Below are 57,671 nucleotides of genomic sequence, written 5' to 3'. Positions count from 1 at the left end.
TGCTGCATACCTGTGATCAAAACTGGCTGTAGATTCGCGCGAGCAGCGTAAACCGCCGCGGTATAGCCCGCTGGACCAGAACCAAGAATTAATAATTTACAATGCCTTACGTTACTCATTAATGCTCCACCAAGCGCTGATATAATCTTTTTGATTCTATGGAAAAACGGCGATCATTAAAAGCGCCTTTTTGTCACAGACAATGTCGACGATGGCGCGCCGTCGTCGCTGAAATTGCAAATGAGGCGTTAATGAATAACACTGTAATTGAGCAATAAGTCATCACATATACCGATGAAAACTCAATATTGGAGGTGATTATGCTTCATTGTCATGAAAATACCCTGCATATAACTAATCTTAGTCTTGAGGGGCGCACCACGTTGGCGCCTTCGTTTTTTACCCTACCTCATACAGAGCACGCCGATGGTCAATATCGGCTGCGTCGTTACTCTGTCGTTACCATGCGCCATGGCAAGTTGTGCCCAACTGCCCGACATGAGTTTCAGCAAAGCGCTCGCATTAATGCCTTTCAAGGGGATGTGTTACGACATTTTGAGCCTTTAGAGATAAGCACGTTGCAAAGTGACGGTTTTGTAGAGCTCATCACCTTATTTACTCAGGCGCATCATCTGCCAGACGAACATGAGATTGAAGTGCATCAAATTCGGATTATTACTCGCTTTGACGAAACACCCGTTGCGCCAGAGGGCGTGCACCAAGATGGCTTTGATCATATCGCACTGGTGGGCATTGCGCGGCACAACATTGTCGGTGGTGAAATCATGCTCTATGGTGATGCAGATGAGGCGCCTTTTTTTCGTAAGATCTTGGAAGATGGGGAGGTGGTTTTTCTCGCCGATAATCGGCTGTGGCATAACGCGCAACCGATCCGTGCGATTAAGCGTAATGAAATGGGTTATATGGATGTGTTTGTTTTGACGGCGAAAGCCGCGTCATAATCAAGGAGTGATGAATGCCGTTCGATCTCAATGCGCTTCGAGCGCAGTTTCCCGCCTTGGTGTCGCGTAAAATACCTAAGCACACTTTATTTTTTGATGGGCCAAGTGGGTCAAAGGTGCCGCAGCGCGTGGTCAATGCCATGGTAGACTACCTCGAGAATTTTAGTGCTAATTTTGGCGGGCATTTTTATTGCAGCGCGCAAACGCATGACATTGTGTCTCATGCTCGTATGGCCGCTGCGACTTTGCTCAACGCGCCGCACAGCGACAATATTGTGTTCGGCGCCAATATGACCTCACTGACCTTTACTCTCAGTCGCGCGATTGCTCAGCAGTGGCAACCCGGTGATGAGGTGATTGTGACGCAAGCGGATCACTACGCCAATGTGAGCCCTTGGCAACAAATGGCCCAGGAACGAGGTGCGACGGTCCATAAAGCGCCACTTGATTTGACCACGGCAGGCGTGGATGTGGCGCAGATACTGAGTCTTATAACGCCCAGAACGCGCTTGATTGCGGTGACGGCTGCTGCGAATGTGACAGGGACGATTACACCGCTGGATGAGATTATTTCCGCCGCCAAAGCGGTGGGCGCGCAAGTCTATGTTGACGCAGTTCACTGCGTGCCACATCGCTTGCTCGATGTTACGGCGCTCGGTTGTGATTATTTGGTGTGCTCTAACTATAAATTTTTTGGCCCCCACCTGGGTATTGCTTACATTGCGAACCCTTGGCTTGAGTCACTGACGCCAAGTCGAATTTCGCCCGCGCCTAATCACGGGCCCAGTCGATTTGAAATGGGCACACAAAGCTTTGAGGCGCTGGCTGGATTGAGTGCCAGTATTGATTACTTGGCGCAGTGGGGCGAATCGCACGTTTCATTACGTAAACAACTTGAGCAAAGTTTTGATTGTTATGCCACGCATGAAGCGAAACTAACATGTCATTTTCTTGAGCGTTTGGCGGCTTTAGACGGTGTCACGCTTTATGGCATTAAAGACTCGAATATGGCGCGACGCACACCAACGTTTGCGTTAAGTTTTGACTCTTGTAATGCCAGTGAGTTAGCCAGTGCGCTTGGTCAGCGACAAATTTGCACCGGCAGTGGTCACTTTTATGCGCCGGATGTGATTGATGTCATTGGTCTGTCGCAAAAGGGTGGTGTTTTGCGTATTGGTTGTATGCATTACAACACCCTTGAGGAAATTAGTCAGCTGTTTGACGTACTTGAACTTCTACTTCGTACGCGGTGAATTTACGCACATTGATAACCCCAGTATCAAAAATAAGGTATTGCCCCTTGATGCCCTGAAGTACACCACTGACTTCGGGGTTTTTGTCAAAATTATGCGAAACGATTTTGGTGGGATAGTGTGTAACTGGATAATGAATGTCAGTCGTCTCGGCACTGAGCTCGCAGACAGCATCATCGCCATTTTGTTGTTTGATGGCATCAATTGTGTCAGCGATTTTAGGTTTAAGCTCTGCTGCAAGTGCGTCAAGTGGTAGCGGCTCACCATCTTGTTTTAATAAGGTGCGCCAGTTGGTTTTATCGGCGATATGCTGGGCTAAAGCAACTTCCACCAAACCGGAAATATAGCGGCTTTTGACTCGATAAATAGGTAAACCTTGCGTGGCACCTTGATCAATCCAACGGGTTGGGATCTGCGTGTGGCGTGTGATCCCCACTTTAACGCTTGAAGTGTTTGAAAGATAAACGTAATGGTCCACCATGCAATTTGCTTCGCCCCACTCGGGTTCGCGGCAGGTGCCCGCAGCATAGTGGCAAGTTTCAGGTTTCATTATGCACATGTCACACGCAGCGAGTTTTTTCATGCAGACAAAACAGTGGCCCTGTGAATAGCTTTTTTTGGTTTTCTTTCCGCATGAGCAGCAATAAATATTGCCCGTGTGTCGCAAAGTCAATGACTCACCAATCAAAGGGTTGAGACTTAGGCTGTCTTCGCCGACTGGCAATTGATAGTCGACAGGCGCGCTAAGCGTGCTGCGTAACTTGGCAAGAGTGCCTTTAAAAATCATTGACATAATTGAGCTCAGATAGTGTTTATTGCGAGTATACCCGCCTTACATCAAGTTGCAGCGCTTTTCTCCAAAAAATTGTGGGATTGGCTCTCACAAACCTCATCACATCGTTTGTTTGTGTGATGAGGTTTTGCTCGCTTGTCGCTTATCGGCATCTCCAAGTTGGTTGGGTATAGCCGCAAGCTTGGTCAGAATGCGGGCGATTTTCTTACCAGAAAATCGCTGCGAATAGACTCAGCACTGCAATGCAAGCAATGTTGAGGACTACGCCGATACGCATCATCTCTCGTTGTTTAATGTGGCCGGTACCAAAAACGATGGCATTTGGGGGCGTCGCGACTGGCAGCATGAAGGCGCAAGATGCCGCAACCGCAATGAGAGCGGAAAGGATGACAGGAGAGATGCCAAGCGCTTCTGCAATGGTGGCAAATACCGGAACTAAAAGCGCGGCACTGGCGGTGTTGCTGGCAAACTCGGTTAAAAACACCACGAAGGAGACGACGGCAACAATAGTGATAAAAATGCCCGCTTGTTCTAAAAACTGGCTCAGTCCATGGGCCAAAAACACGCTGGTTCCTGTGGCTTTGAGAATGTTACTTAAACAGATCCCACCCCCGAACAGCAGTAGCACGCCCCAGTCAGTGGTTTTTTCAATGTCTTTCCAATGAACGGCCTTTGATGCTCCGAGTAGTACAATGGCACCAAGCGCGACCATGGTATCAAATTTTGCAAAGCCGCCCAGCATGGCATTGATGGGTTTGCTAAAAATCCACATAAACACAGTAAGGGCGAAGATCGCAAGCGTGATCATCTTACCATTGGTCCATTGAACTGGTTTATGGTCAAGCTCGAACTGATGGTTGAGGTTTGGCTTAGTCATGCCGTAGAGAATGATGACCGCAACGGGTAACAAAAGCAGTGAAATTGGCAAGCCAAGCGCCATCCACTCAGTAAAATTGAGTCCCACTTCTGCCGCTGCAATGGCGTTCGGAGGGCTGCCAACCAAAGTTGCAATGCCGCCAATTGAGGCGCAATAAGCGACGCCGAGAAGAACAAACAAAAAAGTACTGTGATGTTTTTCGCGATCTAATTTGCTCATGACGCCCAAAACCAGCGGTAACATCATTGCGGTTGTGGCGGTATTGGAAATCCACATTGATAACCCGGCACTGACACCAAACAACATGAAAACCGCGGTGGACATTTTTCCTCGAGCAATAAGCAGGACTTTATCTGCAATAGCTTGATCGAGTTGTTGTCGATGTAGCGCGGCGGCGAGTGCGAACCCGCCGAGAAATAAGAAAATGATTGAATTGGAAAAGTTATTTAGCGCAGCTTGAGTATTAAAAATACCAAAACTTATCGCGAGTAGAGGAATGAGCAGAGCAGTAATACTGACGTGGATTGCTTCTGTTAACCATAAGATCGCAACAAATGTGAGAATACTCAGTCCAGTAACCACCTGAGGTTCAAAGGGCAGCGTATTGAGCAGAATCGCGAATAAAATGACATTTGTGGACAATATCATGCTGTTTCGAGTAAACAGCCAATTCTTCATTGTGAGCGTAAGCGCAGTCATGATTAAGACTCCTTTCGAATAAAGCAAATGTAGGGTTTTTGTTGTTATTGCTATGGTGATGTTATTGAATTTTTTCAGTTTGTGCTGAACTAAATTGCTTTGAGAAATCGAAAGTGTGAGGTAAGGAAGAAAATGAATGAGGGAGGCGATTTAAAGTGCTTTATTGGCTTCTTCGTTCGTGTTTGCTTGACGTAATAAAATGGGCTCTTGAGGGCCGAGAAATTTCGGCTGCGTATTCATAATATAAAGGTCAAGCACTGCCTTGACTCGCGCAAGTACTTCACGCAGAGTCATTGACCAATTGGCCTTATCGGGGCCTTTTACCGCGAGGCATCGAGCATTAATGTCATAGGCATTGGCGATAAACAGCGCGCGTTCGCAATGAAAGCGTTGCGTGATGATCAAAAAATCATCAGTGGCAAAGATTTTTTTAGCTCGAACAATCGAGTCGAGGGTACGAAATCCGGCATAATCAAGATGGATTGAGCTTTCAGGCACTTCTGCGCGTAACAAATCGCGTTTCATGGTCCAAGGCTCGTTATAAGAACGGTGTGCGTTATCACCGCTAAGTAAGAAGTGCCCAACCTTACCTTGTTGGTACAGAGCGATTGCTGCGTCGATTCGATGAGAATAATAGCTGTTAAGTTGTTTACCGATGTATTTACTGGTACCGAGTACTACCGCTACGTCGAATTCGGGCAGTGTGCTGGTATTCGTGGCAATTTGATCGCGTGTTTGCAGCGCAATAAGGCGGTCTACGGTGACCATGAATATCAGTAGAGAAAATCCACCGATGAGGAGACTAAGGGCGATTCGTTTCAGCCAAATATGTCTGGGTTTGTGACGGAAAAAATTCAACAGCGACACACCCACTCCGTAAAACAATTCACAATGTGCACTATCATACTCACTCAATGGTAGCTCGAGAAGATCTCAAGCAAGAAAACCGTCGAAATTGCTGATGGTTAGCGCACAGTCTTAATAATGAATCAGCGCATGCGGTGAGGGAACATCGGCCAAGCCCGTAGGCTAAAGCCGAATGTGTTACTCGTCTTACTGTAACCTTGATTCCCTTCGTTTAATAGGCGGTACGTTTATAGCGGCGATAGACGGGCTGCCAGAAATTTTCGTCGATAGCTTGCTGCAATGCATCATCTGGGATCTCAAGTGCCACACCTTGCTCAATGGCTTTCTTGGCAACGGCATAAGCAATGCGCTTTGACACTGTGTGGATCTCTTCCAATGGTGGCAGTAATGCACCATTGCCATGATTTGCCAGCGGTGAGCAAGCCGCGAGTGCGCGGCTCGATTCCATCAACATTTCATCCGTTACGCGACGAGCATTAACAGCCAGGACACCAAGTCCGATACCCGGGAAAATGTAGCTGTTATTGCATTGCGCAATCGTGATGGTTTTACCGTCTATCACCACAGGAGCAAATGGGCTTCCTGTGGCAACTAGGGCCTCGCCTTTGGTCCAATGCAAAATGTCACTCGGTGTGGCTTCGACGCGGCTGGTTGGGTTTGATAATGGAAACACAATTGGGCGAGGGCAGTGCTTGTGCATCTCTTCGATAATATCTTGGCTGAATAAGCCAGGCGCACCCGATACGCCAATCAGCACTGTTGGTTTGGCGTTCGCAATAACATCAAATAGAGAATAAGCTGAAGGATTGTCTGATAGCCAAGTTTGTGTGTCGGCCAGTTTTTGAACCAAACGCTGCTGGAAATCGAGTAAATTTGGCATGCCTTCTTGCAATAGGCCCCAGCGGTCGACCATAAAGACTTGCGAACGAGCCTGTGCGTCAGAAATGCCCTCTGACACCATTTGCGCAATGATGGCCTCTGCGATACCACAACCTGCGGAACCTGCGCCTAAAAAGGCAATTCTTTGCTCACTCAGTTGACTACCAGCAGCTTTACACGCGGCAAGTAAAGAACCAACTGTGATGGCCGCAGTGCCTTGAATGTCATCGTTGAAGCAGCACGTGCGATGTTTGTAACGCTCAAGTAGTGGCATCGCGTTTTTCTGCGCAAAGTCTTCAAATTGGATCAGTGCATCAGGCCAACGGCGCTGAACCGCTTGCATAAACTCATCAATAAATGCGTCGTAATCTGCGCCAGTAATGCGCGGGTGACGCCAACCCATGTACATAGGATCGGCAAGGCGCTGTGGGTTATTGGTACCCACATCAAGTACGATGGGTAGTGTATAAGCTGGGCTAATTCCGCCACACGCCGTGTATAGGGCCAGTTTTCCAATCGGAATCCCCATACCGCCAATCCCTTGATCCCCAAGACCTAAAATGCGCTCGCCATCGGTCACTACAATCACTTTGACGTTGTGATTGGCCGCATTGTTGAGCAAGTCGTCGATATGATCGCGATTGGGGTATGAAATAAAAAGGCCACGACCGCGGCGATAGATATTTGAAAAGTTTTCGCACGCCGCACCTACCGTCGGGGTATAGATGATGGGCATCATTTCGCTGATGTGGTTTTGCACCAAGCGATAAAATAACGTTTCATTGGTGTCTTGAATGTTACGCAGATAAATATGCTTATCCATATCACTTTCAAAGCTCTTGTACTGCATATAGGCACGTTCAACCTGTTCCTGAATGGTTTCTGTGGTTTCAGGTAACAAGCCTTCCAAATTGAAAAAAGTGCGCTCTTCTGCGGTGAATGCGCTGCCTTTATTGAGCAGTGGTGTACTCAAAAGAGCGGGGCCTGCAAATGGGATGTACAACGGACGTTTGTTATTGTTCATGGATTGCCTTGGCAAGGTTCTTAGGTTAGGACAGCACACCAATGGTTTGTGCTTTGTTGGGCTGCATGGTCATATTGTACGGTCTGTAGTTGAGTATCCCCTTACTGAACCGTGGCGAAATTTTAACGGTATGTTGCCAAGCTTGTAAATACGCATGCGTGACCCTGACTAAAAACGCGTAAAATAGCGTCAATCTGAACGCAAAATAAACGCTTTTTATTAGTGTTTAATATCAATTAATGTCAGTTTTTTGGGTTAGTATTCCGGTATTGATGAGTTCGTTGATTGTTTATTGGGCAAAATGGCTATATTTCTGTTGCGGTGCATTCGTCACCAATTATTGCCGATTGGGAGCGAATTGGTTATTTAATATGAGCTTGGTTTGTTACAAAGCGTCGATTAATATGTCTTTTTAATCTGACGTGGAGGCATAAAAGACTAATGTTTTATATCGTCTTGCTATATCGGAAAGAGTGCTCGATAGTAATTCAAGTGTAGTTGCCGTAAGGTCGAGGAACGATATGGAAGAGTATGGCAAAAACAGTATCGAGTTTGATTATGCGCACTTTCTGGGCGCCTCATGCAATAAACGTTGGACGTTCATGGAAGCGCTGGAGACCATTGCACCAGTGTTTACTGTGATCTGGAAGAGCAATTTAGTCCAGTTAGCGACACCAGAAGAGCGTTTATGGGAGAACGCGCTCAAAACGATGTCGTTACAGCAAAGCGATGAGTCCAACTTGGTTACTTTATTGCAATTGGCGCAAACCGAAGGTTTTGATGAGCTAAGGGTTGCGATGCCTTATGGGCTTGATCCAGAACAAGTTGAATATATTCAGTCTCGCTGCGGTGTGGTGCTGGAATGGCCAAATGGCGATGGTTTTACCGTTCAACTCGCGTCACCATCTTGAGGATGAGCTTGGTTAGCGCGCAGTTGGCTTTGATAAAGTATTCCAATACCTAAAACACGCCAGTGCAATAGCCCGAGTTTTCTCGGGCTTTTTCGATTAATAAGCAGTCATTACCTACAACCACGTCGTGCATTTAACACAATACTCGATCAGTCAATTAAACCGTAATCGCGAGCTAAGATGTCAATGATTTCCTGTTTGGGGTTATCACTGAGTTGAATTGGCGCACCGGTAATTTTCTCTGCGATGGCCAAATACGTTTGTGATAATGCATTAAACGCTTCGGTAGGAAGCGCATTATCACGGGCAAGTGCTTCACGCTCCGGCATGCGATTTTTGTTTAATAGAATATCGGGATCGGGGAAATAGTTGAGGAGAAACTGGCGAAAGCCCTCTTTTGAGTTCTCGATGATTTCTCCGCGCTCATAAGCGGCTTTATCCCAAATACGTGATGAATCCGGTGTTCCGACTTCATCCATGTAGATGAGTTTGCGTTTACCTGCGGCGTCGGTGACGTAACCAAACTCAAATTTGGTATCCACAAAAATCTGAGCAATATCGGCCAACGCTGCTTGAATCACGGCAAAGCCTTCTTTGAGTAGCTGCTCATAGGTAGCAACATCTTGTTCTGCTTCAAAATTAAATGCTGCGAAATTCTCTAGAATGTTTTGGCGAGTAATATTGACGTCATCGGCTTCAGGCACGCCTGGGATCCCTTTCAAAATCCCTTTGGTTGATGGTGTGATGAGCAGCTCTGGTAACGCTTTATCTTTTTCAAGGCCCTCGGGTAACTCAATACCACAAAATTCGCGTTCACCTTGACTATAAGCTCGCCACATTGAGCCGGTAATGTATTGACGGCAGATGGCTTCAATCATGACCGGTTTGGCTTTTTGAACAATCCACACAAAAGGGTGGGGGATATCAAGGATATGGCTATCTGCCAGGCCTTGTTGTTTGAATAACCCAAACCAATGGTTAGAGATAGCGTTGAGGGCGGCACCCTTGCCCGGTACACCGTTAAGGCCATTTTCACTGTGCCAGATACAATCAAATGCGGAAATACGGTCACTGATCACCATTATGGCTAGTGGCGCATCAGGGGCAACATCGTAACCTTTCTCTTGGATCAGGCGCGCGCTATCTTCTGGCGTTAGCCAGTAAACGGAGCGTACCTTGCCACTATGTACAGGTTGATGTGTACGAATTGGGAGATCATTATTGACCGCGAGAACTTGATCAGCAGAGCGCATGAGACATTCCTATCTTACTAACAGCGTTGAACTGACCCGTGTATCCCCTTTCTACTTGAAGCTACAGGGTGTTTTGTTTGCCGCCTCCCTGCATCGCCAAGTTGTTTGGGTATAGAACACTGGGCAGTGGAAATTTAAATACTCAGATGTATCTATCCTATTACAGCGTTATTGCCATCTTAGCTTCAAAATTTCGTTAATTGAAAGCTACACATGAAGGCGTCATTCGCTTTTGTTGGCTCGTATTGCCAAGACGATACATAGAGAAAAGCACAAGCTACTTGATATGAGTAGGTGAAGCCGCGTTGCGCGCGGACCACAGTGACAAAGTGTACTCAAGCTTTGTCATTGTGGTGCATCATACCAGAAATGATTGTAACCGCCAGTGAAAAAGCAAACGTTTGCGTCATTTGTTATCACATCAATTCGGTCGTGCTTAGTGAAGCTGCGTTTGACTTGGATTTATGAAGAAAACCACACATTCACGTGCGACGGCATAGGCTTTTAATTTCTGCTGCGTGATTTTATCAATGTGATTGGATGCGATGATGGCGCTGGCGTTTCCGGAGTCGATCGCCTTGATAATAATATCGGCTTCAGTGAAATGATGTGACTCTTTCAAATGCACCACGTTTTGGCAGCGTATTGCATGAGATGAAAGTTGATTAAAATCGGGGCGAGGGCATTGATGCGTGACCATGACCCAGCGAGGTTGCTGTGAACGGAATGCTAACTCAAACAGCATGGCTTCAGAGAGCGCCATCGGACGAGTGGGTTGTGCGATCACGTTGTAGCGTGAGTAGCGATGTGCCGATGTTGAATGTGAAGACGATGAAAGCGCGTGTCCGTACTGAGTCTGTTGGAACTGCATAATACTGTTTCTCCATACATGCTGTATGAACATACAGTATTTGTTTTTGCATTACTGATCAAGTCTTTTGCCGTTTTTTTCTACACATATTCTAATGTATAGTTATTTAGCGCCGTGTGATCACTGTGGTGGGCTGCTTTGCTGTGGCATCGGCATTAGGCGTGAGAGAGCTTCGCTCGAAGGGCAATTTCGTCGAGGTTAAATTGGCGTACGTCGATTTTGGCGATGTCATGGCAGTGAGGACAAGAATAGTGATGTTTGCCATCAATATAATCGTGGCGTGCCAATAGGCCATTTTTCTTGCACCAATCGCAGATTCCCTCAGTGTTAAACATGCTTGAAATCATTATCATTTTCCTTGTGTTGTTTGGACGTCGCGCTATCAAATAGCCTCGCTTTGTTCAACGGCGTTACTTGCTTGTCGCTCACCTGCCTTTTCAGCGGGTTGGCTAGGTGAGTCTACCGTGCAAAATCATGCCATATCAGTGTCGCGCGAGTATGACACAAAATGGTATCAATTGTTAACTCGGTGTTAATTTTCGTGATAAGTACAGTGTGTTAGGGGCTTTTGGCTTTCGCGAAGAAAGGGGATCAATAAGGGCGTTTTGCAAGCGCGTTTTGCACTAACTCCAAGGCTAAATTGAGTCGCGCCATTTGTGCATTAGAGCCTTGTGCATCAGGGTGGTATATTCGAGAGAGCGCCTTATAACGACACTTAATGTCATTGGAAGTCGGCGCATCGTTCACGTCGAATCCGAGAGTTGCGTACGCCTTGGCCAGCGTATGCTGATCGCATTGGCTTTTATTAAGTGCCATTTGCTGAGTAAGCGCATCACAATGATGACGTAACACGTTGTGCTTTTGCGCGAGGGCGTTGTAGCGAGCTTGCCATCGAATGATTGTGGTAGATTCACAATGAGGCGAGCCACTTTCGAGTCTTGAGTTCACTTGCCGCTGTACGGTGCGTCGCTGTTGAATCAACACAAAAATGCCAAACCCAGAAAAGAGCGTAATAATAATGCCCAAGGCCGCGCTGAACGAGAAAGGTTGGCCTATTTTAGTCGCTGATGCTGCCAAATCATTTGGCATCAACGGTGAGTCTGACTGTGCGATGGTTTGGCCATGGTCGAGCACACTGACTTGCGCACTCTTGGCGTCGCCCTGCGCTTGTGAAAGCTGTTTGAGCTGAGCGCTGCGTCTCTCGTTAAATTCAGTTTGCAGCAAATGCGTATAGTGTTCTTGTGCTTTTTTATGATGTGGCGCAGCAAGTTGATACCAAATTTTTGCCAAATCATTCATGGTTAATACGTTACTATGTTGCTCTAAAAGCTGGGCGATACGAAATTGCGCGTCGATATCCCCTTGAACTGCAAGGGCGGAAAACCAGCGTAATGCACTCGCGATATTGGTTGGTCCAAAGTCAGTCGTCAAATAGCCATAGGCTAAGCGCTGTTGGGCGCCGTAATGACCCAAATCCGCCGATTTAAGATACCAATAATGAGCCAGTGCTTTTGGATGTTGTTGTGATGACGTTGATATAGGTGAATTTGAGGTGAGTTGGCATCGTTCGAACGTGCGTCCCAATTTGAATTGCGCGATAGGATCGCCTAAGACAGCTTGTTGACTAAAACGGTCAATAACCTCTTTGGAGCATTGAACAGCATGAGAATCGAGTGTTGCGAAAGCAGGCGTAGTATCCACGGTGTTCGCCGCGGATCTATGGAGCGGAGCAAACGCTGCAATCAAAGTAATAATAGTGAGAGGGAGTTTTGCCATAGTCGATTCACATTTTATACCCAAGTGACTTGGCTACAGAGTAACAGAGTAACAGAGTAACAGAGTAACAGAGTAACAGCGTATAAAAACACGACTGTTACTCAGTAAAGACGAGGTGATTAACGCAATGGCAGAATTTGAATCTCGACTCGGCGATTGCACGCGCGGCCTGTCGTGGTGTCGTTGCTGCAAAGTGGGTAACGTTCGCCGTTACCACGAGCTATCGCGCGGCCTGCAGCGACGTTTTGACCGATAAGGAATTGACGAACAGATTCGGCGCGACGTTCAGAAAGTTGCTGATTGTAAGAGTCTGAACCTGTGCTATCGGTGTAGCCATCAATCACCAATGAGGTGTCTGGGTATTCGACTAAAATGCGTGCAACACCACGAAGGGTATTGTGAATGCTCGCGTCCAGTTGGTAGGAGTCAGAGGCGAAACCGATACCGTTTTCAAGGCGTAGTAATAGCTGATTTTCACCCACGCGCTCAACTTGAACACCTGAGTTAAGTAGCGCTTGGCGTAACGCGCGTTCTTGTTGGTCAAAATAGTAGCCAACGCCGCCGCCGACCGCTGCACCACCTGCCGCACCAATGAGTGCACGTTTACCGCGATCTTTTTTATCGCCCGTTGCTGCGCCAAGAACGGCGCCCGCAACCGCACCAATGAGCGCGCCTGTCGTAGCAGAATTGGTTTCATTTTCACCTGTGGTGGCATTTTGACGTTGCGTCATTTGACAGCCGCTTAATGCGGTAACCAGCGCCAAAGCAAGTGTTAGTTTTTTCACAACAGCATCTCCATGGGGTGGGGTAAATGGACCCACAAGTTGTTTAATATAGGTTTATTCATCACCGCGCAAGTGTAGAAGATTTTATTTGGTTTAATGTTAGTTTTTGGTGATTTGTTTCGCGGCTTTAGCGCCTTCTACGGGACGGTTGACGGAAATTCGACGGCCTTTTTTTAGACCAACTTCATAATCAGCTGTTAGATTTTTCATTGCTTCTTTGAGCTGCTTTTTAAACGTCTCACGATCAATGTTTTTAAATTCACGATCAATGTAATTGTTGATCGTGTTGGCCGAAGCATCATCAGGCGCGATCTCAGGCAATTTCTCAAGAGCGCCTTCGACCCATCCAGAAACATAAGAATTGACGCGGCGAGTCACTTCGGTTGTCGATGTCCCAGAGCCAGCGAAGCTATTGCGAAATTGTCCAGTGCTCTCATTCATTTCACGGTAAATGACGTCAAACGCAAAGGCGGCGAAGATTGCGCGGTCAGCTTCGCCAATAAACTCGACGCGTTTAAGCCCTTTGTGATTGAGCAGTACGGCTTCAACGCCAAACTTGGTATTGATACCACGAATGATTCGTAGCAATACTGAGCTAATGGACGCGGGCAGCAAATGGCTCGATTGCGTTTTCCCCATCTTGATAAACTCGATATCGTCTTTTTCAAGACCATATTTGAGCATCAAACGGTGCGCCATTTTGATCGCATTAGCCGCTTCATTGACATTAGCAGAGTTACCAAGTTCCAAACACTTAGCAATTTTTTTTAACGCTTTCTGCTTATCCATGGGGAAACCAAACACCCTTCGCTTGAGAAAAGTCGACTATTTTACCGATTTTTGGGTTAAAACGAAATGGCTGTTGGCGCTCAAGGCAAAATCGAAGCGGGAGTGGGCACAATATATGGGTATATACCCAAGTCACTTGGAAAAAGAAGATAGAAAGAAAAAGCGCCATTGGGCTCAAAACCATTAGCGCTATTGGATGTTAAAGTGCGTGTAGCCGTTTGGGTATAAAACGAATTACAAGCCGAGCTCGTCCAGCAGGTCGCTTTCAGCAGAACGCGCACTAGCCTGATCGGATTTCGCTTTCATCCCATCAATTGCCGCTTGCAAAATATCATCTGGGTTTTCATCTTCAGGCACCTCAAACTCCTCGAGTTGGATAAACTCAGTTTTATCCATAGCAAGTTCAAGATAAAAAATATGGTTGTTTTCGGTTGAGAAAGTGACACGTCGTGCTTGCGGGCGGTCAAGGTTGGTATCAACGGATAGCACGACTTGCTTGTTTAATGACAGCATCTTAGGCTGATTTTGCGTGATGTTGGTCTGCAGCTCTTTGCGAATTTTATTGGTAAAGTCGCCGACGAGCTGGTTCATCAGCTCTCCGAGCACATCGCCCACTTCATCAGAGGTGTGGCTAACAGCAAGTTCTTCTTCCGGCATTCCCATATGGCGCATGTATTTGGTGTAGATCTCAAGTGCTGCTTTTGCCGTAAAATTGATCACAACCAAGCCAGTAAAACCGCCATCAAAGAGAACGAAGCAGCCAAAATCAGGCTTTAAGCTGGTTTTGTTGATTTTTTGTACCATAGCAGAGTATTGCACATGACTGGCGGTCGCCTCGCTCAGTACGCCTGAAATGGATTGGCAGAGTTTTAAGAGAATGTCTTCAGTAGTGACGACTTTGTTTTTTTTCATTGTAGGTACTCACGTCCTTGAATAATGCTGACGTCATTATACTCAAGTCCAATCGCGGCGCTAGGGCTGCTCATTGGAGTTGGGTCATGACGCAGTGACTTTGTGGATTGTTGTGATCTTGGAGTGAGAATCTGTTTTGCTCGCTTTTCAAATGAGGTAAAGTGAGGGCACTCAAATATTAATCAAAATATTCTCCCATAGCGCATGATGCGCGGTGGTAGGGGCAGGAAGCAGATGTTACCAAGACTCAATTCTCACGCGGATGTCGATCCGATTGTGCTGCGTTATTTGCGCGATCTAAAAGAAGCCGGATTTCGTGGTGATATTGAAACACAATATTCAAGCCGTTTGGCGGTCGCAACAGATAACAGTGTTTATCAGCAGTTACCTCAGGCGGTGATACACCCTCGCACAACCGACGACGTTGCACTGATCGGCCGCACGTCGCTCAAAACCGATTATGAACGCGTTACATTTTCCCCACGCGGTGGCGGTACGGGCACGAATGGTCAGTCGTTGACGACGGGAATTGTGGTTGATTTATCGCGCCATATGAATCAAGTGCTCGAAATCAATGAAAAAGAGGGCTGGGTGCGGGTTCAAAGTGGTGTCATTAAAGATCAACTCAATGATGCCGTACGTCCCTATGGCTTTTTCTTTTCTCCTGAATTGTCTACCAGTAACCGAGCCACTATCGGTGGTATGGTCAATACCGACGCCTCTGGGCAAGGCTCACTCAAATATGGCAAAACATCCGATCATGTATTATCGCTGCAAGCCGTGTTTGCCGATGGTTCTGTATTGGAGTCAGACTTATCCCATGGTCTACCAATGGCGGGTGAATACGCAGAACAAGCGTTACGCGTTACCGAACAAGTTTGCCGCGATAAGCGCGCGCAGATCGTGGCAAAGTTTCCACCGCTCAATCGATTTTTAACCGGATACGATTTAAAAAATGCGCTGGATGAGGATCGTGACCAGTTTGATTTGACCCGCGTACTATGTGGCGCGGAAGGGTCATTGGCGTTTATTACCGAAGCAAAACTGAATTTGACACCATTACCAACGGCTCGAACCTTAGTGAACGTGAAGTATCGCAGTTTTGATTCTGCGCTACGCAATGCGCCGTTTATGGTACAAGCCGATGCGCTCTCTGTTGAAACCGTGGATTCAAAAGTATTGAATCTGGCTAAGCAAGACATTGTTTGGCATACGGTCAGTGACTTACTGACCGATGTGCCTGGCGAGGAGATGCTTGGGATCAACATCGTTGAGTTTGCCGGGGAAGATGCTGCCCAAGTTGAGCGGCAAGTCACCCAGCTCTGCGCCAAGCTTGATACCATGTTAATGGAAAAACAAGCCGATATTATTGGTTATCAAGTCTGCTCTGATTTAGCGAGCATTGGTCGTATTTACAATATGCGTAAAAAAGCGGTCGGCCTGCTTGGCGCGGCAAAAGGGCGCGCCAAGCCGGTTGCCTTTGCCGAAGATACCTGTGTTCCACCAGAAAATTTGGCGGATTTTATCGCGGAGTTTCGCCAGTTATTAGACAGTCACGGTTTGCAATATGGCATGTTTGGTCACGTTGATGCTGGGGTGCTTCATGTGCGTCCTGCGCTCGATATGTGCGATCCACAACAAGAGCTATTGATGCACCAATTGTCGGACGAAGTGGTCAAATTGGTGGCGAAATATGGCGGTTTGATGTGGGGCGAACACGGAAAAGGCTATCGTTCAGAATATGGCCCAGCCTTCTTCGGTGATGAGCTGTTTACTGAGTTACGGCGCGTTAAATCGGCGTTTGATCCGCATAATAAGATGAACCCAGGTAAGATTTGCACCCCGCTCGAAAGTGATGCGGAGTTGGTGAAAGTGTCTGCGGTAAAGCGAGGCTATTTTGACCGTCAAATCGATGTCAAAGTGCGAGACAGTTTCAAAGCTGCAATGGATTGTAACGGTAATGGCCTGTGCTTCAACTACGATGCAAACTCGCCAATGTGTCCATCGATGAAAGTGATGGCCGATAGACGTCAATCGCCAAAAGGGCGTGCGGGTTTGGTGCGTGAATGGTTGCGTCAGTTAACAGAGCAAGGCATTGATATTCTTGACCTAGAAAGGCAATCTTTAGAGGCAGGAGTCAGCATTAAGGCGCTGCTTGATCGTGTTCGCCATAGTTTGAATAAGCACAAAGAAGCGGACTTTTCTCACGAAGTTTTTGAGGCGATGAATGGTTGCTTGGCGTGTAAGGCGTGTGCAAGTCAATGTCCGATAAAAGTGGATGTGCCCAGCTTCAGGGCTCGTTTTCTAAATCTTTACTACAGCCGTTACCAGCGTCCAGCCAAAGATTATCTGGTTGCGAATATTGAAACGTTACTACCGTGGATGGCCAAAGCGCCCAAACTTATCAATGGTGTCTTAAAACAGCCAGTGATTAAGTCCATCACTGCGGCCACGATTGGTTATATAGATGCGCCTTTGCTTTCGGTTCCCACACTTGCGCGGCGGTTAGCAACGCTAGAGCCGTACAGTTTTGAACGCTTATCCAGCTTATCTGAGCAAGAAAAAGCCAACTATGTGCTGATTGTGCAAGATCCCTTTACCACCTATTACGATGCCCCTGTCGTGGAAGATTTTGCGATGCTTGTCAGCGCCATGGGTAAAACGCCAGTGCTATTGCCGTTTAAACCAAATGGTAAGGCGGAGCATATCAAAGGCTTCTTGCGCAAGTTTTCGCAAACTGCTAGTGCTACCGCGGCGTTTTTGAATCAAGTGGCGGCGCTGGGAATGCCACTTGTCGGTGTCGATCCTGCTCTCGTACTTTGCTATCGCGATGAGTACGATGAAATTTTGGGTGATAAGCGCGGCGATTTTAATGTGGTCACAGCCCATGAATGGTTATTGCCTTTGGTGAGCGACGGCAACTGGTGTGCCCAATCGGAAGTCGACCCAGAACCTTGGTATCTTTTCGCTCACTGCACAGAGAAGACCAAGTTACCGAGTGCAGAAAAACAGTGGTTAGATATTTTTGCTCAGTTTGGTGCCAAGCTTGAGCCTGTTGCCGTTGGGTGTTGTGGTATGGCTGGTACATTTGGTCATGAGCAAGACAAATATGAGGTGTCGAAAGCCATCTATGAATTAAGTTGGCAACCTAATTTGGCGCGATTGCCTAAAGAGCGCTGCTTAGTAACGGGGTATTCATGTCGCAGTCAAGTAAAGCGTTTTGAACAGATCCAGCCGCTGCACCCAGTTCAAGCCTTGCTGCAAGTGGTCAAGTCGAGAAAATAGTATCGTCACCAGCCGCTAGTCTTGCACTTTCAACTCAAAATATGCGCCTTAACTGCGGCAGTGGTTAAGGCGCTTTTTTTAGGTTAGCACGACGCGTTTTTATCAAGCTTTGATGAACAGTGGGCTACGGCGCTTAGTATTCGTCTGTTTAGGCAAACTTACTGCGAAACGCAAAGTAAACCGCACCGACGAGACAGAGCCCGGCCCAAAGATAATCCAACTTTAATGGCTCGCGCAGATAAAACACGGAAAAAGGCACAAAGACCATTAAGGTGATCACCTCTTGTAATATCTTAAGCTGGCCAACATTGAGCGCGGTATAGCCAATACGGTTGGCAGGCACTTGCAATAAGTACTCAAATAACGCAATGCCCCAACTGATTAAAGCGGCGATGATCCACGGCTTATTGTTAAGTTCTTTGAGATGTGCATACCAAGCAAATGTCATGAAAATATTGCTGCAAACGAGCAAGGAGATGGAAATAACGATAGGGTTCATACAGCGATGTCTAGTCAGAGCCGAAAATGTTTTCGGTGTAGCCCAAGGTTTGAGTGTCAAGGTGGGCTTATCAGTAAAGCGCTAGTGTAAGAGGATGAAAACACGTGGTAAAGCGCTTTTTTGCTTTGGCTTATCGCTAAATGGTTCTATACCCAAACAGCTTGGAGTTGCAGGTAGGCGGCAAACGAGCAATGCCTCTGAGCATAGGTAGACTATGTGATGTGGCGTTGCTCGTTGGTGGCTTGATTTGTCGCACTCTTGCCGCGTACTGTCTTATTAGGCTGCGCAGTCGAACTGTTTTAAGAAATCCGCTTTACGTGAATTAAAACGGGCGACTAAATCATCAACACTCACCTGACAGTAGGGTTTTAATCCGGTTGCAACCATGCGCTTACGCCCGTGGCCGACGACGTCACCGTCTTGCTTGAAGGTAAAGTTCAACGTGACAACGCCGCGTTTTCCATCGACAGCAAATGTCGCACCACTGAATTCAACTTCAGGGCGGGTTAAATCAAGGCGCTCAAATTCCACTTCCATGCTTTCATAAATGACCAGTGGACGTTGGCAGTTGATCATCATTTGCTTTTCTTCCATCAAGGGCACCATGATGTGAGGAAAATTTTTGCCTGAAAATTGTACGTAGTTTGTCACGATATGCTCAATAAGCTCAGGGCAGTGGTGTGTCTCACCTTGATGAGTCATACGCAGATATTCTTTACCTGTCGCATCGACAACGACCTGCTGATCGTTTGAGCGTGATTCAATATGTAGCGTAACGCCTTCACTTACCATGCCAGCAAAATCAAACCGCATCTTTTGACTAATGCCGCGCTGCTGAAGTAAGACGGCAAACAGTAGATCACCTGGGACACAAAAGCGTTTGCTCTCTTCATCATGGATAGGATTAAAATCACCCGCCACTTTTTTTGCAAAGTGGCTCGCTTGTTGACGAGTGAACTCAAATTGCTGATTTTGAGTGGAGAAATAGGGATTTAGAAACATAACTAACACGCCATGAAAAAAAGTTGCGCCAAGTATAAGCGACAAGGCCAAAGTGAATGGTCCATCCAGTGTTGCCAGTTGTTATTGTTCTAGACGGTTCGAGTATAGTAAATCTTAGTGACTTCGGTATATTAGAGGTTTGGACGATGGCGTGATAATCCAATTCGTTCTAGTTACTTGGGTATATATACCCTTTCCACTTAAAGTTGCAGCGTTGTTGGCTGGCTCTCACAAACCTCATCACATAGTCAATCTATGCTCAGAGGCTTTGCTCCTTTGCCGCCTACCTGCAACTCCAAGTTGTTTGGGTATAGATCGAAATGATTTGAGGAACAGGGAATTATGCTAAAGAAATTAAAAGCATCACTCGGTATTGGCGGTGCAAAGGTTGATACTGTTTTGGACGAGATGAGTGTGGCCCAAGGCGCTATTTTAACGGGGCGGGTTGAGATCCTCGGTGGGGATGTAGGGCAGCAAATCGAGGCCATCACAATCAAGTTAAACACGGAAATGAAAGTGGAAAATGACAATGGTGTCTCTTACCAAACGTACACATTAGACACATTGCAGGCGGTTGCCCCATTTTATCTTGAGCCTAACGAGAGTAAGAGCGTGCCATTTTCATTAAAGCTGCACGATGAGACGCCGATTACCGCACTTAACGCCACAAATAATCAATGTCACGTCTGGTTAGAAACAACGTTAGACATTGATTTCGCCATTGACCCTCGCGACCGCGACTTTTTACAAGTCCGACCGCTACGTGTTGCTGCTGAGGTGATTCGTACGATTGAGATGGCGGGCTTTACCATGGTGAAAGCCGATGTTGAAAAAGGTTTTCTTCGTGGACACAATTTTTCATCAAACTCTGGCTGCTATCAAGAAATTGAATTTCGCCAAGGCGGTTTCTTATCCAGCAAAGAAATCGAATTGTCGTTTATTTTAGATGGTAATGCGCTGCACTGTTTGGCTGAAATTGACCGCTCTTTGGGGCTGAGTGGCGATCAGTACCGCTCTTTCACGCTCCCCTTAACAGCAACCAGTGACCAGATCCAAGCGGCGCTAATTCCCGTGCTGCGCGCTTAGTGTCAATCGGTGACGCTGCGCGGGTATCGACCATCCGTTCAGTGAAACCGATAACGATAGTTCAACAAAAAGGCGACATCGGTACTGTTATCCATATTAAAAACGTTCTCAATGATTACCAGCTCAATCGCTGACTGACTCATAACATAACGATAACCGGCGACGACTTCTTGGGATGTTTTCGAGAGATCAGTGTCGTTATCCAGTTCACCTTGATACGCGTGGTACTCAATGATCCAGTTGTGATGCGCAGAAGATTGATATTGATACCCCACGGCTCCGCTCCAAGTAAATTCTCGTTTGGCAATATTGGCGTTACGCCAGCCTTTATTACCATGGTGCGTCGCACCAATTGAGCTGTAAATGTGATGACTACCTTGGTGCCATGCATAGTTAAGTTGCAGCGCTTGCTCAAAGTCATGCCCTTGAAATGGGCCGTTAGTTACGTTGTTGTAGTAGAGGGTTCCGCCGAGACTGATGGCGTGCTCTTTAGTTTGAAATAACTGCCACTGGCCATAGAGGCTAAAGGCTGAGCTGAGGGTTCGTCCTTCAATGTTTTGATGATCAAAACCATCGCGAGAAAGCGCAAAGACCGACCGATGGCGAGCGACTTCATCTCGACCATTTTGTTCAATCCCTGCCCATTGGTGAAATGCCAAGCTGACCCCGTCAATATGGTTATCTGCCGAGAATACCCAGCGATAGCTCAACTCCCATTGCCATTGAGGAGAGGCTTGCCATGCCCAGCCGAGTGAAAGGGAATTTTGATAATAGTCCAGAGTGTAATGGTCGGTATGAGCCCAGACACTGGCAATGGTTGCTGAGCCAAAAAGTTCCATTTCACCCACATTGAATCCCCGTGCATCGCGTAATTGAGGGGTTAAACTGTTGGCCTGAATCGGTGACTGTGCGTAAGTACGCAGGGGGCCATACTCCTGCACCGCGTGCGGTTCGAGTATTTGAGATTGGGCTTGAGTGGGTGGCAGAGCTGACGCGAAAAGAGTCATAGCGAACAGAGAAAACCGCACAGTTCGTTGGAGTGTCGCAACCCCTGTTTTGGCATACCAAAGATTGTGTAAGCTTGAGGCTAGCGTCACCATGAGCGCACTCCTTTACGTCTTCTTTCTCCCTTAATGTAGGGGGAAGTCTGGTGACTATCTGGCGATTTAAGCGCCTTCGCCAACTCGATACGCCATATCAAATATGAGAGCATTGATTGACGATTTATGTTTAAAAAACGGCACGTTGCGTCGTTATTGAGCTGGTGACGTATTCGAGCTCTGTGTGATGCACCGCCAGTTGTGGATTGCGGCTTGGCAAAGTAGGGGGGAGGAGGTAAACTCGCTTGCCAGTGAAGGTTCGGTATACGTGTTACTGAGTGACCTTCATTTCTTTATGGGGAATTCCCTAAACCAAACTTGAACATGTGTTGCTTGGTGTGCAACACCACTGTAAAGGAAATATCATGCCAATTATTACTCTTCCTGACGGCAGTCAACGTCATTTCGATAACCCAATCTCAACTATGGATGTGGCTTTGGACATTGGTCCTGGCCTTGCAAAAGCGACCATCGCTGGTCGTGTTAATGGTGAACGCGTCGATGCGTGTGATTTGATTGAGAGCGATGCAACGCTTGAAATCATCACCAATAAAGACCAAGTAGATGGGTTGGAAATTGTACGTCACTCATGCGCGCACTTGCTGGGTCATGCGATTAAGCAGCTGTATCCACAAGCAAAAATGGCGATTGGCCCTACTATCGATAACGGTTTTTACTACGATATTGACCTTGAAGAGTCATTGACGCAAGACGATCTTGAAAAGATCGAAAAGCGCATGAAAGAGCTTGCTAAGACCAAATACCCTGTCATCAAGAAGAAGGTTAGTTGGCAAGAAGCCCGCGACACATTTGAAGCGCGCGGCGAAACGTATAAGATGGAAATCTTAGATGAAAACGTGTCACGTGATGACCGCCCAGGCCTTTATTTCCATGAAGAATACATCGACATGTGCCGTGGTCCTCATGTGCCAAACATGGGTTTTTGTCAGCATTTTACGCTGTTAAACGTTGCGGGTGCATACTGGCGCGGTAACAGTGACAACAAAATGCTTCAGCGCATTTATGGCACAGCATTCCACGACAAAAAAGCACTGAAAGACCACCTGACTCGTCTTGAAGAAGCCGCAAAACGTGACCACCGTAAAATTGGTAAGCAGCTCGATTTATTCCACATGCAGCAAGAAGCACCTGGTATGGTGTTCTGGCATCATAACGGTTGGTCGATCTTCCGCGATTTAGAAGTGTTTATCCGCAGCAAACTGGATGAATATGGCTATCAAGAAGTAAAAGGCCCTCTCATGATGGATCGTGTCCTTTGGGAGCGTTCTGGTCACTGGGATAAATACGCTGATGCTATGTTTACCACGTCTTCAGAGAACCGTGAATACGCAATTAAGCCGATGAACTGTCCGGGTCATGTTCAAATCTTTAACCAAGGTTTGAAATCGTACCGCGATCTTCCATTGCGTATGGCAGAGTTCGGTTCATGTCACCGTAATGAGCCGTCGGGTGCACTACATGGGATCATGCGTGTGCGCGGCTTTACTCAAGACGATGCGCATATTTTTTGTACAGAAAGCCAAATTCAAGAAGAAGTGATTGGCTGTATTAAGATGGTTTACGATACATATCAAACGTTTGGCTTTGATAATATCGTTGTGAAGCTGTCTACGCGCCCAGAAAAACGTGTTGGTTCTGATGAAATTTGGGACCAATCAGAAGAAGCGCTAAAACGCGCGCTGGAAGCACTTGAAATCCCATATGAGATTCAAGAAGGTGAAGGGGCATTCTACGGTCCGAAAATTGAATTTACACTGCACGATTGTCTTGACCGTGCGTGGCAATGCGGTACTGTTCAACTGGACTTCAACCTACCAAACCGCTTAGGCGCGACTTATGTTGGCGAAAATAACGAACGTCTGATCCCAGTGATGATTCACCGTGCTATTTTGGGTTCGTTAGAGCGTTTCATTGGTATTTTGATTGAAGAGTATGCTGGCTTCTTCCCAACGTGGCTTGCCCCTGAGCAGGTTTCGATCATGAACATCACTGATAAGCAGGCTGATTATGTTCAGGAAGTCGCTCAGAAACTACAAAAATGCGGAATTAGAGCGAAAGCGGACTTGAGAAATGAGAAGATTGGCTTTAAAATCCGCGAACACACTTTAAAGCGTGTACCGTATTTGCTTGTTTGTGGTGACCAAGAAATGGAAGCCGGTGAAATCGCAGTACGTACTCGTAAAGGTAAGGATCTCGGTAAGTTTAAATTGGATGACTTTATTTCTTATATCCAAGACGAGATCGCAAGCCGTAAGCTCAATCTGGAGGAATAAGCTATTAAAGGCGGAAGACGTGGCCAACAACCGGCCAAGCAAAACCAGCATCGTTTAAACGGTGAAATTCGTGGCGTTCGTGAAGTTCGTCTTACAGGTGCAGATGGCGAATCTGTTGGTATCGTTTCAATTCAAGAAGCGCTTGATGCAGCTGTCGAAGCTGGTATGGATCTTGTTGAGATCAGCCCTAACGCCGAGCCACCAGTCTGTCGTGTGATGGACTACGGCAAGTTCCTCTTTGAAAAGAGCAAAGCTGCGAAAGAGCAGAAGAAAAAGCAAAAACAGGTTCAGATCAAGGAAGTTAAATTCCGTCCTGGAACTGATATCGGAGACTATCAGGTAAAACTACGCAACCTGACTGGTTTCCTAGAAGACGGCAACAAAGTGAAGGTAACAATTCGCTTCCGTGGCCGTGAGATGGCTCACCAAGAGATCGGTGTTGACGTTCTAAATCGTTTGAAAGAAGACACAGCTGAATTTGCAGTTGTTGAATCTTTCCCAACGAGAATTGAAGGTCGTCAGATGATCATGGTGCTTGCCCCTAAGAAGAAGTAATTTACGGCTTACAAGTAATTGAACCCTGCCGTTGACCTTATAAAGGAAACGCGGCAGGGTTTTATTCGCCTAGATTACGTGTTTATTAAACTACTACAATGCGGAGTTCTTCATCATGCCTAAGATGAAAACCAACAAAGGTGCTGCTAAGCGTTTCAAGAAAACTGCTGGTGGCGTTAAATACAAGCGCGCTACGAAACGTCACATCTTGACTAAGCGTACTACTAAGAACAAGCGTCAGCTACGTCCAAACTCACTACTTCCACGTTGTGAGCTAGCAGCTGTTGCTCGTATGATGCCATACGCATAATTCTTTTTAGTTATTAATCGTTTAGTTTAGGAGAAGCATAATGCCTCGCGTAAAACGTGGTGTACAAGCTCGTGCACGTCATAAGAAAGTTCTAAAACAAGCTAAAGGTTACTACGGTGCACGTTCACGTGTTTACCGCGTAGCTTTCCAAGCAGTTACTAAAGCTGGTCAATACGCTTACCGTGACCGTCGCGCTAAGAAACGTCAATTCCGTCAACTATGGATTGCACGTATCAATGCGGCATCTCGTCAAAATGGTCTATCTTACAGCCGTTTCATCAACGGTCTTAAGAAAGCATCTATCGAGATCGACCGTAAGATCCTTGCGGACATCGCAGTATTCGACAAAGCTGCATTTGCAGTACTTGTTGAAAAAGCAAAAGCTGCTCTATAAGTTAGCAGTTTAGGTTTAAGAAAGAGGAGCATTTTGCTCCTCTTTTTTTATGCGTGGCGTTTCGCGCTGCCAGTGATTTTTTATCAACTAGGCCCCTCACAACGAGTACTAGTGAGTAGAAATTACTGAACAAGGTCAAAATCGCTTTGTTTGCTTTGTTTGCTTTGTTTGCTTTGTTTGCTTTGTTTGCTTTGTTTGCTTTGTTTGGTGAAGTGTCATGCTGGTCGCCATCGGCTTCATACTTGAACAAGTGATTACAATGAATTGCGCTGTATAGAGTACTATCGGCCTCCTTGAGGTAAGGATAGAAAGATACTTTGATAAAGTGAGCGTAAGAAGCGTAAGAAGGGTAAAAAGTGAAAGAGGGAAGCCAACTTGGCTTCCCTCTTTCTTTGCGCTCTCTTTGCGGATTGACGTTATTCTACCGCGTCATCGGTGCTAGATTTGTCTTTGCTGAGCGACAAAACCCAAAGAGAAATAGCAGCGACCGCGATAAAGCCAGATAAAAAGATCACTGGCACGGCTGCCAACCCTAGCGTTTGCCAGATAATGTATTCCAATGTGCTCATTATGAGTTCCTCTTACCAGCCTTCAACGCCGTGCATGCTTGGCAGTTTATGAGCAATACCTTTATGGCAATCAATACAGGTTTTTTCGCCGCTTGCGAGCCTGGTTGAGTGCTGCGCTGCGCTGGTATTGCTTTGTTCAGAAAAGTCCATGAATTCGAACTGATGGCAGTTACGACACTCTTGTGAATCGTTGGCCTTCATTCGCGCCCATTCTCGCTCCGCGAGATGGCCACGACGTTGTTCAAATTTTTCCGGGGTCTCAATTGTGCCGAGAACAAAATGAGCAAATAACTCTTTCGATGCTTGCACTTTGCGCACGATTTTGTCGCCCCATTCATGTGGGACGTGGCAATCGGCACACACCGCACGGACTCCCGTGCGATTGGCGTAATGCACGGTTTCTTTGATCTCTTCAACAATTGGGGCATGGCAACCCGAGCAGAACGCTTCGGTGTTAGTCGCACTCATACCAGTGCTAAAGGCTCCCCAAAAGAGCAAACCGCCAGCAAAGCCCATAAACAGCACAATACCGACTGCTGCTTTACTAGGACGAGTGAGCCGTTGCCAAAATAATTTTATGAATTTCATATTGTTACCTTATGGTTGTTTGGCATCATTTGAGGGCTTGAACGCGCTCAAAATCATTTTCAACCAGTGGTTTGGCATCGGTTTGTGGCACGTGACACTGAAGACAGAAGTAGCGACGCGGTGACATATCGGCTAATACCGCTTCGTCACGATCCATATAATGGGTGACACTCACTTTCGTTGCGTTCATGGCATCGGCATTTTTCCAGCTGTGGCACGATAAGCATTTGTTCGCATTAAGAGAAACTTCGTAATGGCGAACGGCGTGTGGGATCAGCGGGGGCTGGTAGACAAAGCTGCTTTCCAGTTGTTGCTCTTTAGGGATCTTTTTAAATGGATCAGCCGGTCGAGTCTCTTCTAAGCGGGTATCGCCACGTAATGATGATAGCGCGCCGGTACCGCCAGGATTTTCAAGCTCGGCGAACACATGCTTGCTGGCTAGTGCGCCACAAAGCAGTGCGGCCGTCGCAGCCAAGGTGATAATGATTTTTTTCATATTTGTTTCTCCGCCTAAAAGGCCAATTTCTTAACGTGGGAGAGCAACTCTCCCACGTGTTTAAATTCGATTGTGTCTCGAACGTTGCCGAGCACAATTACGCAATTTTGCTCACTTTGACTGGGCACTTTTTGAAGTCGGTCTGTTTTGATAGCGGGTCGGTCGCATCTAAAATCAGCTTGTTAATCAATATGCGCGCATCGAAAAAGGGCACAAACACTAACCCTTTAGGTGGGCGGTTACGTCCACGAGTTTCAACTCGAACGCGAACTTCCCCACGTCCATTACTGATCAAAACTTCTTCGCCACGGCGCACATTGCGCGCTTTCGCATCGTCAGGGTGCATGTAACACAATGCATCTGGTACCGCCTTATAAAGTTCAGGGACGCGGCGCGTCATCGTGCCAGTATGCCAGTGCTCAAGCACACGACCGGTACAAAGCCACAAGTCATGCTCTTGATTTGGCACTTCAGGTGGTGCTTCGTAAGGGGCCGAAATGATTTTGGCACGGCGATCTGGGTTACCGTAAAAGTCCCAACCGGAACCTACTTTCGCATAGGGGTCGGAACCTTCGCGGTAGCGCCATAATGTTTCTTTTCCGTCAACCACGGGCCAGCGTAAGCCACGGACTTGATGATAAACATCATAAGGTGCTAGATCGTGGCCATGATCGCGGCCAAAGCGTGCGTACTCTTCAAAGAGACCTTTTTGAAGGTAGAAGCCAAAGTCATGTGATTCGTCGTTAAGTTCGCGCACTTCTTCAAGAGTGAACTGGTCAACCTGACCGTTTTTAAATAAAACATCAAACAGTGTTTTACCGCGGTACTGCGGCGCCTTTTCTAGCAGTGCTTCTGGCCAAACCTCTTCAATTGCAAAGCGCTTAGAAAACTCGACTAACTGCCAAAGATCAGATTTGGCTTCGCCAACGGTTTTGACTTGTTGATACCAGGCTTGAGTACGGCGTTCTGCGTTGCCGTACGCACCTTCTTTTTCAATCCACATCGCGGTAGGTAAAATTAAATCGGCCGCTTGCGCGGTTGCCGTCGGATAAGGGTCCGATACAACGATAAAGTTGTCTGGATTGCGATAGCCTGGCAAGCGCTCTTCATTAATGTTGGGGCCTGCTTGCAGGTTATTCGTACATTGAATCCAGTAGCAGTTGAGTACACTGTCTTTTAACATGCGGTCTTGTTGCACCGCATGGAATCCCACTTTGGCGGGAATAGTGCCTTCGGGTAACTGCCAAATGTCTTCGGCAATTGCGCGGTGTTTTGGATTTGCAACCACCATATCAGCGGGCAAACGGTGTGCGAAAGTGCCCACTTCACGTGCAGTACCACAGGCAGAAGGTTGACCCGTGAGTGAAAATGGACTGTTTCCTGGTGTCGCAATTTTTCCGGTAAGTAGGTGAATGTTGTAAATGAGATTGTTCATCCAAACACCACGGGTATGCTGATTCATACCCATAGTCCACAGTGACATCACTTTAATCTTGGGATCTGCGTATTGCTTTGCGAGGGCAATCAATTTATGAGGTTCAACGCCGGAAATCTCTGCCGCTTTTTCAACAGTATAAGGCGCAACAGAGGCTTTATATTGAGCAAATGAAATAGGGGTGATCTTACCTGAGTTTGCGTTTTTAGCGCTGATTTGGCGTGGATCAGTGTCACGCAAACCGTAACCGATATCGGTATCTGCTTGGTTAAAATTGGTGTGCTTATTAACAAAATCCCAATTGACGGCATCGTTTTCAATGATGTAATTGGCAATGAAGTTAGCAATAGCAAGATCCGATTGAGGGTTAAAAATATACCCGTGATCCGCTAGCTCAAATGAGCGATGCTGGTACGTAGAAAGTACATTAACTTTCACATGTGGGTGACTTAATCGACGGTCAGCAATGCGCGTCCAAAGGACTGGGTGCATTTCAGCCATGTTAGAACCCCAAAGCACAAAAGCGTCGGCGTGTTCAAAGTCGTCGTAACAGCCCATAGGCTCATCAATGCCAAAAGCGCGCATAAATGCAACAACAGCAGAAGCCATACAGTGGCGAGCATTTGGGTCGATATTATTGGAGCGAAAGCCTGCTTTCATCAGTTTGGCAGCTGCATAGCCTTCCATAACGGTCCATTGTCCCGAACCGAACATGCCGATACTGGAAGGGCCTTTTTTCGCTAAAGAGGCTTTCCATTTATCTGCCATGATATCAAAGGCGCTGTCCCAGCTGATGGGAGTGAAATCACCATCTTTATGATATTGACCGTCTTTCATTCGCAGTAATGGCTGAGTTAAACGGTCTTGGCCATACATGATTTTGGATAGAAAATACCCTTTAATACAGTTAAGACCTTTATTGACTGGTGATTCAGGATCACCTTGGGTCGCAACAACTTTGCCATTTTGGGTTCCGACGAGAACAGAACAACCCGTGCCACAGAAACGGCAAGGTGCCTTATCCCAGGTGATTTTGGACTGGTCAGAACTGGCAATAAGATTGGTTGCGGAAGTTGGCAGGGTGATCCCAGCTACCGCCGCAGCAGAGATCGCGGCGTTGGCTTTGACAAACGCTCGTCTTGTAATTTTCATAACGCACCCTCTAGGGAAGATTGTGTAGATTGAGCCATCATTGGCTCGTCAAATTCGATTTGGTGATACACCATCACGACACTCAGCACGGATGGTAATTGGTTAATTTGGTCGATGATGGTGGTAATGAAACCGTGGGTCTGCGTTTCCAGTACGACCACCAATTTGCCTTCGGCGTTTTCGCCGTAAATTTCGAGTTGCGGGATCTCAGCCAGCGCTGTTTTGAGTGTTGTCAGCTGCTCGGGTCTGGCATGAATAACTAAGCTTGAAATGTGGACTTCGTGGTTGCCGCTCATTGGCACTCCGTTATTGTGATCGTGTGAGTGTGTGGGTCTGATGGTTTTGTTATGCCCGCTTGTAGCTCAAGACTGAGCGCTTGAGTTGGGCATGGTGCGATACACGCGCCACAACCAACACAGCGTTCGTTATGCACTTGAGGCTGGGCCACGCGACCGATGCCGAGTTGAAACGTGATCGCTTGGTATTCGCAATTGTCGCTGCAGCCACGACATTCCACGTTACGCAGGGCTAAGCAGTTGGATGTGAGTGTGATCTCTGCTTGCCATGGCGTGTGCTGCTGTGAGTAAAACAGCGGCTTTGGGCAAGCTTTGACGCATTGATAACAGAAACTGCATTCGCCTTGAGTAAAATCAACCGTCGGAAAGCCACCGCTGCCTAACGTAATAATGTGATTTTCACAAACTTTCACACACGCACCACAGCGGTCGCACTCGTCAAGAAATTGCGCCGGATCTCGAAGCCAAGGTAGAGTAGGGTTCATCAACGGTTGTTTTGATGGGCGAAACCACCGCCGTTTAGTTAAATCCACCATAGTTTTCCCGCGTGCAGTAGAAGGCTGTTCTGTTCATAATCTTTTACGTATTTGCGGCAAATTTTTATATTTCGACGTAATTTCATAAATACCCCCAAAGGGGTAAATGCTAGGTAGCTTTGTTTTAGATCAAATAAGTCCGGTATATTTATTCGGCACTATATGCCCAAGTAATCTCAAGATGCTTGGTTCAGCGAGAATGATTTGGTTTGTCAGTGAGGCGAGGATTTGATGAAGTGGCATTTTAGAGCGAATTGAGTAAAGAGAATGGTATTAGCAAAAGTGTTAAAACGATTTTGCCCCATGCATAAGCCTATGACGGTGACGGGGACGATAGGGCGTGCGATGTCATTAGTCGTGGTGCTTGCTATTGCCACAATTGGCTACGCTTTTGTGCTCTTGATGGCGACCTTAAACGATGCAGAAGCACTGAATGTTGCAGGCTCAATGCGAATGCAAAATTATCGATTAGCCCATGATATACAAACACAATCACACGACTTTTCTTCTCATATCTTGTTATTTGAGCGTTCGATTTACTCTCCTTCATTAAAAGCATTGCAGGGCTGGAGCGTGCCAAACGACATCACGCAAGACTATTACCAATTGATCCACCGTTGGCATGAACTGAAATATTGGTTGGTTAACGGTCAGCGCGAGAACTATCTTCTCGCCATGCCAGAATATGTCAGCAAAATCGATGCGTTTGTTTTCAAACTGCAAAACTACTCGGAGCAAAAATGGCAGCAACTGGCTTGGGCTGGTGGTCTTGGATTAGGCGGGATTTTGATCACCAGTCTTTTTGTGGTGATCTATGTGCGCCGAGAAATTGTCGCCCCTTTAAGCGCGCTAGTGAATGCAAGTGAACAGATGCAAGCTAATGTCTTTTCGGTGCCACTTAGAGTAGTAAGTGAGAATGAACTAGGTATGCTCACTCGAACGTTTAATCGAATGGCGCAAGAGTTGCACGCCCGTTATCGAACCTTGGAGCAGGCCGTCGATGAGAAAACGCGTCGATTACAAAAGGCCAATCAATCACTTGAATTACTCTATCACTCTTCTAGTCAATTGACCGCATCTCGAATCAGCACAGAGAACTTCTCATCTGTAGTAGCGGATATGGCATCGATTGAAGGGGTAAGTGCGGTGAAGCTTGAAATTTACAATCAAGGTGAAGCGCCACTGGTCATCGTTAGGCAAAAGGCGCAGGTTGAATATAAGTCCGTTTCATTTGTTGCGACGCCTTTCGACAGTCATAAGCCTATGGAAGATATCGAATCGACATGGGCATTTAGCGAATCGTTATTAATGGGCGAACAGTCACTTGGTCGGCTGAGCTGGAATGTGGTGCTTCCGTGTCCCGACAGCGCGTTGATAGAGAGCTTTAAGAGCATGCTATCTCGAGCGATATATTATAATCGAGCGCAGCGGCAAGCGGAGCAGCTTTTGTTACTCAAAGAGCGTGGTGCGATTGCTCGTGAATTGCACGACTCACTGGCTCAATCGCTCTCTTACTTAAAAATTCAAGTGGCTTTACTGAAAAAGCAAGCTCGGAAAAAAGCGGTTGCTTCAGCAGCCGATCCTATCATTGACGAGTTGGATAGTGCATTGGCGGATGCGTATACTCAGCTTCGCGAGTTACTCACAACGTTTCGCTTATCAATTGGTGAGGGCAGTTTTGGCGGCGCATTGCAAAGTATGATTGCGCAACTGCAAGAGCAAACCAGTGCCAAAATTGGTCTGAATAACGCGCTCTCTTCGATGACCTTAGCAGCTCACGAGCAGGTTCATTTGCTGCAACTGGTTCGCGAAGCGGTACTGAATGCCGTGAAACACGCTCATGCCTCGCACATCGATGTCGATTGTCGAGAAGAAGATCATCATGTCATTGTTACCATTAATGACGATGGCATTGGTATGAAAGACATTACAAGTAAAATGCATCATTTTGGTTTGGCCATCATGCATGAGCGAGCAGAGCGATTGGGTGGCACACTTGCCGTGGTCAGTGCGTTAGGAGAAGGGTGTCGCGTAACGGTGCGTTATCCTCGCTCTGTGTGATGGGGAGCGCTGAAAGCCTGGCAACAACCCTGCATTTCAACTAGAAAGAGTAAAAAATTCAAGGAGACGTTATGCGTCCTTATCAAGTGTTATTGGTGGATGACCATCCGCTGATGCGTCGCGGCTTAAAGCAGCTTTTGAGTTTTGAAGCCGACTTTGATGTTATTGCTGAGGCGTCTTCAGGTACCGAGGCGGTGGCACTGAACCGTCAGTATATGCCAGATTTGATCTTGCTGGATTTGAATATGAAAGGAATGTCGGGGTTAGATACGTTACGCGCTCTACGCACCGATGAGTGCGATGCCGCAATTGTCATTTTGACTGTGTCAAACCATCCGGCCGATATTGACGCGCTGGTGGCTGCCGGAGCGGACGGCTATTTGTTAAAAGACAGTGACCCAGATGAATTAGTTACTTTACTGCAGCAAAGCCTACGGGGTGAAAAAGCGTACAGTAGTGAGGTGGCAACGTATTTGATCTCTCGTGAAAATACCACGGATGACTTTGCCGAACTAACGGATAGAGAAGGGCAGATCCTACGTTTGGTTGCCAAAGGGTTGCGTAATCGTGATATAGCCGAAACGCTGTATATATCAGAATCGACAGTTAAAGTTCATATGAAGAGCTTATTGAAGAAGCTTGGCGTACCGTCACGTGCAGCGGCTATGGTGCGTTATTTTGAACGTTATGGGGATGTCTCATAGCTGCTACTTGGCACACTTGAATTTGTCGACGGGTTATACCCTTTCCACTGGAGGTTACTTGGGTATATGTTCACGAAGTGCTCAGAGGCTTTGCTCGTTTGCCGCCTATCTGCAGATCCAAGTTGTTTGGGTATAGATGCATTGATTTGCCCCAATCACATAGTGTCCTATGTTCATGGGGCTTGACTCAATTGTTAGCTTTTAGCTCGATAAATACCCAAACCTTACAACATGTTCGAACCCTCTGACACAAGAGAGCTAGAGCAGGTTAGATACTCGAATCATAGTGATTACGCTGTGGGCAGGTCGCGATGATCTCTCTGTGGCCAGACTCGGTCACCTCTTCCAAAATGACATCAAACCCCCAAAGTCGATACATGTGCTTCATCACTTCATCGTAACTTTTGTCTAAGGGAATACGGTTGTGGGGTACGTATTGTAATGTTAACGACCGATCGCCACGGACATCAACATTAAAGACCTGAATATTAGGCTCAAGGTTAGCGAGGTTATATTGAGCCGCTAGGGCTTGGCGAATGGCTCGGTATCCCATCTCGTCATGAATCGCATTGACTTCAATATAGTTGCGTCGTTCATCGTCTTGAATTGAGAACAGGCGAAAATCTCGAATCAGTTTTGGCGATAGATATTGGCTAATGAAACTTTCGTCTTTAAAGTTGTGCATGGCAAAGTGCACCGCGTCAAGCCAGTCGCTGCCTGCAAGCTCAGGAAACCACTCGCGATCTTCATCGGTTGGTTCTTCGCAGATGCGTTTGATGTCGCGAAACATCGCAAAACCAAGTGCGTAAGGGTTTATGCCACTAAAATAGGGGCTATTGTAGGCAGGCTGTGCGACCACGCTGGTGTGGCTATGAAGAAATTCTAAAATGAATCGGTCGCTGACTAAGCCTTCATCGTACAGATGGTTGAGAATGGTGTAGTGCCAAAATGTCGCCCAACCTTCGTTCATCACTTGCGTCTGTTTTTGAGGATAGAAATACTGGCTCACTTTGCGCACGATACGCACAATTTCGCGCTGCCAAGGTTCCAATAACGGTGCGTGTTTTTCGATAAAATAGAGAATATTCTCTTGTGGCTCAGCAGGAAAACGTTCGGTGATTTGCTCATCAGGTGTTTTGGCTTTTGGTACGGTGCGCCAAAGCTCATTGACCTGTGATTGAAGGTACGCTTCGCGCTCTTCTTGACGGGCTTTCTCTTCGTTAATCGAGATTTTCTCTGGTCGTTTATAGCGATCGACACCGAAATTCATTAATGCGTGACATGAGTCGAGCAGTTTTTCGACCTCGCTGACACCGTATTTTTCTTCACATTCAGTAATATAGTGTTTGGCAAACAGCAGATAATCAATGATGGAGCCTGCGTCTGTCCAAGTCTGAAATAGGTAATTACCCTTAAAGAATGAGTTGTGACCGTAGCATGCGTGGGCTATTACCAAGGCTTGCATTGTCACCGTGTTCTCTTCCATCAAATACGCAATGCAGGGGTTGGAATTGATGACAATTTCGTAAGCCAAGCCCATTTGACCATGCTTGTAATTTTGTTCCGTTTGAATGAACTTCTTACCAAATGACCAGTGGTTATAATTGATAGGCATACCAATGCTTGAATAGGCATCCATCATTTGTTCCGATGTTATGACCTCTATTTGATTCGGGTAGGTGTCCAATCGGTAATGCTGCGCGACGCGTTTGATTTCAACGTGGTAACGTTCGAGCAAATCAAAGGTCCAATCTGGTCCATCAGGTAAGGTTTGCCGTTTTTGTTTAGTTTCTACCGTCATGGTTTGGTCTCCTTGACTCACACATGTTCTTTGCGAAAGAGCTCCCTAAAGACAGGGAAAATATCATCCACAGACCGAATATTTTTCATTGCGAAGTTGCCAAACTGGGCGGCAAGCTTTTCATATTCGTGCCACAAGGTTTGATGCGAACGGCGCGTGATTTCGATGTAAGAATAGTATTGGCAGCTAGGCAGTAGCTTTGTCAGCAATTCACGACAGCGAGGGGAATCATCTGCCCAATTGTCACCGTCAGACGCTTGAGCAGCATAAATATTCCATTGCCCGGTTGGGTAGCGCGCTCGAATGATTTCGTCGGTGAGACGCAGCGCGCTCGACACTATAGTGCCACCAGTTTCCTGAGAATAGAAAAACTCATGCTCGTCAACTTCTTTCGCTTGAGTGTGATGACGAATGAAAACCACTTCAACGTTCTCATAAGTTCGGTTCAAAAAGAGATAGAGCAGGACATAGAAGCGCTTGGCAATGTCTTTGGTGGCTTGGTCCATTGAACCAGAAACATCCATGATGCAAAACATGACGGCTTGGCTTGAGGGAACAGGACGCTTTTCGTAATTTTTAAACCGCAAATCGAACGTATCGATAAAAGGGACACGTTCGATGCGCGCTCTAAGTTCAGCGATCTCTTGTTCGATACGTTGCTTCTCCAGTGGCTGAGCGGGCTCATTGCGTTCAATTCGGTCAAGCTCACTTTCTAGCTCACGGATCAGACGCTTGCGGCCAGCCGTCATTGCAGTGCGTCGAGCCAGCGACTGCTGCAGCGATCGCACAATCGAGATATTGGCCGGAATACCCGCAGTTTGAAAACCTGAGCGATGGGTTTTCCACTCTGTGATTTTTGCGATTTGATTTTTTTTAAGATTGGGCAATTCAAGATCTTCAAAGAGAAGGTCGAGATATTCATCTTTAGAAATCTGAAATACAAAATCGTCCTGACCTTCACCATCAGGACTTGCATCGCCGTCACCAGCACCGCCGCCGCCACCGCCTTTTGGACGTTCAATGCGATCGCCAGTAGTGAACTGATCATTACCAGGGTGAACACGCTCACGAATACCACCTTTACCCTGATGAAACATCGGCTCTTTGATATCCCTTTGAGGAATGGAAACATCCTCACCCGTTTCGGTATTGGTAATTGAGCGTCGATTTACCGCATCAGTGACCGATTCCTTAATTTGTTCTTTGTAGCGTTTTAAAAAACGCTGGCGATTCACCGCGCTTTTGTTCTTGCCGTTGAGTCGTCGGTCGATAAATTGGGCCATGATATCCCCCTCCACATTATTCTGCGTTCCCTCTTGTCCAAATCAGTAGAGCTCCTTTCGTTAAACGATCAAAGCACAGTATTCGACTGACGACTGTACTGACTGAAATGAAGGACAAGTAGTTCTCCCCCTCGCTTTGGCTTATGAACAGGCAGCTAGCGCCGCAAGCATTACACTACTATCGGCGCTGCGAGCCTGTTGATTTTATTACGCCATGCGATTAGGGCCAGTGAGCCGCACTAAGACGACTTACGAACTCGCAGATACCACTCAGAGAGCAAGCGAACTTGTTTCTCGGTGTAGCCTTTTTCCATCATTCGAGCGACGAAATCGTCGTGTTTTTTCTGATCTTCCGACGAAGTTTTCGCGTTGAATGAAATCACCGGCAATAGATCTTCGGTGTTAGAGAACATTTTCTTCTCAATCACAGTGCGCAGTTTTTCGTAACTGGTCCAGACTGGGTTCTGGCCGTTATTGTTTGCTCGAGCGCGCAGGACAAAGTTGACGATTTCATTTCGAAAATCTTTCGGATTAGAGATGCCAGCGGTTTTTTCAATTTTTTCCAGCTCGTTATTGAGCGCCGCACGGTCAAACAGTTGGCCTGTTTCAGGATCGCGATACTCCTGATCTTGAATCCAAAAATCAGCATAAGTGACGTAGCGGTCAAAGATATTTTGTCCGTACTCTGAATAAGACTCGAGATACGCCGTTTGGATTTCCTTGCCAATGAACTCGACGTAACGCGGCACAAGATAGCCTTTGAGAAACTCGAGATATCGATCTGCTGTCTCTTGAGGGAATTGCTCTCGCTCTACCTGTTGTTCAATGACATAGAAAAGGTGGACTGGGTTTGCGGCCACTTCGGTTTGGTCAAAGTTAAAGACGCGCGATAAGATCTTAAACGCGAATCGAGTAGAGAGGCCGGTCATCCCTTCGTCGACACCGGCATAATCGCGGTATTCTTGATAGCTTTTGGCTTTAGGATCTGTGTCTTTCAGTGTTTCGCCGTCGTAAACTCGCATTTTAGAGAATATGGATGAATTTTCCGGCTCTTTGAGACGAGACAAAATACTAAACTGAGCGAGCATCTCTAGCGTGCTCGGTGCGCAAGGGGCGGTCGTGAGTTCACTGTTTTCCAGCAATTTGTCGTAAATTTTGACTTCTTCAGAAACGCGAAGACAATAAGGCACCTTGACGATATAAACTCGGTCGAGGAAGGCTTCGTTGTTTTTATTGTTACGGAAGGTTTGCCATTCTGACTCATTGGAGTGCGCCAATATCATGCCATCAAAAGGAATCGCTGAAAGGCCTTCGGTCCCGTTAAAATTGCCCTCTTGCGTTGCCGTCAGAAGTGGGTGCAGCACCTTAATGGGCGCTTTGAACATTTCTACGAACTCCATCAGACCTTGATTGGCTTTACACAGCGCGCCTGAGTAGCTATACGCATCGGGATCATCTTGGGCAAAATGTTCTAATTTTCGAATATCGACTTTACCAACCAGTGACGAAATATCTTGGTTGTTTTCGTCCCCCGGCTCGGTTTTGGCCACGCCAATTTGATCTAGGATTGAAGGGCGAACTTTGAGCACTTTAAATTTACTGATATCACCCCCAAACTCATGCAGCCTTTTGGCCGCCCAAGGTGACATGATTGAGCGTAAATAACGTTTGTCGATGCCGTATTCTTGTCTGAGGATATCACCGTCTTCGGCGACATCGAACAAGCAAAATGGATGATCGTTAACGGGGCTGCGTTCGCCATTGGCACTAAGGACATAAATTGGCACTTGTTGCATTAATGCTTTGAGTTTTTCTGCGAGTGAGGATTTACCGCCACCGACGGGGCCGAGCAAGTATAGGATCTGCTTGCGCTCTTCGAGGCCTTGAGCTGCGTGTTTTAGGTAGGATACAATTTGTTCAATCGCATCTTCCATGCCATAGAAATCTTTAAAGGTTTCATAGCGAGCGATAACACGGTTTGAGAAAATGCGGCTCAGTCTTGGATCTTGAGCGGTGTCAATCACTTCAGGCTCACCAATCGCCATAAGCAGACGTTCGGCAGCATTGGCATAAGCGCTTTTGTCGTCTTTACAATGCGAAAGAAATTCCTGAATCGTCATTTCTTCATCTTTCGCAGCTTCATATCGTGCTTGATAGTGGTCGAAAATACTCATGTCGCATCCCCTTAGTATTTTATCGTGACGACGAACATCGCGTCATGCTTAGCGTGTTGCTGGCCACCGCATGATGTCATTTCATGCGAACGATGTGACCGCTAAAAAATCGTTACAAATTGCTTGGTTACCAGACTCGATAAGCGGTGTAAGTACAGTGGCAGTTATCGTTTTCTCTTCTCACAAATAAGCCTAGATCGCGATTGGAGATTTTGCTTAACAATTATGCATTTATTTCGTTCTGCGTGAGACGGCTATACCCTTTCTACGATTTGAGAAAAAGCGACGATCATCTTGCAATTGTTTGTAGGGGAGACTTGAGCAGTAGTTTGGGGATGTTTTTAAGCGCAGATAAAAACAGCCAAGGTGGAAACGACATCTTGGCTGTTTTTTTGTTTTAACTAGGCATTCATAATTTGACGAAGCTCAGCACTGGAAAGGTGATATTGCCTTGGGCAATTTCGCCACGATTTTAACATTCTGCGATATTTTTCAAGCATTGGTGTTTGGCTGTTAAAACGGTGTTCACCTTGGTCGAATTGGGGGTAGAGCCCTTCGGTATCAACGAGGAATCGTACATAGCGAACCAGTTGCGCTTCTGTTGCACAATCGAAACCGAGAAATTGCAAGCGTCGTTTATCGACATCAGATTGTGCTGTCTCAGGCAGTAGATTGTAGGACTCTTGCATCGCATGATAGAGTTCCATGACATCGATAACTTCGCGGCACTCTGCTTCTTTTAGGCAGCCAAACTCTTTATCAAGCTCACGCATATGCAATTCATACCCACGTTCGACAATGGTTTTTAAGCGTGAATATTTGGCGGCGTTGTCTGGGTCAAGCTGCGTCATCAAAGTGAATTGATTCGATAAGATAAGCCGTTGAGCTGGCGACATTTCCATTAAAGGACCTCTTGTAGTATCTGTGCTTTGATACTCAGATTAACGAAAGCGGCCAGTAGAGAATTTGATCTCACCCCTGTTATGTTGCAATAAGTTGAAATATGTCATTTTGTGTCTGTTAACGTGATGATTTTGTGAGTCATTTCCTAGGTGCATGATAAAGATAATCGTGGTCTGAAAAACAGCGCAACCAGTCAGGTTTTAGCACGCAAAGTAAAGTCAGTGCCATACCGTTGAGTAGACCCTCTGGAAAGGCAAGCAATGGGATTAAAGAGAAATATTGATGCGCTAAGAGGTACCAATCATGGATGCCCAATGCATATTCATAAAACCCTTTCGCCAAAATGTGCAGAGAGCCTGTCAGAGCCGCATTGAAAAAGCCGGCAACAAAGATGAAGACAAAGAGATGCTTGGGTAGTTTGTGGTAGCTCAAAGCAAAAATAGCGTAGCTTAGGCCGATGGGGAAAAGTCCGGAAAGTAAGATAGCACCTGGAACTTGGTTCAAGGTGAGATCGCCAGTCCACCATAAGGCAACAAAAATCGGCAAGGTCAGTAAGTAGGCAACACGCCAACCGTACATAAGGCTTAATGTGGTCAAACCAAGAAAATGGATGGCTAAACCGTTACGCAGCCCTGCATTCATTTGCCACAAGGCAAATATAAGACCAATGATTAAAACCGTCACATGCAAGAAAGGGGGATCTTGGCGAAATTTCTTTAATGCATTAACGCGAAAATCGGGCCACGCTACCATCACAAAAAAAATGACCAATCCAATTTCAATGAAGGTGATAAATGATAGCGTCATCGTCAATCTCTCTATCTTGAGGTTACTTGGGTATAGACACTCCTTACTTGAAGTTACAGTGCTTTTCGTTAAAAAGTAAGAGGCTAGCGCTCACTAACTTCATCACATAGTTTATCTCTGTGCACGAAGTGCTCAGAGGTTTTGCTCGTTTGCCGCGGACCTGTCACTTCAAGCTGTTTGGGTATAGTTGAAAAAAAACCAGCGCGAGACTGGTTTTGATGATTCAGATAGGCAGTTATGATTGGCTACCCTAGATTGAGACGCCTCAGTATTTTACGTTACTGTGGTATTGCTCTAGAATGCCGACAATGCGATCCATTGTCTCTTTTGAAGGCGGATTTACGCCTTCAAGTGGGTAGTCTTGTCCCATTGCTGTCCACTTATGTGCGCCCAATTTATGGTAGGGCAGCAACTCAATTTTCTCGATATTCTCCATATCTTGAATGAATTGACCAAGCAGATGAGCACTTTCATCGTCATCGGTATAACCGGGTACAATGACATAACGAAGCCATGTTTTTTGGCCGATTTTATGTAAGTACCGCGCGAAATCGAGCACTCGTTTATTTGAGACGCCAATGAAAATTTTGTGGACATCTTCTTTCATCTGCTTGATGTCCAGCATTACTAGATCAGTTGCCTCAAGCACCTCATCAATGACCTCGCTATGCTTGCGAACATAGCCATTAGTATCAAGACAAGTATGAATGCCTTGTGCTTGCGCTGCACGGAAAAAGTCACGAACAAATTCGGGTTGAAGCAACGCCTCGCCACCAGAACAAGTGACACCGCCACCGGAGGCATTCATAAAATGACGGTATGATTTCGCTTCATTAATGATCTCATCAACCGTGACCTGCTTTCCTTCATGAGTGTCCCAAGTATCGCGATTATGGCAGTACATGCAGCGCATTAAACAGCCCTGCAAGAAAACGATGAAGCGGATCCCCGGTCCATCGACCGTACCGCAAGATTCAAACGAATGAATGCGACCTGTTGTTGACATGGTAACTCTCAAATTATGCAAAAATTTTGCAGTTATTTTATTACAAAAACCAGATCGAAAACAGGGTAATGGAACGCACAAACGCATTCCATTAAGGTGAGAAGTTGTAATGCCTTGCGTTACAAACTAGAGGGTGAGGGCTTTCACACCTCATCACCCAGCTCAGGGGCTTAAAAGAACATGAACGCAGAAACAGAGCCGTTTGCATTACCGCGCGAATGACTCTCTTTAAAATCAGAGGTGCGTGCGGTTAGAGCAAAAGAGAGCCCATATTGCGCTTGATACCAAGTGCCTCCTAATGAAAATTCACTCTGCCACGGCTGTAATGTCACCTGATAAGCAGACTTAGGATGAGGCAAATTATTGCGGTCACCTTCAATGCTCAAATCGTTAAAGCGATAGCGACCTTTTATGCCAGCAAAGACAAACCACCCTTGGCGCTCAAGCCCAAGCATTGCGGGGTTAAACGGGTTTTCACTGTTAATTTGCGCCGCGCCTAAACTGCTTTGAAGCTGACGACCAAATCGAACCATCACACCAGTTGCAATGTCACTGCGAAAGTTACCTGCGGTCGCATCAAAAAGATTGCTCACTTCCCACTCGTTTTGATTTACCGTTAGGCCGTGCATTAAACGATCAAACCGTTGATAACCTAAAGCGGCCACCACGGTATTTTCTGTCTGATGATCCCAGCCTTGAGGCTCTGGAGAGCCGGTGATGCTGTGGACCAATTTTTGTGCTTCTTCAGAAAACGCATTTTCGCCGGTCGTACCAAGCATTGCACTGTAGCGTATCGTTTGACCTTCAATCTGACTGCTGTAGCTCGCATCGAGATGTAATAAGCCTGTATAGGGACGCTCGCCGGAAATCGGTTCAGCAGACTCGATGGTTTTTGGTGTCCACATCTTATGACCAATCGAGAGTTGGAATTTGTCGACCGATGACACGTCATTGGTGCTTTGAGATAAGAACCATTGATTATCGGCAGAGAGTGCTGGGCTTGCGTAAGCGAAAAAGACCCCATTGGTATAATCTTTATCGACGCCAAAAATACCATCATTGTCGAGGTTAAAAGAGAAGGTGGCTTGCGGTGATGCGAATACAGATGATGCAGTGAGTGCTGCCGCGAAAAATAGAGATTTTTTCATGAGTTGCCAATTTTTTTACGCATTTTAATCGCAACGTGTCGATTTACCAATTGATATTCTCATCGGTTATGGAGGTTTTGTGAGGTGCTCACCAGAATAGTGCGAGTAGCATAATGAAAAAAGGCCAGCAAACGCTGGCCTTGGTATATCACGTTAAAGTGATTATAGAGATTCAGTGAACGTACGTGCGATAACGTCAGCTTGCTGCTCTGCAGTTAGCGAGTTAAAGCGTACCGCGTATCCAGATACACGGATAGTCAACTGAGGGTATTTCTCTGGGTGCTTAACTGCGTCTAGTAGAGTTTCGCGGTTAAGAACGTTAACGTTTAGGTGTTGACCACCTTCAATGCCAGCTTCGTGGTGGAAGTAACCATCCATTAGACCTGCAAGGTTCGCACGTTGTGAACCTTCATCTTTACCTAGCGCGTTAGGTACGATAGAGAAGGTGTAAGAGATACCATCTTTAGCGTGAGCAAACGGTAGTTTACCTACAGACGTTAGAGACGCTACAGCACCTTTTTCGTCACGGCCGTGCATTGGGTTAGCACCTGGTGCGAAAGGAGCACCTGCGCGACGACCGTCAGGCGTGTTACCTGTCTTCTTACCGTATACCACGTTTGAAGTGATAGTTAGGATAGACTGAGTCGGGATTGCATCACGGTAAGTTTTCAGTGAACGAATCTTCGTCATGAATACTTCAACAAGTTCACAAGCGATGTCATCTACGCGAGCGTCGTTGTTACCGAATTTAGGGTAGTCGCCTTCGATTTCAAAGTCGATTGCTACGCCATCTTCGTCACGAACTGGTTTAACTTTCGCAAATTTGATTGCAGAAAGTGAGTCAGCAGCCACTGATAGACCTGCAATACCACAAGCCATAGTACGACGAACGTCACGATCGTGTAGCGCCATTAGTGCCGCTTCGTAGCTGTACTTGTCGTGCATGAAGTGAATGCTGTTTAGTGCAGTCACGTATTGCTTCGCTAGCCAATCCATGAAGTGGTCTAGTTTGCCCCATACGTCGTCGAAGTCGAGAACTTCGTCAGTGATCTTAGGCATTTGAGGACCCACTTGGATCTTCAGTTTCTCATCCACACCACCGTTGATTACGTAAAGTAGTGTTTTAGCAAGGTTTGCACGAGCGCCGAAGAACTGCATGTGTTTACCAATAACCATTGGTGATACACAACATGCGATTGCGTAGTCATCGTTGTCGAAATCTGGACGCATTAGGTCGTCGTTTTCGTACTGGATTGATGAAGTATCGATAGAGACTTTCGCACAGAACTTCTTGAAGCCTTCAGGTAGCTGCTCAGACCAAAGAACAGTGATGTTTGGCTCTGGAGAAGGACCCATGGTGTATAGCGAGTTTAGGAAACGGAAGTTTGAACGCGTTACTAGCGTACGACCGTCAAGACCCATACCACCCATAGATTCTGTTGCCCAAATTGGGTCGCCAGAGAATAGGTCATCGTACTCAGGTGTACGTAGGAAACGAACCATGCGTAGTTTCATTACGAAGTGGTCGATCATTTCCTGAGCGTCTACTTCAGTGATCTTGCCTTCAGCGATATCACGCTCGATGTAGATATCTAGGAACGTAGAAGTACGGCCTAGAGACATCGCTGCGCCGTTTTGAGATTTAACCGCTGCTAGGTAACCGAAGTAAGTCCATTGGATTGCTTCTTGGGCGGTTTCTGCTGGGCGAGAGATGTCACAGCCATATTTCGCTGCCATCACTTTCATTTGGCCTAGTGCACGGTGTTGCTCAGCGATCTCTTCGCGAAGCTGCATCGTCATTTGAAGATCTTCACCGTTCTCAAAACGCGCCTGTAGCGACTTGAATTGAGCCAGTTTGTCTTTCATTAGGAAGTCGATACCGTATAGAGCAACACGACGGTAGTCACCAATGATACGACCACGGCCGTACGCGTCAGGAAGACCAGTCAGTACGCCAGATTTACGGCATGCAAGGATATCAGGAGTGTAGATATCAAAAACGCCCGCGTTGTGCGTTTTACGGTATTCAGAGTAAATCTTAGAGATTTGTGGGTCTAGCTCGCGGTTATACGCTTTGCAAGAACCCTCAACCATACGAATACCACCGTTAGGGATGATTGCACGTTTTAGAGGCTTGTCTGTTTGTAGACCAACGATAGTTTCTAGATCTTTCTCGATGTAGCCTGCATCGTGAGCAGTGATGGTAGAGATAAGGTCAGTATCGAAATCAACTGGTGCGTGAGTTGAGTTCTCGATCTTGATACCTTCCATTACCTTAGCCCAAAGCTTGTTAGTCGCTTCAGTACCTTCAGACACTAGGAAAGATTCATCACCTTCATAAGGCGTGTAGTTTTTCTGAATGAAATCACGAACGTTAACTTCGTTTTGCCAGTCGCCGCCAGCAAATCCTTCCCAAGCTTTAGCAAATTGCTCTGCCATGACATACCTACCTTTAGATAGTAGAAAAAAACCGCACTGAGTTGCTGTTACGCAAGTGCCCTTGTGGGGGCATCTCAGTACACAAATAAAAAACGATATCTATGGACACTATTTCATCAAATGCACATAGATATTATCACTGTGCGTAATATGGTTATTTGCCAGTGCGTCGTCAAGCATATTCTAAAAATTTTCTGCAAACATTAAACTAAATCAATAAACCTTAAACAATTGCTGAAAACAAAAAGGGTAGCGATGTCGCTACCCTTTGTCATGTTGTTAGGCTTATAACCAAGCGGTTAGACCGTATTGGTCTTCCAGCATGCCGACAGCAAGCATAGCAACCAAACAGATAACAAGCACGCCCACAGGGATCACGATTTTATCCACAAAGGATAGACGTGAAGCACGCTCTTTGTCACCGATAAGACCGTTGTTGTCGAGTAGCATGGTAAGTGCCCAAGCAAGTACTGGGTTAACTACCGCTGAACCGAAGATACAGATACCGGCAGCTTGTGAATCCTTAGAATCTTTCACCATTTGCATACCCGCTTCTAGTAGCGGCAGTGAAACACCTACTAGCAGAGCTACACGCATCACTGGCGGCCATACAGCAATATCCATAGGGAAGCCAAGGATCGCAACCGTCATAACCAGCAAGCCAAGCAAGATTGCGCCACCTGGAATTGGGCGTTTTGCGATTGCAGCTGGGATCATGTAGGTCCCCCAAGATGATGTGATGTTACCACCACCCACTGCTGTACCGACCATTTGACGAATTGAACACATGGTCATGGTATCGTCGACGTCCATAAGAACGTTTTCGGTCTTTTTCGGGTAGTTCAGTTCTTGGAAGATACGGTGACCTAAGAAGTCAGGAGACCACATCGCGACTGCTAGGATTGCAAACGGTAGTGATGCGATGAAGTGTTCCATGTTAGGAAGACCTAGCATCCAACCTTCTTCTGTGCTGCCCCACCAGTAAACTGGGTTTAGGTTCGGTAGGCCGGTTTCGGTAACAAACTTGATGTCAAAACCTGCGCCAAGCGCTAAGGCGATTGCAAGGCCAGTGAACGCACACACAGGAATAGCAAGCCAGCGTTTGTTGACCTTAGCAAGATACGCGTAAAGCGCGATAGTCACTGCCAAGACGATAAGACCGACATAACCCATGCTGCCCGCTTCAACGGTAGACGATTGCAAACCAACTGCCCACTCTTGAATGGACGTGATTTGGCTGACGGTACCCGTTAAACCTAAGAAGATAAGCAAGCCACCAGCAGTCCCTTCTGATGTCAGGTTAACCAGCTTTGAGCCACCTTTTAAGAAGCTGAGAAGCAGGCCAAACACACCAATCAAAATGGCTAACGCAAGAGGGTGAGCACCCGCTAACGCGATAGTTGCGATAAGCGGAATCATCGGACCGTGGTTACCGGCAAGGTTCGCTTTCGGGTTGATAAAACCAGAGGCAAGAACGCAGAATAGCAACGCTGGGATCAGCATTTCTACACGAGCTACTTCAATCGCAAACTCTTTACCCAAATTGATGTGATCCCATGCCTGAGTGAGACCCTCAGCCCATGACATCATTACCGCAGAATACATCGCGATAATGCCGATAGTACCGGCTAGAGCTGGTACTAAATCTTCAAGCTCAAAGCGGAAATCACGACCAGGTAAGTTCAAACCGAAACGACGTGGTTTCATAATTTGAAGTTCATGATCCAAATAATCGGAACGGCTAGCAAATTCTGACGCCGGACGGTGCAGCTCACGATAGCTTTTGCCGTCTGATTCGACATCTGAATCAAGCGGCGCTTGATTAACTGCGTCTGTCATAGAGACCTCTTGTATAAAGAAAAAAACAATTCTGGATAAATGCGTTTGCGTTGAGCGACGTAGTGTCGAAAACGTGGGTCAGGACAGATGAAAAACTTGTTAACGTTGATAGCGGACGTTGACAAAAGTGTGAGACCCGGTGAGGCATTGCCCTCAAAACGCTTTGTGCGCGAGTCTAACAACTCTCCAAAACACGATGATTGATTTAGATCATTTTAAGAAGATGTGTGAAATAAAACTACAGGATGTTACTGGTATCATTGGTTTTTTTGCGTCAAAGCATCAAAATGCGTTACATACAGTATTTCATATTGAATAAAACAAGTAATTTTCATTCATTTTGGTGATGTGACAACAAAATCAAGTCGTTGGCATTTTTGCAGTGTCGCGACGAGTAACGAGTGCAGTGTAATATTTGGCGTAAAAATTGCTTCTAATCGCTCATAATTCACAAATACGCGGCGAGCATTTGCCGTTTCAGGAAGAGATAATGAAGAATTTGACGCTTTTGCCGCTGGCTGTATTGATTTCAACCGCACTTGCCGGATGTGGCGGCAGCAGTGGCGGTGGTGGTACACCAGCGCCCACGAAAACGGCGATTAATTTAAGCTTTGTCAAAGCTGAGATGCAAAGTTTGGTGGCTGCGGCAAACTGTAAAATTTATGAACGTGAGCGTACGGAAATTACCAATGGCGATGAAACCGATGTCGAGACAGATGTATTGACGGTAAAGCCAGTTGGTGATGCGCTTGATTCATTTATTTACATTAATTTTAGTGATGAAACAGGCGAGGTGATCGATGGCTCTGAGCTGGCTTTAAATGATGGGCGTATTGGTTTTTTTCTTGAGGACGTTCCAACCAATGGCTTTGTGAATGTTGTCGAGCACGTTAATTTTAATTACTACGCAACGTCATTTTCTCGCGCTTTCCTAGAGGCGAATTCGAGCCTGTTCAAAAATATGACGCTAACCGTAGTTAACCCGGTAGGAAATGCACAATGTGTAACCGCAACGAATAATTTGGCTGAGGTTAACAAAACGGGCGTGGAGTACGCACTGGATCCTGAAGGCTCTTTTGACGATGTCGGCATTTTTCCATATTACTTTACTTCAAATATCGAAACGGAAGCCGGTGGTAACTCCCCAGAAATAACAGCTAAAACTGATTTTCAAGCCTTAGGTAATGATATCACTGCAATTACTCAGTATCGCGATGGGGATAAAGAGTCCCTCGTGCAATACGGTTACGAAGACTGGGCATCAGGTAAAGTGAATATGGTTTATACCGGCGAAAAGGAACCAATTATTCGCAGTCAGAGTAACGTCATCTATGATGATGTCGATGTTGGTGTGGTATATCGCGATAGTGCCAAAGTATTGACACATATTTCATCGAAAACCGAGGAATATTATCGTCCACTTGAGAAAAAATCGGCAGAAACATGGTTTGTTAGTGCGGTAGGTATTCCTGCCGAGTCGTGGTCTGCAACACTTAATTTTGCTCTAGATGATACGTGGAATGCTTCACTTGATGAAGGCGATCTATTTGACGTGGCTTCATTAGCAAATGCTTCTGCTTTGTATAGTAACCAATCGAATGGCGCGCTTGTTATCGATATGCAAAATAGCATCACTATTGGCACGTCAGATTTCGGTTTACAGCGAATCAGTCTACATCCGGATGCCGGCTCCGATGGCTTAAGCCTGCATACTATTTATTCATTACCAACGCAGAAGCTCGTTGTTCCTATGGTGGAAGATTTTGATTCTGTTGATTTGACAGCCGCAAAACTAAAGCAAGATTATTGGTTTAGTGAAACAACGACCGCGCTAGATCCACGCCTATTTATGGACCAATTTGATAGTAGTGATCGACCTAGTCCGGAAACAGACTCTCATGGATTGATTCTTGAAGAAGGGCAGCGTTTTCAATTGAATGCAGCACACCATAAAACCCGCTCTTTCGCGTTATCAAGAGAGCAGTAATTGGATAACGCTGCTTAATAATTTTCCTTCAAAAGCTCCACCTCTGGGGCTTTTTTCTACGCCATTCCGAGGGTTAACTGGCATATATTTCACTGCAACCTATCCTTAGCTGAGGGCTACCGAACTAAGCCTTGATCACATTGTAATTTGTCACTATTTGATCGAATAGGGTGCCGTATGAAAAAGAGCGTTGATAGTAAAATGAGTTTTTATTCTCAGAAGATGCAAGGTTTAAGTTGCGCTAATGCTATTGTCACATGGTACAGAGTGGCGCTTTTTTTCTTTATCTTCAGCGCTGTTTTCACGTCTTCCTTTGCCATTGCAGAAACAAAAACGGTGCGCTTTGGTGTCGATGGTAGATATCCGCCCTTTAGCTGGCAAGAAGTCGATGGTTCACTGAGGGGCTTTGATATCGATCTTGCCAGGGCGCTGTGCGATGAAATGCAAGTGAATTGCCGTTTTGAAGTGCGGCGCTGGCCGCAATTGATACCAGGCCTGATTAATCATGAATATGACGCCATCATTGCGGCAATGTCCATCACCGCTTCGCGAAAAGAGCGTATCGCATTTAGTCAAGCTTACGCGCAGATCCCAAGTCGATTTGTCGCAACCAAATCAATGAACATAAGCATTGGCAATCTGGCGAATGCGAAAGTCGGGGTGCAAAGCGGAACCACCCACGACGCGTATTTACGCGATAATTATTGGTCTGCGAGTGAGAGTGGCCGTCCTTTGATTGAGGGGGCCACAAAAGAAGCCGAGGAGTATGGTGAGCAAAACAAAGCCATCACTGTGGTCCGCTTCAATACCTTTGATGAAGCCCGTGATGCGCTTATTGAGGGCAAGGTGGATGTTCTACTTGGTGACGCTCAAGTACTGGCGCAGACGATCCTCAACCAGCCGATGGGTCACCAATTTCACTTTATCGGACCCTGGTTAACTGAGACAACGTGGTTTGGCGAGGGCTTTGGCATCGGGGTGCGTAAAAACGATGCTGCACTCAAGCACGCTCTTGATAACGCCCTTAATCAATTGAATAAAAAGGCGATCTATCAAGAGATCGCCGAGAACTATTTTAGTTTTGAGATTACGCCTAACCACTTTGGTCGCTAGGGCAGCATTGTGCTTGGGGCAACACTGTGTTGAGAATAACTTAACTGGCTAGCAGCTTAGTTGCTAAACTCACTCCAAATTGGCGCGTGATCAGAAGGTTTTTCCGCGCCGCGAAGCTCATAGTCAATGCCCGTGTCGACGCACAAATTTGCCAGCGGTGGCGTGGCCAAAATAACGTCAATGCGCAGGCCACGGTTGTCATCAAACCCTTTAGAGCGATAATCAAACCACGAAAACTGGTCGGTGACTTCAGGGTGTTGGGCACGGAAGGTGTCGACAAAACCCCAATCCAACAAACGCTGTAACCATTCTCTCTCCTCTGGCTGAAAGGAGCATTTTCCGGTTTTGAGCCAGCGTTTACGATTCGGCTCACCAATACCAATATCGGCATCGGTCGGGCTGATGTTAATGTCTCCCATGACTACAAGCCGTTCATCGTTTTGGTGGTATTGGTCAAGGTAGCCCATCAAATCTTGATAAAATTGTCTTTTGTAAGGAAATTTTGTTTCATGATGAATGTTATCACCTTGAGGGAAATACCCATTCATTACAGTGACATGCTCGCCGCTTTTGTCTAAAAACGTCGCCATAATCATGCGCTTTTGATGTTCATCGGTATCGGTTGGAAAACCACGTTGCACCGAGAGCGGCGTTTGTTTACATAAAATGGCAACGCCATAATGCGCTTTTTGCCCGTGAAAGTAGACTTGATATCCCATGGCTTCCACCTCTTCGCGTGGAAACGCTTCATCATGAACTTTGATCTCTTGCAGACCAATAACATCGGGCTGGTGTTTATCGATCAGTGCTTGTAGCTGAGGAAGGCGAGCACGCAGTCCATTGATATTAAAGCTAATGATTTTCATTCGATGTCCTTTCGGTTTATGAATCGTTAAGACGGAGTATGAGGTTGATTGGGCGCCTCGAGCTGGCGCTGTAAATCTTGTTTAACGATCTCTAGCGCCGCCAATGCGGTGTTAGGATCTATTTGATGTGTTTCAAGAAGATAGATGAGATCAACCGCTAATTTAATCTCATCCGATGCATTTTCAAGGGAAACGGTTGGTTGGCTCATGAGGAGTGCCTTTCACGATAGGTGATTTGATTTTCGATTTTATCCAACGCAGCTTTGCAGCGGATCAGGCGCTGCTCTGTGGCGAGAAGTGTTTTTTGGCGCTCTGCACGTTCCAGTGCTGAAGCACTGTTTAGTGCTTGTTGCTGTTCCCAAACCATCTGCTGGAGACGCCGTGCCCACTCGGAATGCTGTGCAAGCTCTTGATAAAGAACGTTAATCGGCTTTTGCGTTACAGCGCCTATATGCTTTACTTTGTTGCGTAAAGGCACGGTTGCCAATTCTCGCTGAATGGCGCTGATTTGTGCGAGTAAACGCTCAGTCAGATATTCAGCGCGCATTGCAGTTAAACGGCCGCACTCTTGTTCGCGCTTGAGTGTATTGAAGGTGGCGCGGGTCTCATCAACACACGGCATCAGAAGCTGGGATTGGCAATGGAACAACCTTTCATCAAAGAGCCCGCGAACTTGTTCACCGCGACGACGATCAAGTTGAGCCGCTTGTGCTGCTAATTCATCAAGCTTTAATGCCAGTTGATTGAGATTCATCGAATTAAAACCACGCTTGATACGCCAATTTGATTGCTAATAAGCTTACCACAGTAACAAAAACGGGCCGAATAAATGCTGCGCCAAAGCGAATTGCTGAATGGGCGCCGACCCAAGCGCCCGCCATCAGACACACGCCCATGGTTAAACCTATCAGCCAATTAATGTGGCCCAATACGGCAAACATCCCAAGTGCAGTAAAATTACTGGTAAAGTTCATTGCTTTTGCAAGGCCAGAGGCAAGCAAAATATTGAGTCGATATAACGCCATTGAACTTACTGTCCAAAACGCACCCGTGCCAGGACCTGCTAGACCGTCGTAAAACCCGAGCGAAAGTCCTTGTAGCATCTGTTTGTAGCGCAGGGTTTTGCATTGGGTTGGCAACGTCTCTTTTTCATTAACCGGTGTTTTATGCAAGATGGTATAGAGTGCCGCGGCTAGAATGATTAACGGAAGCACTTTTTCTAGCCACTGTGTTGAAATTCGGTCGACCACGAGGGCGCCTAATACGGCACCAATAAACGTGGCTGCAAACGCACGGCCCCAGTAACGTGGACGAAAAAGCCGTTTACGATAATAAGCCCAAGCCGCGGTAGATGAGGCAAACGTTGCGGCCACTTTATTGGTGCCTAATGCCATGTGAGGTGGCAATCCGATAGAGAGTAGGGTCGGAACCGTTAACATGCCGCCGCCGCCAGCGACGGCATCGATAAAACCAGCCACAAAGGCAATAAGCGCTAAAATGATCACCACAGAGGGTTCAAGTAAATCCATTCGTATTCTTCTAGTTATGATCTCAATTGTCGACACTGACTTAATTAATGGTCCGTTTAAACGGTGGTAGCGCATTGAGCAGTGACTGACCATACCGTTTAGTGACAAGACGTCTGTCGAGTATGGTGACGGTACCGCTGTCTCGTTCCTTGCGAAGCAGTCTTCCCACCGCTTGAATCAGCTTTTTACTCGCTTCTGGAACGGTAATTTGCATAAACGGGTTACCACCTTGGCGCTCGATATATTCTGAGTGCGCTTGTTCCACTGGGGAGGTTGGTACGCCAAAGGGAATTTTTGTTATCACTAAGTTGGTGAGCAAATCCCCTGGCAAATCCAGCCCTTCTGAAAAGCTTCCGGTTCCAAACAGCACACTTGTTTTGCCAGCTTCAACCAGTTTTCGATGCTTTTTGAGTATTTCAGTCCGTGATGTTTCACCCTGCACTTGCAAGGCCCAACCTTGTTTTATAAACGTTGTTTCTAACGCCTTAGCCACTTGGTTCATTTGCCAGTAAGAAGAGAATAAAACTAAGTTAGCCTCTTTGTCTTTTAAATGGTTAGGCAAAATTTCGATAAGATATTCTGTAAATTGTGCTGCTTGTGGTTCATGGCGCATTGGCGGCACAATTAACTCTGCCTGATTGGCATAATCAAATGGCGAAGCAAGGGCCAAAAACTGTGTGCCTTCACCTTCTCGCATATCGATGCCAGCTTGCATGCAAAAATAGTGAAATGAATTCAGGGCGCGTAACGTCGCAGAGACTAAAATGGCGCCAACGCACCGACTCCACAACTGCTTGTCGAGCTGCCAGCCAATTTCCAGTGGTGCGACCGCAACAATCACATCACCTTCACGATCTGGGTGTTTTTCCAGCCAACGGGCAAGTGGCGCGCCTTTTTCTCGTGTGGGCTCAGCCATCAACTTCCACACTTGCGCTAAATTTTCGGTACGTTGAATATAAAAACCGAGTTCAGCGAGAGCAGGCTCTGCCAGTCTCGGTGCCAATTCACCGTCTTTGACGCGCTCAGCAATGAGATCGGCAATTTTTGCCACTGCCTGACTGGCTTTTTGGCTGGTTTGTTTCAGCTCTTTTGCCTGTTGCTCAAGCCATTCCGGCAATTCACCGTGTTCGAAACGGTAGATTCCGTCATCAAATTGCGCTGGGTCAAATTGCTTGCTGAGCTGCGACAGTGAAGGGATCAATTGGCTGACGGCATCTTGCAGCTCATTTCGAAATCGACCCACCCGTTTTTCATCGGCCAAACCCGCAAATTTGCTCGTGGCTTGGTTTAAGCGTTCAAGCCACGCTGCTGCACCTTTTAAACTTGCGGCCGCAGAGGCGTGATCTCGCGCCACTTGTGGTAAGTGGTGCGCCTCATCAAAGATGTATAAGGTCTGCTCAGGTTCCGGCAAAATAATGCCACCGCCGAGATCCGCATCAGACATCACCAAGCTATGATTGGCGATAATGACGTCTAATTTGTCTAGCTCGGCGCGGGCTTTTTGAAATGGACATTGGCGATGCGCTGGCATGCTATTGTTGCAACTGTGCTTATCACTGACGATAAGCTGCCAAATGGCGTCATCAATTGGTTTGGGCCAAGAGTCGCGATCGCCATCCCACTTTCCTTGAGCAAGACTTTGATAAAGTGTTTCGAGAAGCTCAATATCTTTTTTCTTTGGTTTGGTCTCGAACATGGCAAGTTGCCCACCATCGACACCACTGGCCGCGGCCAATTTTTCGCTACAGCAATAACGTTGTCGGCCTTTGACCAATCCAAAGGAGAAAGGTTTATCACTAATTCGGCGGAAAAGTGGCAGGTCTTTGTTAACCAACTGCTCCTGCAGCGCGACGGTGGCCGTCGAAATCACCACTTTTTTATTATTGAATAGAGCGACCGGAATGCTCGCCATGAGATAGGAGAGCGATTTGCCGATCCCCGTTCCAGCTTCAGCCACTAAAATTCGATTGCTAGGATGGTATTGGCCACACAAGGTTTTGGTGATTTCAGCAACCAGATAGTTTTGTGCGCGCCGCGGAACAAAATTTTCCAATTGGTGTTGCAGGTTTTGGTAACTGGCGCGAACCGACGCTTGAATTTTTTGGGTGCTCATAGACGGACCTTAGTGAAGACCGCGCGATGGTAGCACAAATATACCCAAGTAACCTCAAGATGCGCGGGTCAGCGAGAATGACTTCACTCAGATTGACAGCGATTCTCGCTAAATCACCTCGCTTGTCGCCTACCGGCATCTTCAAGTTGTTTGGGGAGATAGGAATTGCCATTCTCCCGGTTGCAAGCTCCCGAGCGAAATGTCGCCAACCGAGTAACGAATCAAGCGCAGAGTGGGAAAGCCAATGTGCGCGGTCATACGGCGAACTTGACGATTACGCCCCTCAATGATGGTGATGGCTAACCATGTGGTAGGAATCGCTGCGCGAAATCGAACCGGTGGCGTGCGTGGCCAAATGGAAGGCTCATCAATAATTGTGACTTTAGCTGGTAGCGTCATACCATCTTTTAGCTCAACACCTTGACGCAAACGTGCTAAGTCCGCCTCTGTTGGCGCACCTTCTACTTGAACCCAATAGGTTTTCGGCGATTTTGATCCCGGCTGGGTGAGCCTTGCCTGTAAAATACCATCATTGGTGAGTACCAGTAGCCCCTCACTGTCTCGATCAAGGCGACCCGCAGCGTAGACATCTTTCACCGAAATGAAATCTGCTAACGTTTTACGACCATCACCGTCGGTAAATTGACTTAATGTGTCGTAGGGCTTGTTAAAAATGATGATCTTACGTTCTGCTGCGGTAAGTGGCATTGAACGTTTTTGTGAAGCATGAGATGGCGTTTTGCCTCTGGGGTTTGGTCGTTTTTTTCTCGCAGTGGAATGCGGTGCCTTAGACGGCGAATTTGTTTTGCGGGAAAAAGAGGACATGTTAAGTACCTTGCAAAAATGTAAATGAAGTGTGGCAATTGGTTTTCTCAGCGCTCGGCTTAAGCTATGATGCGCTCGCGAAAACTAACAAAAATGTGCGAAGTCAAATCACCAGTAAACAGAAAGTGTGTAGACTATTTAGCAAAATTTGTTTAATTATACCCAAATCAATCTGGAAGTCTTATCCCCAAGCGTTACCGGAGTGAGTATCTTATGTTTGACGGGCACCTTGCTCGTTGTTGTGGCATACCGAGCTGTATGTCATGCCATACAGCCGAAGCACTCATTCTCAGATAAGCCATTGTGCAAGACGCAGAAAGGGGAGACAGACACGTTGTTTGAGTAGCACAGATAAATAGGGACATTTATGCCTACCGAAAATTCAACCATTATTTATACCATTACCGATGAAGCCCCTGCGTTAGCAACCTATTCATTACTTCCAATTATTCAGTCATTTACCGCCTCATCAGGCATCAATGTCGACACGCGAGATATTTCCTTGGCTGGGCGAATTATCGCCAATTTTCCTGAATATTTAACCCAAGATCAGCGTATTGGTGATGCATTAGCTGAACTCGGTGAACTGGCAAAACAACCCGAAGCCAACATCATTAAGCTGCCCAACATCTCAGCCTCGATACCGCAACTAAAAGCGGCAATCAAAGAGTTGCAACAAAAAGGTTATGCGCTGCCAGATTATCCAGAAGAGCCAAAAACCGATGAGCAAGCCGCAGTAAAAGCGACGTATGACAAAATTAAAGGCAGTGCTGTGAATCCAGTGCTTCGTGAAGGTAACTCTGACCGTCGCGCGCCACTTTCGGTGAAAAATTACGCGAAGAAAAATCCTCACTCAATGGGCGCATGGTCGAGCGATTCACTGTCGCATGTTTCAAGCATGAGTGATAACGACTTTTTTGGCAGTGAAAAATCGCTGACCACAGACACTGCGACCAACGTGCGTATTGAGTTTGTTGCTCAAGATGGTGCGCGAAGCGTATTAAAGTCAGATTTCCCACTGCAAGAGAAAGAAGTCATCGACACTGCGGTGATGAGTAAAAATGCGCTAGTCGCGTTTTTTGAGCAAGAAATTGCGGATGCAAAGTCGCAAGATGTTCTGTTATCGCTGCATATGAAAGCAACGATGATGAAGGTATCAGACCCTGTGATTTTTGGTCATGCGGTCAAAGTGTATTACAAAGATGTTTTTGACCAATACGGCCCTTTGTTTGAAGAGCTCGGTGTTGATGTGAATAACGGTATTGGTGATGTTTACGCCAAAATTGAGAACTTAGCCGAAGCACAGCAAAACGAGATTAAAGCAGCGCTAGAGGCGGTTTATCAAACTCAGCCGCCACTGGCGATGGTGGATTCCGATCGCGGCATTACTAATTTACATGTACCAAGTGACATTATTGTTGATGCGTCTATGCCTGCTATGCTGCGTTCATCGGGCCAAATGTGGGGCCCTGATGGTCAACAAAAAGACACGAAAGCGATGATCCCAGATCGCAGCTACGCGGGGATCTATCAGGCGGTGATAGATTTTTGCAAACAGTACGGCGCGTTTGATCCCACGACTATGGGTAGCGTACCGAATGTGGGTCTCATGGCGCAAAAAGCGGAAGAGTATGGCTCACACGATAAAACCTTCATTTTGGATGCAGCAGGGACAGTACAGGTCGTAAGCAGCGAAGGGGCAATTTTGCTAGAGCAATCTGTGGAAGCCGATGACATTTTCCGTATGTGTCAGGTGAAAGATGCGCCAATCCAAGATTGGGTTAAGTTGGCTGTCACTCGAGCTCGTGCAACGGGGGTTCCTGCGGTTTTCTGGCTGGACAAAGATCGTGCGCACGATGCCGAGCTGATTAAGAAAGTTAATGCCTACTTGCCAAACTTTGATACTGACGGCCTTGATATTCGTATCATGGCACCAGTTGATGCGTGCCTCTTCTCATTAGAGCGCATTAAAGAGGGGCTTGATACCATTTCTGTCACTGGTAACGTTCTGCGTGATTACCTCACTGATTTATTCCCGATTCTTGAGCTGGGAACGTCGGCAAAAATGCTGTCTATTGTACCGTTAATGAATGGCGGTGGTCTGTTTGAAACAGGGGCTGGTGGCTCTGCGCCTAAGCATGTTCAACAGGTACAAAAAGAGAACCACCTGCGTTGGGATTCTCTTGGCGAGTTCCTCGCACTAGCCGCATCTCTTGAACATTTAAGCGTGGTAGCGGGCAACGCGAAAGCGAAAGTGCTAGCGGATGCGTTGGATCAAGCAACGGGCGAGTTTTTGGATCAAAACAAATCACCTTCACGCAAAGTGGGTGAGTTGGATAACCGAGGCAGTCATTTTTATCTTGCGCTTTATTGGGCACAAGCACTTGCGGCGCAAGAGGCTGATGCTGATTTAGCGGCAGAATTTGCGCCGTTAGCACATTCGATGGCGGAGCTTGAAGGGCAAATTGTGGCTGAATTAAACGGAGCTCAAGGACCAGCGGGTGATCTTGGTGGTTACTACGCACCAGAAGACCAAAAGGCGGCAGCTTTGATGCGCCCAAGTGCAACGTTAAATGCACTGATTGGCTAAACGGGTGATAAGGCTTTTTCCATCTACAACCTACCTGCATCTTCACGTAGTTTGGGTATAGATTGGAGTTATAAAACAGCGCTGCGGCGCTGTTTTTTTGTTCTGTTAGATCGTTCTTATTGGGAGTTTCAGTGTTTTTCTTTAAGAAATTAACGGACTAATCTCATCACATCGCGCGCGACACTCAGAGGTTTTATTCGTTAGTTGACTCGCTGTAGTGTCAAGTTGTTTGGAC

At 46.6% G+C, this 57,671-nt stretch carries 50 protein-coding genes (1 of these 50 only partly in view); 14 read left to right on the top strand and 36 right to left on the bottom strand.

Annotation, left to right across the window (positions count from 1 at the left end; translation table 11 throughout):
• Positions 1-119: the 5' end (the start) of a thioredoxin-disulfide reductase gene (gene trxB / locus HGP28_RS00505; RefSeq protein WP_168834473.1), read on the bottom strand. 844 nt of this gene lie to the left of the window's left edge; only the first 119 of its 963 coding nucleotides appear in the window; its start codon is at positions 117-119; its stop codon lies beyond the left edge, outside the window.
• Positions 120-320: 201 nt separating this feature from the next.
• On the opposite strand from trxB, the gene HGP28_RS00500 reads away from it, so the two are divergent.
• Both HGP28_RS00500 and HGP28_RS00495 read left to right on the top strand, forming a co-directional pair.
• A complete protein-coding gene (locus HGP28_RS00500; protein WP_168834472.1) occupies positions 321-962 on the top strand; it encodes a 2OG-Fe dioxygenase family protein in 642 nt (213 codons plus the stop codon).
• A 14-nt stretch (positions 963-976) separates the two neighbouring features.
• Positions 977-2,215: a cysteine desulfurase-like protein gene (locus HGP28_RS00495; RefSeq protein ID WP_168834471.1), complete on the top strand. Its 1,239-nt coding sequence runs from the start codon at positions 977-979 to the stop codon at positions 2,213-2,215.
• On the opposite strand, the gene HGP28_RS00490 is transcribed toward HGP28_RS00495, so the two are convergent.
• The 4 genes from HGP28_RS00490 to HGP28_RS00475 form a co-directional block, all read right to left on the bottom strand.
• On the bottom strand, positions 2,169-3,008 hold the full coding sequence (locus HGP28_RS00490) for a DUF2797 domain-containing protein (protein ID WP_168834470.1): 840 nt from the start codon (positions 3,006-3,008) through the stop codon (positions 2,169-2,171). The two genes, HGP28_RS00495 and HGP28_RS00490, sit on opposite strands and share 47 nt — an antisense overlap.
• A gap of 205 nt (positions 3,009-3,213) precedes the next feature.
• Positions 3,214-4,584 (bottom strand): SLC13 family permease, encoded by a 1,371-nt coding sequence (locus tag HGP28_RS00485; RefSeq protein ID WP_168834469.1) that lies wholly within the window; start codon positions 4,582-4,584, stop codon positions 3,214-3,216.
• A 150-nt stretch (positions 4,585-4,734) separates the two neighbouring features.
• Positions 4,735-5,352, bottom strand: coding sequence for a SanA/YdcF family protein (locus HGP28_RS00480; protein WP_168834754.1), 618 nt, complete (start codon positions 5,350-5,352; stop codon positions 4,735-4,737).
• A 310-nt stretch (positions 5,353-5,662) separates the two neighbouring features.
• Entirely contained in the window at positions 5,663-7,354 is a 1,692-nt protein-coding gene (locus HGP28_RS00475; RefSeq protein WP_168834468.1) for an NAD-dependent malic enzyme, read from the bottom strand.
• A 521-nt stretch (positions 7,355-7,875) separates the two neighbouring features.
• Between HGP28_RS00475 and HGP28_RS00470 the strand changes: the two genes are divergently transcribed.
• On the top strand, positions 7,876-8,265 hold the full coding sequence (locus HGP28_RS00470; RefSeq protein ID WP_168834467.1) for a transporter: 390 nt from the start codon (positions 7,876-7,878) through the stop codon (positions 8,263-8,265).
• Between the two features lie 149 nt (positions 8,266-8,414).
• On the opposite strand, the gene HGP28_RS00465 is transcribed toward HGP28_RS00470, so the two are convergent.
• The 7 genes from HGP28_RS00465 to HGP28_RS00435 all read right to left on the bottom strand — a co-directional run bounded on the left by HGP28_RS00465 (position 8,415) and on the right by HGP28_RS00435 (position 14,651).
• Complete coding sequence (locus tag HGP28_RS00465) at positions 8,415-9,518, bottom strand: phosphoribosylaminoimidazolesuccinocarboxamide synthase (RefSeq protein ID WP_168834466.1); 1,104 nt, start codon at positions 9,516-9,518, stop codon at positions 8,415-8,417.
• Positions 9,519-9,954: 436 nt separating this feature from the next.
• Positions 9,955-10,389, bottom strand: coding sequence for a hypothetical protein (locus tag HGP28_RS00460; RefSeq protein ID WP_168834465.1), 435 nt, complete (start codon positions 10,387-10,389; stop codon positions 9,955-9,957).
• 155 nt (positions 10,390-10,544) lie between these two features.
• On the bottom strand, positions 10,545-10,724 hold the full coding sequence (locus tag HGP28_RS00455) for a hypothetical protein (RefSeq protein WP_168834753.1): 180 nt from the start codon (positions 10,722-10,724) through the stop codon (positions 10,545-10,547).
• A gap of 256 nt (positions 10,725-10,980) precedes the next feature.
• Positions 10,981-12,165: a J domain-containing protein gene (locus HGP28_RS00450; protein ID WP_168834464.1), complete on the bottom strand. Its 1,185-nt coding sequence runs from the start codon at positions 12,163-12,165 to the stop codon at positions 10,981-10,983.
• A gap of 119 nt (positions 12,166-12,284) precedes the next feature.
• Positions 12,285-12,950, bottom strand: a complete 666-nt coding sequence (locus HGP28_RS00445; protein ID WP_168834463.1) for a YiaD family glycine zipper/OmpA-like lipoprotein — start codon at positions 12,948-12,950, stop codon at positions 12,285-12,287.
• A 99-nt stretch (positions 12,951-13,049) separates the two neighbouring features.
• Positions 13,050-13,739 carry a DUF2786 domain-containing protein gene (locus HGP28_RS00440; protein ID WP_168834462.1) on the bottom strand — a complete coding sequence of 230 codons (690 nt, stop codon included), beginning with the start codon at positions 13,737-13,739 and terminating at the stop codon, positions 13,050-13,052.
• 234 nt (positions 13,740-13,973) lie between these two features.
• Positions 13,974-14,651, bottom strand: a complete 678-nt coding sequence (locus HGP28_RS00435; RefSeq protein ID WP_168834461.1) for a DUF3334 family protein — start codon at positions 14,649-14,651, stop codon at positions 13,974-13,976.
• A 234-nt stretch (positions 14,652-14,885) separates the two neighbouring features.
• Here HGP28_RS00435 and ydiJ point away from each other — a divergent pair, with 234 nt between their 5' ends.
• Positions 14,886-17,936, top strand: a complete 3,051-nt coding sequence (gene ydiJ, locus HGP28_RS00430; RefSeq protein WP_168834460.1) for a D-2-hydroxyglutarate dehydrogenase YdiJ — start codon at positions 14,886-14,888, stop codon at positions 17,934-17,936.
• Positions 17,937-18,084: 148 nt separating this feature from the next.
• Here the strand turns inward: ydiJ and HGP28_RS00425 are convergent, their stop codons facing one another.
• Positions 18,085-18,435 carry a DMT family protein gene (locus HGP28_RS00425; protein ID WP_168834459.1) on the bottom strand — a complete coding sequence of 117 codons (351 nt, stop codon included), beginning with the start codon at positions 18,433-18,435 and terminating at the stop codon, positions 18,085-18,087.
• A 276-nt stretch (positions 18,436-18,711) separates the two neighbouring features.
• Entirely contained in the window at positions 18,712-19,437 is a 726-nt protein-coding gene (locus tag HGP28_RS00420) for a DUF3581 domain-containing protein (RefSeq protein WP_168834458.1), read from the bottom strand.
• 342 nt (positions 19,438-19,779) lie between these two features.
• Between HGP28_RS00420 and HGP28_RS00415 the strand changes: the two genes are divergently transcribed.
• Positions 19,780-20,523, top strand: coding sequence for a sporulation protein (locus HGP28_RS00415; protein ID WP_168834457.1), 744 nt, complete (start codon positions 19,780-19,782; stop codon positions 20,521-20,523).
• A gap of 38 nt (positions 20,524-20,561) precedes the next feature.
• On the opposite strand, the gene HGP28_RS00410 is transcribed toward HGP28_RS00415, so the two are convergent.
• On the bottom strand, positions 20,562-21,623 hold the full coding sequence (locus HGP28_RS00410) for a DUF3187 family protein (protein WP_168834456.1): 1,062 nt from the start codon (positions 21,621-21,623) through the stop codon (positions 20,562-20,564).
• 365 nt (positions 21,624-21,988) lie between these two features.
• Between HGP28_RS00410 and thrS the strand changes: the two genes are divergently transcribed.
• The 4 genes from thrS (at position 21,989) to rplT (ending at position 25,176) form a co-directional block, all read left to right on the top strand.
• A complete protein-coding gene (gene thrS / locus HGP28_RS00405; RefSeq protein ID WP_168834455.1) occupies positions 21,989-23,917 on the top strand; it encodes a threonine--tRNA ligase in 1,929 nt (642 codons plus the stop codon).
• Positions 23,918-23,920: 3 nt separating this feature from the next.
• The gene (gene infC / locus HGP28_RS00400) at positions 23,921-24,472 is read left to right on the top strand and encodes a translation initiation factor IF-3 (protein ID WP_168834752.1); all 552 of its coding nucleotides are present in this window, start codon (positions 23,921-23,923) and stop codon (positions 24,470-24,472) included.
• Positions 24,473-24,587: 115 nt separating this feature from the next.
• Positions 24,588-24,782: a 50S ribosomal protein L35 gene (gene rpmI / locus HGP28_RS00395; RefSeq protein WP_168834454.1), complete on the top strand. Its 195-nt coding sequence runs from the start codon at positions 24,588-24,590 to the stop codon at positions 24,780-24,782.
• A gap of 40 nt (positions 24,783-24,822) precedes the next feature.
• Entirely contained in the window at positions 24,823-25,176 is a 354-nt protein-coding gene (rplT, locus tag HGP28_RS00390) for a 50S ribosomal protein L20 (protein ID WP_004727974.1), read from the top strand.
• Between the two features lie 416 nt (positions 25,177-25,592).
• Here the strand turns inward: rplT and HGP28_RS00385 are convergent, their stop codons facing one another.
• The 6 genes from HGP28_RS00385 to napF all read right to left on the bottom strand — a co-directional run bounded on the left by HGP28_RS00385 (position 25,593) and on the right by napF (position 30,248).
• Entirely contained in the window at positions 25,593-25,745 is a 153-nt protein-coding gene (locus tag HGP28_RS00385; RefSeq protein WP_168834453.1) for a TIGR02808 family protein, read from the bottom strand.
• Positions 25,746-25,757: 12 nt separating this feature from the next.
• A complete protein-coding gene (locus HGP28_RS00380; protein ID WP_168834452.1) occupies positions 25,758-26,333 on the bottom strand; it encodes a NapC/NirT family cytochrome c in 576 nt (191 codons plus the stop codon).
• Between the two features lie 25 nt (positions 26,334-26,358).
• The gene (locus tag HGP28_RS00375; protein ID WP_168834451.1) at positions 26,359-26,829 is read right to left on the bottom strand and encodes a nitrate reductase cytochrome c-type subunit; all 471 of its coding nucleotides are present in this window, start codon (positions 26,827-26,829) and stop codon (positions 26,359-26,361) included.
• Positions 26,830-26,926: 97 nt separating this feature from the next.
• A complete protein-coding gene (napA, locus tag HGP28_RS00370) occupies positions 26,927-29,416 on the bottom strand; it encodes a periplasmic nitrate reductase subunit alpha (protein ID WP_168834450.1) in 2,490 nt (829 codons plus the stop codon).
• Positions 29,413-29,712, bottom strand: a complete 300-nt coding sequence (locus HGP28_RS00365) for a chaperone NapD (protein WP_168834449.1) — start codon at positions 29,710-29,712, stop codon at positions 29,413-29,415. Before HGP28_RS00365 ends, napA begins: the two co-directional genes overlap by 4 nt.
• The gene (gene napF / locus HGP28_RS00360; protein ID WP_168834448.1) at positions 29,709-30,248 is read right to left on the bottom strand and encodes a ferredoxin-type protein NapF; all 540 of its coding nucleotides are present in this window, start codon (positions 30,246-30,248) and stop codon (positions 29,709-29,711) included. The genes HGP28_RS00365 and napF overlap by 4 nt, the downstream gene beginning before the upstream one ends.
• A gap of 303 nt (positions 30,249-30,551) precedes the next feature.
• On the opposite strand from napF, the gene narQ reads away from it, so the two are divergent.
• Together narQ and HGP28_RS00350 are read left to right on the top strand one after the other, a co-directional pair.
• Positions 30,552-32,309, top strand: a complete 1,758-nt coding sequence (gene narQ, locus HGP28_RS00355; RefSeq protein WP_168834447.1) for a nitrate/nitrite two-component system sensor histidine kinase NarQ — start codon at positions 30,552-30,554, stop codon at positions 32,307-32,309.
• A 71-nt stretch (positions 32,310-32,380) separates the two neighbouring features.
• On the top strand, positions 32,381-33,013 hold the full coding sequence (locus HGP28_RS00350; protein WP_168834446.1) for a response regulator: 633 nt from the start codon (positions 32,381-32,383) through the stop codon (positions 33,011-33,013).
• A gap of 268 nt (positions 33,014-33,281) precedes the next feature.
• Here the strand turns inward: HGP28_RS00350 and HGP28_RS00345 are convergent, their stop codons facing one another.
• The 9 genes from HGP28_RS00345 to HGP28_RS00305 all read right to left on the bottom strand — a co-directional run bounded on the left by HGP28_RS00345 (position 33,282) and on the right by HGP28_RS00305 (position 46,413).
• The gene (locus tag HGP28_RS00345) at positions 33,282-34,814 is read right to left on the bottom strand and encodes a SpoVR family protein (RefSeq protein WP_168834445.1); all 1,533 of its coding nucleotides are present in this window, start codon (positions 34,812-34,814) and stop codon (positions 33,282-33,284) included.
• A 17-nt stretch (positions 34,815-34,831) separates the two neighbouring features.
• Positions 34,832-36,097, bottom strand: a complete 1,266-nt coding sequence (locus tag HGP28_RS00340; protein WP_168834444.1) for a YeaH/YhbH family protein — start codon at positions 36,095-36,097, stop codon at positions 34,832-34,834.
• Positions 36,098-36,336: 239 nt separating this feature from the next.
• The gene (locus tag HGP28_RS00335) at positions 36,337-38,271 is read right to left on the bottom strand and encodes a PrkA family serine protein kinase (RefSeq protein WP_168834443.1); all 1,935 of its coding nucleotides are present in this window, start codon (positions 38,269-38,271) and stop codon (positions 36,337-36,339) included.
• Between the two features lie 401 nt (positions 38,272-38,672).
• The gene (locus HGP28_RS00330) at positions 38,673-39,173 is read right to left on the bottom strand and encodes a YfbU family protein (protein ID WP_168834442.1); all 501 of its coding nucleotides are present in this window, start codon (positions 39,171-39,173) and stop codon (positions 38,673-38,675) included.
• A 139-nt stretch (positions 39,174-39,312) separates the two neighbouring features.
• Positions 39,313-39,981: an energy-coupling factor ABC transporter permease gene (locus HGP28_RS00325; protein ID WP_168834441.1), complete on the bottom strand. Its 669-nt coding sequence runs from the start codon at positions 39,979-39,981 to the stop codon at positions 39,313-39,315.
• A 265-nt stretch (positions 39,982-40,246) separates the two neighbouring features.
• Positions 40,247-40,987, bottom strand: coding sequence for a pyruvate formate lyase 1-activating protein (gene pflA, locus HGP28_RS00320; RefSeq protein ID WP_168834440.1), 741 nt, complete (start codon positions 40,985-40,987; stop codon positions 40,247-40,249).
• A gap of 170 nt (positions 40,988-41,157) precedes the next feature.
• Positions 41,158-42,135, bottom strand: a complete 978-nt coding sequence (locus HGP28_RS00315; RefSeq protein WP_168834439.1) for a lipid A deacylase LpxR family protein — start codon at positions 42,133-42,135, stop codon at positions 41,158-41,160.
• A gap of 162 nt (positions 42,136-42,297) precedes the next feature.
• The gene (pflB, locus tag HGP28_RS00310; protein ID WP_168834438.1) at positions 42,298-44,574 is read right to left on the bottom strand and encodes a formate C-acetyltransferase; all 2,277 of its coding nucleotides are present in this window, start codon (positions 44,572-44,574) and stop codon (positions 42,298-42,300) included.
• A 285-nt stretch (positions 44,575-44,859) separates the two neighbouring features.
• Positions 44,860-46,413: a DUF3360 family protein gene (locus HGP28_RS00305; protein WP_168834437.1), complete on the bottom strand. Its 1,554-nt coding sequence runs from the start codon at positions 46,411-46,413 to the stop codon at positions 44,860-44,862.
• A gap of 490 nt (positions 46,414-46,903) precedes the next feature.
• Between HGP28_RS00305 and HGP28_RS00300 the strand changes: the two genes are divergently transcribed.
• Together HGP28_RS00300 and HGP28_RS00295 are read left to right on the top strand one after the other, a co-directional pair.
• Complete coding sequence (locus HGP28_RS00300; RefSeq protein WP_168834436.1) at positions 46,904-48,400, top strand: hypothetical protein; 1,497 nt, start codon at positions 46,904-46,906, stop codon at positions 48,398-48,400.
• Between the two features lie 177 nt (positions 48,401-48,577).
• Complete coding sequence (locus HGP28_RS00295) at positions 48,578-49,513, top strand: transporter substrate-binding domain-containing protein (protein ID WP_246225494.1); 936 nt, start codon at positions 48,578-48,580, stop codon at positions 49,511-49,513.
• A 56-nt stretch (positions 49,514-49,569) separates the two neighbouring features.
• Here the strand turns inward: HGP28_RS00295 and xthA are convergent, their stop codons facing one another.
• The 6 genes from xthA to HGP28_RS00265 form a co-directional block, all read right to left on the bottom strand.
• On the bottom strand, positions 49,570-50,379 hold the full coding sequence (gene xthA, locus HGP28_RS00290; RefSeq protein WP_168834435.1) for an exodeoxyribonuclease III: 810 nt from the start codon (positions 50,377-50,379) through the stop codon (positions 49,570-49,572).
• Positions 50,380-50,405: 26 nt separating this feature from the next.
• Complete coding sequence (gene rsmS, locus HGP28_RS00285; RefSeq protein ID WP_168834434.1) at positions 50,406-50,588, bottom strand: pleiotropic regulatory protein RsmS; 183 nt, start codon at positions 50,586-50,588, stop codon at positions 50,406-50,408.
• Positions 50,585-51,133 carry a primosomal replication protein PriC gene (priC, locus tag HGP28_RS00280; protein ID WP_168834433.1) on the bottom strand — a complete coding sequence of 183 codons (549 nt, stop codon included), beginning with the start codon at positions 51,131-51,133 and terminating at the stop codon, positions 50,585-50,587. The genes rsmS and priC overlap by 4 nt, the downstream gene beginning before the upstream one ends.
• 4 nt (positions 51,134-51,137) lie before the next feature.
• Positions 51,138-51,908, bottom strand: a complete 771-nt coding sequence (locus HGP28_RS00275; protein WP_168834432.1) for a sulfite exporter TauE/SafE family protein — start codon at positions 51,906-51,908, stop codon at positions 51,138-51,140.
• A 40-nt stretch (positions 51,909-51,948) separates the two neighbouring features.
• A complete protein-coding gene (dinG, locus tag HGP28_RS00270) occupies positions 51,949-54,021 on the bottom strand; it encodes an ATP-dependent DNA helicase DinG (protein WP_168834431.1) in 2,073 nt (690 codons plus the stop codon).
• Between the two features lie 141 nt (positions 54,022-54,162).
• A complete protein-coding gene (locus HGP28_RS00265; RefSeq protein ID WP_211091829.1) occupies positions 54,163-54,846 on the bottom strand; it encodes a pseudouridine synthase in 684 nt (227 codons plus the stop codon).
• A gap of 367 nt (positions 54,847-55,213) precedes the next feature.
• On the opposite strand from HGP28_RS00265, the gene HGP28_RS00260 reads away from it, so the two are divergent.
• Complete coding sequence (locus HGP28_RS00260) at positions 55,214-57,436, top strand: NADP-dependent isocitrate dehydrogenase (protein WP_168834430.1); 2,223 nt, start codon at positions 55,214-55,216, stop codon at positions 57,434-57,436.
• Positions 57,437-57,671: the final 235 nt, after the last annotated feature.

Origin of the sequence: Vibrio agarilyticus (assembly GCF_012641465.1) — a bacterium.
Taxonomy (GTDB): Bacteria; Pseudomonadota; Gammaproteobacteria; order Enterobacterales; family Vibrionaceae; genus Vibrio; species Vibrio agarilyticus.
This window is presented reverse-complemented; position numbering and strand designations above follow the sequence as displayed.

What these genes read in the sequence shown, in the direction of transcription:
- HGP28_RS00465 (WP_168834466.1), bottom strand. Translation starts at nt 9,518, where the DNA reads ATGCGCTCTGCTGATCAAGTTCTCGCGGTCAATAATGATCTCCCAATT.
- HGP28_RS00330 (WP_168834442.1), bottom strand. Translation starts at nt 39,173, where the DNA reads ATGGAAATGTCGCCAGCTCAACGGCTTATCTTATCGAATCAATTCACT.
- HGP28_RS00425 (WP_168834459.1), bottom strand. Translation starts at nt 18,435, where the DNA reads ATGAACCCTATCGTTATTTCCATCTCCTTGCTCGTTTGCAGCAATATT.
- rplT (WP_004727974.1), top strand. Translation starts at nt 24,823, where the DNA reads ATGCCTCGCGTAAAACGTGGTGTACAAGCTCGTGCACGTCATAAGAAA.
- pflA (WP_168834440.1), bottom strand. Translation starts at nt 40,987, where the DNA reads ATGTCAACAACAGGTCGCATTCATTCGTTTGAATCTTGCGGTACGGTC.
- HGP28_RS00470 (WP_168834467.1), top strand. Translation starts at nt 7,876, where the DNA reads ATGGAAGAGTATGGCAAAAACAGTATCGAGTTTGATTATGCGCACTTT.
- HGP28_RS00460 (WP_168834465.1), bottom strand. Translation starts at nt 10,389, where the DNA reads ATGCAGTTCCAACAGACTCAGTACGGACACGCGCTTTCATCGTCTTCA.
- HGP28_RS00490 (WP_168834470.1), bottom strand. Translation starts at nt 3,008, where the DNA reads ATGTCAATGATTTTTAAAGGCACTCTTGCCAAGTTACGCAGCACGCTT.
- HGP28_RS00305 (WP_168834437.1), bottom strand. Translation starts at nt 46,413, where the DNA reads ATGACAGACGCAGTTAATCAAGCGCCGCTTGATTCAGATGTCGAATCA.
- HGP28_RS00260 (WP_168834430.1), top strand. Translation starts at nt 55,214, where the DNA reads ATGCCTACCGAAAATTCAACCATTATTTATACCATTACCGATGAAGCC.
- HGP28_RS00480 (WP_168834754.1), bottom strand. Translation starts at nt 5,352, where the DNA reads ATGGTCACCGTAGACCGCCTTATTGCGCTGCAAACACGCGATCAAATT.
- HGP28_RS00335 (WP_168834443.1), bottom strand. Translation starts at nt 38,271, where the DNA reads ATGAGTATTTTCGACCACTATCAAGCACGATATGAAGCTGCGAAAGAT.
- napA (WP_168834450.1), bottom strand. Translation starts at nt 29,416, where the DNA reads ATGAAAATTACAAGACGAGCGTTTGTCAAAGCCAACGCCGCGATCTCT.
- HGP28_RS00295 (WP_246225494.1), top strand. Translation starts at nt 48,578, where the DNA reads ATGAAAAAGAGCGTTGATAGTAAAATGAGTTTTTATTCTCAGAAGATG.
- dinG (WP_168834431.1), bottom strand. Translation starts at nt 54,021, where the DNA reads ATGAGCACCCAAAAAATTCAAGCGTCGGTTCGCGCCAGTTACCAAAAC.
- HGP28_RS00455 (WP_168834753.1), bottom strand. Translation starts at nt 10,724, where the DNA reads ATGTTTAACACTGAGGGAATCTGCGATTGGTGCAAGAAAAATGGCCTA.
- HGP28_RS00420 (WP_168834458.1), bottom strand. Translation starts at nt 19,437, where the DNA reads ATGTTTCTAAATCCCTATTTCTCCACTCAAAATCAGCAATTTGAGTTC.
- HGP28_RS00500 (WP_168834472.1), top strand. Translation starts at nt 321, where the DNA reads ATGCTTCATTGTCATGAAAATACCCTGCATATAACTAATCTTAGTCTT.
- HGP28_RS00275 (WP_168834432.1), bottom strand. Translation starts at nt 51,908, where the DNA reads ATGGATTTACTTGAACCCTCTGTGGTGATCATTTTAGCGCTTATTGCC.
- pflB (WP_168834438.1), bottom strand. Translation starts at nt 44,574, where the DNA reads ATGGCAGAGCAATTTGCTAAAGCTTGGGAAGGATTTGCTGGCGGCGAC.
- HGP28_RS00300 (WP_168834436.1), top strand. Translation starts at nt 46,904, where the DNA reads ATGAAGAATTTGACGCTTTTGCCGCTGGCTGTATTGATTTCAACCGCA.
- HGP28_RS00440 (WP_168834462.1), bottom strand. Translation starts at nt 13,739, where the DNA reads ATGGATAAGCAGAAAGCGTTAAAAAAAATTGCTAAGTGTTTGGAACTT.
- HGP28_RS00345 (WP_168834445.1), bottom strand. Translation starts at nt 34,814, where the DNA reads ATGACGGTAGAAACTAAACAAAAACGGCAAACCTTACCTGATGGACCA.
- napF (WP_168834448.1), bottom strand. Translation starts at nt 30,248, where the DNA reads ATGGTGGATTTAACTAAACGGCGGTGGTTTCGCCCATCAAAACAACCG.
- xthA (WP_168834435.1), bottom strand. Translation starts at nt 50,379, where the DNA reads ATGAAAATCATTAGCTTTAATATCAATGGACTGCGTGCTCGCCTTCCT.
- HGP28_RS00340 (WP_168834444.1), bottom strand. Translation starts at nt 36,097, where the DNA reads ATGGCCCAATTTATCGACCGACGACTCAACGGCAAGAACAAAAGCGCG.
- HGP28_RS00450 (WP_168834464.1), bottom strand. Translation starts at nt 12,165, where the DNA reads ATGGCAAAACTCCCTCTCACTATTATTACTTTGATTGCAGCGTTTGCT.
- HGP28_RS00415 (WP_168834457.1), top strand. Translation starts at nt 19,780, where the DNA reads ATGCTAAAGAAATTAAAAGCATCACTCGGTATTGGCGGTGCAAAGGTT.
- priC (WP_168834433.1), bottom strand. Translation starts at nt 51,133, where the DNA reads ATGAATCTCAATCAACTGGCATTAAAGCTTGATGAATTAGCAGCACAA.
- HGP28_RS00265 (WP_211091829.1), bottom strand. Translation starts at nt 54,846, where the DNA reads ATGTCCTCTTTTTCCCGCAAAACAAATTCGCCGTCTAAGGCACCGCAT.
- HGP28_RS00375 (WP_168834451.1), bottom strand. Translation starts at nt 26,829, where the DNA reads ATGAAAAAAATCATTATCACCTTGGCTGCGACGGCCGCACTGCTTTGT.
- HGP28_RS00485 (WP_168834469.1), bottom strand. Translation starts at nt 4,584, where the DNA reads ATGACTGCGCTTACGCTCACAATGAAGAATTGGCTGTTTACTCGAAAC.
- HGP28_RS00380 (WP_168834452.1), bottom strand. Translation starts at nt 26,333, where the DNA reads ATGAAATTCATAAAATTATTTTGGCAACGGCTCACTCGTCCTAGTAAA.
- HGP28_RS00410 (WP_168834456.1), bottom strand. Translation starts at nt 21,623, where the DNA reads ATGGTGACGCTAGCCTCAAGCTTACACAATCTTTGGTATGCCAAAACA.
- narQ (WP_168834447.1), top strand. Translation starts at nt 30,552, where the DNA reads ATGCATAAGCCTATGACGGTGACGGGGACGATAGGGCGTGCGATGTCA.
- HGP28_RS00365 (WP_168834449.1), bottom strand. Translation starts at nt 29,712, where the DNA reads ATGAGCGGCAACCACGAAGTCCACATTTCAAGCTTAGTTATTCATGCC.
- ydiJ (WP_168834460.1), top strand. Translation starts at nt 14,886, where the DNA reads ATGTTACCAAGACTCAATTCTCACGCGGATGTCGATCCGATTGTGCTG.
- rsmS (WP_168834434.1), bottom strand. Translation starts at nt 50,588, where the DNA reads ATGAGCCAACCAACCGTTTCCCTTGAAAATGCATCGGATGAGATTAAA.
- HGP28_RS00435 (WP_168834461.1), bottom strand. Translation starts at nt 14,651, where the DNA reads ATGAAAAAAAACAAAGTCGTCACTACTGAAGACATTCTCTTAAAACTC.
- rpmI (WP_168834454.1), top strand. Translation starts at nt 24,588, where the DNA reads ATGCCTAAGATGAAAACCAACAAAGGTGCTGCTAAGCGTTTCAAGAAA.
- thrS (WP_168834455.1), top strand. Translation starts at nt 21,989, where the DNA reads ATGCCAATTATTACTCTTCCTGACGGCAGTCAACGTCATTTCGATAAC.
- HGP28_RS00350 (WP_168834446.1), top strand. Translation starts at nt 32,381, where the DNA reads ATGCGTCCTTATCAAGTGTTATTGGTGGATGACCATCCGCTGATGCGT.
- HGP28_RS00315 (WP_168834439.1), bottom strand. Translation starts at nt 42,135, where the DNA reads ATGAAAAAATCTCTATTTTTCGCGGCAGCACTCACTGCATCATCTGTA.
- HGP28_RS00475 (WP_168834468.1), bottom strand. Translation starts at nt 7,354, where the DNA reads ATGAACAATAACAAACGTCCGTTGTACATCCCATTTGCAGGCCCCGCT.
- HGP28_RS00385 (WP_168834453.1), bottom strand. Translation starts at nt 25,745, where the DNA reads ATGAGCACATTGGAATACATTATCTGGCAAACGCTAGGGTTGGCAGCC.
- HGP28_RS00495 (WP_168834471.1), top strand. Translation starts at nt 977, where the DNA reads ATGCCGTTCGATCTCAATGCGCTTCGAGCGCAGTTTCCCGCCTTGGTG.
- HGP28_RS00325 (WP_168834441.1), bottom strand. Translation starts at nt 39,981, where the DNA reads ATGACGCTATCATTTATCACCTTCATTGAAATTGGATTGGTCATTTTT.